This is a genomic window from Mycobacterium sp. (genome assembly GCF_032159775.1).
Taxonomy (GTDB): domain Bacteria; phylum Actinomycetota; class Actinomycetes; order Mycobacteriales; family Mycobacteriaceae; genus Mycobacterium.
In genome coordinates this window covers 1-56009 of sequence record NZ_JAVHWK010000153.1, presented here as the reverse complement: position 1 = coordinate 56009, position 56009 = coordinate 1, and the positions used below count along the sequence as shown (strand labels likewise).

The 56009-nt window shown below is 65.9% G+C and carries 55 protein-coding genes and 2 pseudogenes (1 of these 57 running past the window's edge); 36 read left to right on the top strand and 21 right to left on the bottom strand.

What is annotated here, in order from left to right:
- Positions 1 to 807: the 3' portion of an Rv2578c family radical SAM protein gene (locus QOJ24_RS21005; protein WP_526264752.1), read on the top strand. 219 nt of this gene lie to the left of the window's left edge; 807 of the gene's 1026 nt are visible here — the last part of the coding sequence; its start codon lies beyond the left edge, outside the window; its stop codon occupies positions 805 to 807.
- On the opposite strand, the gene QOJ24_RS21000 is transcribed toward QOJ24_RS21005, so the two are convergent.
- The 4 genes from QOJ24_RS21000 to QOJ24_RS20985 all read right to left on the bottom strand — a co-directional run bounded on the left by QOJ24_RS21000 (position 804) and on the right by QOJ24_RS20985 (position 5156).
- Complete coding sequence (locus QOJ24_RS21000; protein ID WP_526264750.1) at positions 804 to 2057, bottom strand: acyl-CoA dehydrogenase family protein; 1254 nt, start codon at positions 2055 to 2057, stop codon at positions 804 to 806. The genes QOJ24_RS21005 and QOJ24_RS21000 overlap by 4 nt on opposite strands.
- Positions 2057 to 3190: an acyl-CoA dehydrogenase family protein gene (locus QOJ24_RS20995; RefSeq protein WP_526264748.1), complete on the bottom strand. Its 1134-nt coding sequence runs from the start codon at positions 3188 to 3190 to the stop codon at positions 2057 to 2059. The genes QOJ24_RS21000 and QOJ24_RS20995 overlap by 1 nt, the downstream gene beginning before the upstream one ends.
- Positions 3191 to 3197: 7 nt before the next feature.
- Positions 3198 to 4421 carry an amidohydrolase family protein gene (locus QOJ24_RS20990; RefSeq protein WP_526264746.1) on the bottom strand — a complete coding sequence of 408 codons (1224 nt, stop codon included), beginning with the start codon at positions 4419 to 4421 and terminating at the stop codon, positions 3198 to 3200.
- A gap of 99 nt (positions 4422 to 4520) precedes the next feature.
- Entirely contained in the window at positions 4521 to 5156 is a 636-nt protein-coding gene (locus tag QOJ24_RS20985; protein ID WP_526264744.1) for a TetR/AcrR family transcriptional regulator, read from the bottom strand.
- A 48-nt stretch (positions 5157 to 5204) separates the two neighbouring features.
- On the opposite strand from QOJ24_RS20985, the gene QOJ24_RS20980 reads away from it, so the two are divergent.
- Positions 5205 to 6089, top strand: coding sequence for an acyl-CoA thioesterase (locus tag QOJ24_RS20980; protein WP_526264742.1), 885 nt, complete (start codon positions 5205 to 5207; stop codon positions 6087 to 6089).
- 92 nt (positions 6090 to 6181) lie between these two features.
- A complete protein-coding gene (locus tag QOJ24_RS20975; RefSeq protein WP_526264740.1) occupies positions 6182 to 6730 on the top strand; it encodes a hypothetical protein in 549 nt (182 codons plus the stop codon).
- On the opposite strand, the gene QOJ24_RS20970 is transcribed toward QOJ24_RS20975, so the two are convergent.
- The 3 genes and pseudogenes from QOJ24_RS20970 to QOJ24_RS20960 form a co-directional block, all read right to left on the bottom strand.
- The gene (locus QOJ24_RS20970) at positions 6727 to 7560 is read right to left on the bottom strand and encodes a mycofactocin-coupled SDR family oxidoreductase (protein WP_526264738.1); all 834 of its coding nucleotides are present in this window, start codon (positions 7558 to 7560) and stop codon (positions 6727 to 6729) included. The two genes, QOJ24_RS20975 and QOJ24_RS20970, sit on opposite strands and share 4 nt — an antisense overlap.
- Positions 7544 to 8062, bottom strand: coding sequence for a DinB family protein (locus QOJ24_RS20965; protein ID WP_526264736.1), 519 nt, complete (start codon positions 8060 to 8062; stop codon positions 7544 to 7546). The genes QOJ24_RS20970 and QOJ24_RS20965 overlap by 17 nt, the downstream gene beginning before the upstream one ends.
- Positions 8059 to 8595: pseudogene (locus QOJ24_RS20960) on the bottom strand (MBL fold metallo-hydrolase). The gene QOJ24_RS20965 and the pseudogene QOJ24_RS20960 overlap by 4 nt, the downstream one beginning before the upstream one ends.
- On the opposite strand from QOJ24_RS20960, the gene QOJ24_RS20955 reads away from it, so the two are divergent.
- The gene (locus QOJ24_RS20955; RefSeq protein ID WP_526264863.1) at positions 8557 to 8745 is read left to right on the top strand and encodes a hypothetical protein; all 189 of its coding nucleotides are present in this window, start codon (positions 8557 to 8559) and stop codon (positions 8743 to 8745) included. The pseudogene QOJ24_RS20960 and the gene QOJ24_RS20955 overlap by 39 nt on opposite strands.
- Positions 8746 to 8957: 212 nt before the next feature.
- On the top strand, positions 8958 to 9401 hold the full coding sequence (locus tag QOJ24_RS20950; RefSeq protein ID WP_526264734.1) for a hypothetical protein: 444 nt from the start codon (positions 8958 to 8960) through the stop codon (positions 9399 to 9401).
- A 12-nt stretch (positions 9402 to 9413) separates the two neighbouring features.
- Here QOJ24_RS20950 and QOJ24_RS20945 read toward each other — a convergent pair whose 3' ends face one another.
- Together QOJ24_RS20945 and ypfJ are read right to left on the bottom strand one after the other, a co-directional pair.
- Complete coding sequence (locus QOJ24_RS20945; RefSeq protein ID WP_526264732.1) at positions 9414 to 11060, bottom strand: DUF885 family protein; 1647 nt, start codon at positions 11058 to 11060, stop codon at positions 9414 to 9416.
- The gene (ypfJ, locus tag QOJ24_RS20940) at positions 11053 to 11946 is read right to left on the bottom strand and encodes a KPN_02809 family neutral zinc metallopeptidase (RefSeq protein ID WP_526264730.1); all 894 of its coding nucleotides are present in this window, start codon (positions 11944 to 11946) and stop codon (positions 11053 to 11055) included. Before ypfJ ends, QOJ24_RS20945 begins: the two co-directional genes overlap by 8 nt.
- 30 nt (positions 11947 to 11976) lie before the next feature.
- On the opposite strand from ypfJ, the gene QOJ24_RS20935 reads away from it, so the two are divergent.
- Complete coding sequence (locus tag QOJ24_RS20935; protein WP_526264728.1) at positions 11977 to 13482, top strand: carboxylesterase/lipase family protein; 1506 nt, start codon at positions 11977 to 11979, stop codon at positions 13480 to 13482.
- 209 nt (positions 13483 to 13691) lie between these two features.
- On the opposite strand, the gene QOJ24_RS20930 is transcribed toward QOJ24_RS20935, so the two are convergent.
- Both QOJ24_RS20930 and QOJ24_RS20925 read right to left on the bottom strand, forming a co-directional pair.
- Positions 13692 to 16841, bottom strand: coding sequence for an ATP-binding protein (locus QOJ24_RS20930; RefSeq protein WP_526264726.1), 3150 nt, complete (start codon positions 16839 to 16841; stop codon positions 13692 to 13694).
- Between the two features lie 9 nt (positions 16842 to 16850).
- On the bottom strand, positions 16851 to 17738 hold the full coding sequence (locus QOJ24_RS20925) for an oxidoreductase (RefSeq protein ID WP_526264724.1): 888 nt from the start codon (positions 17736 to 17738) through the stop codon (positions 16851 to 16853).
- 78 nt (positions 17739 to 17816) lie between these two features.
- Between QOJ24_RS20925 and aspS the strand changes: the two genes are divergently transcribed.
- Entirely contained in the window at positions 17817 to 19592 is a 1776-nt protein-coding gene (gene aspS, locus QOJ24_RS20920) for an aspartate--tRNA ligase (protein WP_526264722.1), read from the top strand.
- On the top strand, positions 19589 to 20020 hold the full coding sequence (locus QOJ24_RS20915) for a nitroreductase family deazaflavin-dependent oxidoreductase (protein ID WP_526264720.1): 432 nt from the start codon (positions 19589 to 19591) through the stop codon (positions 20018 to 20020). The genes aspS and QOJ24_RS20915 overlap by 4 nt, the downstream gene beginning before the upstream one ends.
- Positions 20021 to 20075: 55 nt before the next feature.
- Here the strand turns inward: QOJ24_RS20915 and QOJ24_RS20910 are convergent, their stop codons facing one another.
- On the bottom strand, positions 20076 to 21257 hold the full coding sequence (locus QOJ24_RS20910; RefSeq protein ID WP_526264718.1) for a thiolase family protein: 1182 nt from the start codon (positions 21255 to 21257) through the stop codon (positions 20076 to 20078).
- Between the two features lie 95 nt (positions 21258 to 21352).
- Between QOJ24_RS20910 and QOJ24_RS20905 the strand changes: the two genes are divergently transcribed.
- Positions 21353 to 21829, top strand: coding sequence for a winged helix-turn-helix transcriptional regulator (locus QOJ24_RS20905; protein WP_526264716.1), 477 nt, complete (start codon positions 21353 to 21355; stop codon positions 21827 to 21829).
- 66 nt (positions 21830 to 21895) lie between these two features.
- Here the strand turns inward: QOJ24_RS20905 and QOJ24_RS20900 are convergent, their stop codons facing one another.
- The gene (locus QOJ24_RS20900; protein WP_526264714.1) at positions 21896 to 22312 is read right to left on the bottom strand and encodes a lipoprotein LpqH; all 417 of its coding nucleotides are present in this window, start codon (positions 22310 to 22312) and stop codon (positions 21896 to 21898) included.
- Positions 22313 to 22395: 83 nt separating this feature from the next.
- Here QOJ24_RS20900 and QOJ24_RS20895 point away from each other — a divergent pair, with 83 nt between their 5' ends.
- The 5 genes and pseudogenes from QOJ24_RS20895 to QOJ24_RS20875 all read left to right on the top strand — a co-directional run bounded on the left by QOJ24_RS20895 (position 22396) and on the right by QOJ24_RS20875 (position 28264).
- Positions 22396 to 23325 carry a DUF389 domain-containing protein gene (locus QOJ24_RS20895; RefSeq protein WP_526264712.1) on the top strand — a complete coding sequence of 310 codons (930 nt, stop codon included), beginning with the start codon at positions 22396 to 22398 and terminating at the stop codon, positions 23323 to 23325.
- Positions 23326 to 23369: 44 nt separating this feature from the next.
- A pseudogene (locus QOJ24_RS20890) lies at positions 23370 to 23654 on the top strand (transglutaminase N-terminal domain-containing protein); the annotation flags it as partial.
- A gap of 38 nt (positions 23655 to 23692) precedes the next feature.
- Positions 23693 to 26335: a circularly permuted type 2 ATP-grasp protein gene (locus QOJ24_RS20885; protein ID WP_526264710.1), complete on the top strand. Its 2643-nt coding sequence runs from the start codon at positions 23693 to 23695 to the stop codon at positions 26333 to 26335.
- The gene (locus QOJ24_RS20880; protein ID WP_526264708.1) at positions 26332 to 27246 is read left to right on the top strand and encodes a transglutaminase-like domain-containing protein; all 915 of its coding nucleotides are present in this window, start codon (positions 26332 to 26334) and stop codon (positions 27244 to 27246) included. Before QOJ24_RS20885 ends, QOJ24_RS20880 begins: the two co-directional genes overlap by 4 nt.
- Positions 27239 to 28264, top strand: a complete 1026-nt coding sequence (locus tag QOJ24_RS20875) for a zinc-binding metallopeptidase family protein (protein ID WP_526264706.1) — start codon at positions 27239 to 27241, stop codon at positions 28262 to 28264. The genes QOJ24_RS20880 and QOJ24_RS20875 overlap by 8 nt, the downstream gene beginning before the upstream one ends.
- 6 nt (positions 28265 to 28270) lie before the next feature.
- Here QOJ24_RS20875 and QOJ24_RS20870 read toward each other — a convergent pair whose 3' ends face one another.
- Positions 28271 to 29776 (bottom strand): PucR family transcriptional regulator, encoded by a 1506-nt coding sequence (locus QOJ24_RS20870; protein ID WP_526264704.1) that lies wholly within the window; start codon positions 29774 to 29776, stop codon positions 28271 to 28273.
- 105 nt (positions 29777 to 29881) lie between these two features.
- Between QOJ24_RS20870 and QOJ24_RS20865 the strand changes: the two genes are divergently transcribed.
- From QOJ24_RS20865 to QOJ24_RS20850, 4 genes are read left to right on the top strand one after another with little or no spacing between them, the layout of a single operon-like run.
- The gene (locus QOJ24_RS20865; protein ID WP_526264702.1) at positions 29882 to 30796 is read left to right on the top strand and encodes an NAD-dependent epimerase/dehydratase family protein; all 915 of its coding nucleotides are present in this window, start codon (positions 29882 to 29884) and stop codon (positions 30794 to 30796) included.
- On the top strand, positions 30789 to 31613 hold the full coding sequence (locus tag QOJ24_RS20860) for an SDR family NAD(P)-dependent oxidoreductase (RefSeq protein WP_526264700.1): 825 nt from the start codon (positions 30789 to 30791) through the stop codon (positions 31611 to 31613). The genes QOJ24_RS20865 and QOJ24_RS20860 overlap by 8 nt, the downstream gene beginning before the upstream one ends.
- Positions 31610 to 33028: an amino acid permease gene (locus QOJ24_RS20855; RefSeq protein ID WP_526264698.1), complete on the top strand. Its 1419-nt coding sequence runs from the start codon at positions 31610 to 31612 to the stop codon at positions 33026 to 33028. The genes QOJ24_RS20860 and QOJ24_RS20855 overlap by 4 nt, the downstream gene beginning before the upstream one ends.
- Positions 33025 to 33819, top strand: a complete 795-nt coding sequence (locus QOJ24_RS20850; RefSeq protein ID WP_526264696.1) for a creatininase — start codon at positions 33025 to 33027, stop codon at positions 33817 to 33819. Before QOJ24_RS20855 ends, QOJ24_RS20850 begins: the two co-directional genes overlap by 4 nt.
- Here QOJ24_RS20850 and QOJ24_RS20845 read toward each other — a convergent pair.
- Positions 33799 to 35292, bottom strand: a complete 1494-nt coding sequence (locus tag QOJ24_RS20845; RefSeq protein ID WP_526264694.1) for a PucR family transcriptional regulator — start codon at positions 35290 to 35292, stop codon at positions 33799 to 33801. The genes QOJ24_RS20850 and QOJ24_RS20845 overlap by 21 nt on opposite strands.
- Positions 35293 to 35528: 236 nt before the next feature.
- Here QOJ24_RS20845 and QOJ24_RS20840 point away from each other — a divergent pair, with 236 nt between their 5' ends.
- From QOJ24_RS20840 to QOJ24_RS20800, 9 genes are all read left to right on the top strand, one after another.
- Positions 35529 to 36986 carry an amino acid permease gene (locus QOJ24_RS20840; RefSeq protein WP_526264693.1) on the top strand — a complete coding sequence of 486 codons (1458 nt, stop codon included), beginning with the start codon at positions 35529 to 35531 and terminating at the stop codon, positions 36984 to 36986.
- Positions 36983 to 37666, top strand: a complete 684-nt coding sequence (locus tag QOJ24_RS20835) for an SDR family NAD(P)-dependent oxidoreductase (RefSeq protein WP_526264691.1) — start codon at positions 36983 to 36985, stop codon at positions 37664 to 37666. Before QOJ24_RS20840 ends, QOJ24_RS20835 begins: the two co-directional genes overlap by 4 nt.
- A 1-nt stretch (position 37667) precedes the next feature.
- Positions 37668 to 38414 (top strand): SDR family NAD(P)-dependent oxidoreductase, encoded by a 747-nt coding sequence (locus QOJ24_RS20830; RefSeq protein ID WP_526264689.1) that lies wholly within the window; start codon positions 37668 to 37670, stop codon positions 38412 to 38414.
- Positions 38411 to 39370, top strand: a complete 960-nt coding sequence (gene speB, locus QOJ24_RS20825; RefSeq protein WP_526264687.1) for an agmatinase — start codon at positions 38411 to 38413, stop codon at positions 39368 to 39370. Before QOJ24_RS20830 ends, speB begins: the two co-directional genes overlap by 4 nt.
- Positions 39367 to 40233 carry a polysaccharide deacetylase family protein gene (locus tag QOJ24_RS20820; RefSeq protein WP_526264685.1) on the top strand — a complete coding sequence of 289 codons (867 nt, stop codon included), beginning with the start codon at positions 39367 to 39369 and terminating at the stop codon, positions 40231 to 40233. The genes speB and QOJ24_RS20820 overlap by 4 nt, the downstream gene beginning before the upstream one ends.
- A 66-nt stretch (positions 40234 to 40299) precedes the next feature.
- Positions 40300 to 41127: a DUF3097 family protein gene (locus tag QOJ24_RS20815; RefSeq protein ID WP_526264683.1), complete on the top strand. Its 828-nt coding sequence runs from the start codon at positions 40300 to 40302 to the stop codon at positions 41125 to 41127.
- A gap of 29 nt (positions 41128 to 41156) precedes the next feature.
- On the top strand, positions 41157 to 42491 hold the full coding sequence (locus QOJ24_RS20810) for a replication-associated recombination protein A (protein ID WP_526264681.1): 1335 nt from the start codon (positions 41157 to 41159) through the stop codon (positions 42489 to 42491).
- 185 nt (positions 42492 to 42676) lie between these two features.
- Entirely contained in the window at positions 42677 to 43009 is a 333-nt protein-coding gene (locus QOJ24_RS20805) for an ArsR/SmtB family transcription factor (protein WP_526264679.1), read from the top strand.
- A complete protein-coding gene (locus tag QOJ24_RS20800) occupies positions 43006 to 43479 on the top strand; it encodes an SRPBCC family protein (protein WP_526264677.1) in 474 nt (157 codons plus the stop codon). The genes QOJ24_RS20805 and QOJ24_RS20800 overlap by 4 nt, the downstream gene beginning before the upstream one ends.
- A 26-nt stretch (positions 43480 to 43505) precedes the next feature.
- On the opposite strand, the gene QOJ24_RS20795 is transcribed toward QOJ24_RS20800, so the two are convergent.
- From QOJ24_RS20795 to QOJ24_RS20785, 3 genes are all read right to left on the bottom strand, one after another.
- On the bottom strand, positions 43506 to 43649 hold the full coding sequence (locus QOJ24_RS20795; protein WP_526264676.1) for a hypothetical protein: 144 nt from the start codon (positions 43647 to 43649) through the stop codon (positions 43506 to 43508).
- Complete coding sequence (locus QOJ24_RS20790; RefSeq protein WP_526264674.1) at positions 43643 to 43777, bottom strand: hypothetical protein; 135 nt, start codon at positions 43775 to 43777, stop codon at positions 43643 to 43645. The genes QOJ24_RS20795 and QOJ24_RS20790 overlap by 7 nt, the downstream gene beginning before the upstream one ends.
- A 175-nt stretch (positions 43778 to 43952) precedes the next feature.
- Positions 43953 to 44267 carry a GlsB/YeaQ/YmgE family stress response membrane protein gene (locus QOJ24_RS20785; RefSeq protein WP_526264672.1) on the bottom strand — a complete coding sequence of 105 codons (315 nt, stop codon included), beginning with the start codon at positions 44265 to 44267 and terminating at the stop codon, positions 43953 to 43955.
- 111 nt (positions 44268 to 44378) lie between these two features.
- On the opposite strand from QOJ24_RS20785, the gene QOJ24_RS20780 reads away from it, so the two are divergent.
- The 6 genes from QOJ24_RS20780 to QOJ24_RS20755 all read left to right on the top strand — a co-directional run bounded on the left by QOJ24_RS20780 (position 44379) and on the right by QOJ24_RS20755 (position 50531).
- Positions 44379 to 44780: a secondary thiamine-phosphate synthase enzyme YjbQ gene (locus tag QOJ24_RS20780; protein ID WP_526264670.1), complete on the top strand. Its 402-nt coding sequence runs from the start codon at positions 44379 to 44381 to the stop codon at positions 44778 to 44780.
- Between the two features lie 78 nt (positions 44781 to 44858).
- Positions 44859 to 47549 (top strand): alanine--tRNA ligase, encoded by a 2691-nt coding sequence (gene alaS / locus QOJ24_RS20775; RefSeq protein ID WP_526264668.1) that lies wholly within the window; start codon positions 44859 to 44861, stop codon positions 47547 to 47549.
- A gap of 4 nt (positions 47550 to 47553) precedes the next feature.
- On the top strand, positions 47554 to 48051 hold the full coding sequence (gene ruvX, locus QOJ24_RS20770; protein WP_526264666.1) for a Holliday junction resolvase RuvX: 498 nt from the start codon (positions 47554 to 47556) through the stop codon (positions 48049 to 48051).
- Positions 48044 to 49294: an endolytic transglycosylase MltG gene (mltG, locus tag QOJ24_RS20765; protein ID WP_526264664.1), complete on the top strand. Its 1251-nt coding sequence runs from the start codon at positions 48044 to 48046 to the stop codon at positions 49292 to 49294. Before ruvX ends, mltG begins: the two co-directional genes overlap by 8 nt.
- Positions 49272 to 50090 (top strand): shikimate dehydrogenase, encoded by an 819-nt coding sequence (locus QOJ24_RS20760; protein WP_526264662.1) that lies wholly within the window; start codon positions 49272 to 49274, stop codon positions 50088 to 50090. The genes mltG and QOJ24_RS20760 overlap by 23 nt, the downstream gene beginning before the upstream one ends.
- Before the next feature lie 9 nt (positions 50091 to 50099).
- The gene (locus QOJ24_RS20755; RefSeq protein WP_526264660.1) at positions 50100 to 50531 is read left to right on the top strand and encodes a prepilin peptidase; all 432 of its coding nucleotides are present in this window, start codon (positions 50100 to 50102) and stop codon (positions 50529 to 50531) included.
- Here QOJ24_RS20755 and QOJ24_RS20750 read toward each other — a convergent pair.
- A complete protein-coding gene (locus tag QOJ24_RS20750) occupies positions 50528 to 50818 on the bottom strand; it encodes a CDGP domain-containing protein (RefSeq protein ID WP_526264658.1) in 291 nt (96 codons plus the stop codon). The genes QOJ24_RS20755 and QOJ24_RS20750 overlap by 4 nt on opposite strands.
- An 86-nt stretch (positions 50819 to 50904) precedes the next feature.
- Here QOJ24_RS20750 and QOJ24_RS20745 point away from each other — a divergent pair, with 86 nt between their 5' ends.
- Positions 50905 to 52221, top strand: a complete 1317-nt coding sequence (locus tag QOJ24_RS20745; protein WP_526264656.1) for an adenylate/guanylate cyclase domain-containing protein — start codon at positions 50905 to 50907, stop codon at positions 52219 to 52221.
- Here the strand turns inward: QOJ24_RS20745 and QOJ24_RS20740 are convergent.
- A complete protein-coding gene (locus QOJ24_RS20740; RefSeq protein ID WP_526264654.1) occupies positions 52218 to 52730 on the bottom strand; it encodes a GFA family protein in 513 nt (170 codons plus the stop codon). The two genes, QOJ24_RS20745 and QOJ24_RS20740, sit on opposite strands and share 4 nt — an antisense overlap.
- Positions 52731 to 52875: 145 nt before the next feature.
- Here QOJ24_RS20740 and QOJ24_RS20735 point away from each other — a divergent pair, with 145 nt between their 5' ends.
- Both QOJ24_RS20735 and QOJ24_RS20730 read left to right on the top strand, forming a co-directional pair.
- Positions 52876 to 54180: an adenylate/guanylate cyclase domain-containing protein gene (locus tag QOJ24_RS20735; RefSeq protein WP_526264652.1), complete on the top strand. Its 1305-nt coding sequence runs from the start codon at positions 52876 to 52878 to the stop codon at positions 54178 to 54180.
- 62 nt (positions 54181 to 54242) lie between these two features.
- On the top strand, positions 54243 to 55127 hold the full coding sequence (locus tag QOJ24_RS20730; RefSeq protein ID WP_526264650.1) for an SDR family NAD(P)-dependent oxidoreductase: 885 nt from the start codon (positions 54243 to 54245) through the stop codon (positions 55125 to 55127).
- A gap of 49 nt (positions 55128 to 55176) precedes the next feature.
- Here the strand turns inward: QOJ24_RS20730 and QOJ24_RS20725 are convergent.
- Positions 55177 to 56009: HNH endonuclease signature motif containing protein (locus tag QOJ24_RS20725; RefSeq protein WP_526264648.1), on the bottom strand; the 833-nt coding region annotated here is incomplete at its 5' end.

Here is a 56009-nt window from a genome sequence, read left to right as displayed (position 1 = left end):
TGCCGGTACTGCTTCGCCCGGCCCACGCACGAGTACCTCGACATGGATTGCGGCGCAGACTTCGACTCTCAGGTCGTGGTGAAGACCAATGTCGCCGAGGTGCTTCGGCGCGAGCTGCACCGCAAGTCGTGGCAGCGCGAAACGGTCGCACTCGGTACCAACACCGATCCGTACCAGCGAGCGGAAGGCCGCTACGCGCTCATGCCGGGAATCATCGGTGCGCTGGCCGATTCCGGCACACCGTTCTCCATCCTCACCAAGGGCACACTGCTTCGACGCGACCTTCCGCTCATCGCCGACGCGGCAAAGCGCGTCGATGTGAGCGTCGCGGTGTCTCTGGCTGTCGGGGATCCCGAGCTGCACAAGGATGTCGAGCCGGGTACGCCGTCACCGCAGGCCCGGCTGAGCCTGATCACCGCGATCCGGGATGCGGGGCTGAACTGCCACGTGATGGTCGCACCCGTGCTGCCGAAACTGACCGACTCGGTCGAACACCTCGATGACCTGCTCGGCCAGATCGCCGGCGCAGGAGCCAACGGCGTGACGGTGTTCGGGCTGCATCTGCGTGGGTCGACGAGGGGCTGGTTCATGTCGTGGCTGGCGCGATCGCACCCCGAGTTGGTCGCCGACTATCGGCAGTTGTACCGGCGCGGAGCCTACCTACCGACCGAATACCGAGACATGTTGCGCGCCAGGGCAACTCCGCTGGTGAGCAAGCACGGCCTCACCCCGGACCGGCGGTCGTTCCGCGCGGCGGAGGCGCCGGCAGCCTTGACGGCCGAGGTGGCCCAGCCCACTCTGTTTTAGCTTTTGTTCCGCTTCACCTGTTTGAACGGCACTCCGCGATCGGCGGCAGGCTCACGTGGGAAGCCCAGAACCCGTTCACCGATGATGTTGCGGGCGATCTCGGTGGTGCCGCCGCCGAGCGCCGCGGTCTGCCGAGACAGGTAGCGCTCGCCGTACCGGATCAAGTCGTCATCGCCATCCACGACGGCCGAGTCGCCGGTGAGGGCAACCGCGGTGTCGAACCCCACCTGATGGGTCTCAGCGTGGGTGATCCTGATGATTGACCCCGCCGCCGGTGGCAAGGAGCCGTCGAGCACACCGTGGTACACGTGGTCGATCAGCCGCTCCTGCACCGCCCTGTGGACGATGGCCCGGCCGGCGCGTTCGCGGGCCCTTTCGCTGTCGGCTTGCCCGGTAACGCTGAGAAGTTCGACCCAGTCGATCGGCACGTCGGTCTTGCCTTCGGCGCCGATCCCGCTGGCGAATTCAGAACCACCGCCGACGGCTCGCCGCTCGTGATACAGCTGCCGGGACGCCACGTGCCAGCCCTCGTTGACTCCGCCGACGACGGCATCGTCGTCGAGTTCGAGGTTGTCGAAGAATTCCTCGCAGAACTCCACCGAACCGTTCACCTGTTTGATCCGTCGCAGTGTGATACCCGGGCTGTTGATCGGCACCAGGAACATCGTCAGCCCTTCGTGCTTGGGCACGTCCCAGTCGGTTCTGGCCAGCATCAACCCATAGTCGGCCGCGAAAGCGCTTGTGCTCCAGGTCTTTGCGCCGTTGATCACCCACTTGTCGCCGGTCCGGTCGGCGCGGGTGATCACGCCTGCCAGATCGGATCCGCCGCTTGGCTCTGACAGCAGTTGCACCAGCACCTCATCGCCGCGAAGGGAGCCGGAGATGTGCTCCTTCTTCTGCTCCTCGCTGCCGGTGTCGAGGATGGTGGCGGCACAGATCGTGAACGTCGGTGTGTTCAGGATGACGGGCATTTCGTAGGTCTTGGACTCTTCGTCGAATGCCCGCTGATACTCGATGGGCAGACCAAGGCCGCCATACTCGCGCGGGAAGCAGATACCGGCGAATCCGCCGTCGTACAACTTCTTCTGGAGTTCGCGAGCGCGTAGCCAGGGCGCTTCCTCGCCGCGGTCTGAATCGGGCGGACTCTCGGGGTCGATGCGCGGCATGTTCTCGGCCAGCCACGCCCGCGCCCGTGCGGCGAACTCTGCGACGGACTCCGTGGTCGCGGGGGCTGTCGTCGTATCGGTCATCACGCGCTCCTGGCGTCCGCGGTGAGCGCGTAGACGCGCAGGTTGTGATCTTCCGGCGTGCCGAACATCGACCGGTCGAGCATGACTCGGCGCAGGAACAGATGAAGATCGTGCTCCCACGTCACGCCGATGCCGCCGTGCAACTGGATGCAGTCCTGCAACATTCGCGGGGCGTATTCGCCCACATAGGATTTCGCGACGCTGACCGCCATCTCCGCCTCCGGGGAGCGGCCTGCGACCTCCGCGACAGCGGCATTGGTGGCCGCCCTGCACGCCTCGAACCAGATCTTCAGATCGGCGTAGCGGTGCTTGAGCACCTGATACGACCCAAGCGGTCGGCCGAACGAATGCCGGTCGAAGCCCCACTGGATGGTGAACTTGAGAACGGCGTCGAGGATGCCGACGACTTCGGCGCACTGAAGAATCTGCGCGATCTGGCTCTGCCGGGAAATCAATTCCGCGGTCTGCTCGGACCCGCCGACGACAGCCGAAGCGTCGATGTCGACACCGTCGAAATGCACACGGGCATAACTCTTCACCAAGTCGACCGACCTCTGCGCCTCGACTCGTACGCCGGCAGCGTCCGTCGGCACCAGGAACTGTCGCACCGCGCCCTCGCACTTCGCCACCACCAGAAGCACTCCGGAATCGGCGCCTGCTTCGACACGATCCTTGACACCGTCGAGCCGGTAACCGGTGTCGGTGGACGTCGCCGTCACACTGGGATTCATCGGCGCCCACGACATGCCGGGTTCATACACCGCCCACGATGCGATGACGTCGCCGCTGACCAGCGATTCGATTGTGTTCTCGTGGTTTTCGTGAGCTTCGACCAGGCCGGCGAGCACGGTGCTGACCGGATGCAGTGGCCCGGGCGCCACAGTGTTACCCGCGAGTTCGGCCACCATCGCCAGGTCCTTGACGCCGTCACCCGACACCGACCCGCCCCCGAACTCCTCCGGCACCAGCAGGCTGGTCCAGCCGAGTTCGGCGGCCCGTCGCCACCAGTCGGTATCGAACGCGATACCGGCTGCGTGGAGTTCACGCAGCCGAGAAAGCGATGCCTCTTTTTCCAGGAACGACTGAGTGGTCGAGGCGAAGAGCAGTACCTCGGGGTTTGCGGCGTCGGTCACGAGCGCCTCAGGTGAGAACCAGGGCTGGCACGTCTGGCTTGTGAACGACCTCGTTCGGAATCTTGAACAGGTCGATCATGTTGCCACCCATGATTTTTCGCTGGCCCTCTTCGTCGAGGCCGGAAAGGTCGTCGACCAGCTTGGTCGGCTCGGCCAGGCCCTCCGGGTGGGGCCAGTCGGAACCGAAGATCACCCGGTCGACCCCGCACAGCTCGGCCATCTGGGCGAAGTCGTCCTCCCAGAACGGCGCGACGTAGACACCACGTCGGAACGACTCGATCGGGTCCTCGAGGAATCCCTGCGGCATCTTCGAGTAGACGTTCTTGAACTGCTTGAAAAGGTAGGGCACCCAGTCGGCGCCGTTCTCGATCGACAGGATGCGCAGATCCGGGTTACGGGTCAGCGCGCCGTGGCAGACCAGGGCGGCCATGGTGTCCTCGATGGGGCGCTTGCCCATCGCGACCATCCGGAAGGCGGTCGGCGCGAACGGCTTGAACTCGTCGCCGGGCTCCCAGTCGTTCAGATACTGCGAATATCCGCTGTCCGAGGCGTGCATCGACACCGGGATACCGGCCTTCACGCAGGCGTCCCAGAACGGGTCGAACTCCTCGAGGCCGAGCGATCGGGTGCCCCGGTAGCCGGGCACCGGCGCGGGGCGGACGAGCACGGTCTTGGCACCGCGCTCAAGGCACCACTGGAGCTCCTCGAGTGCGCGGTCGACGACGGCCAGGTTGATGACCGGCGTGGAGAAGATGCGGTTCTCGTAGTTGAACTGCCATGTCTCGTACATCCATTCGTTCAGCGCGTGAACGATGTCGAGGATCAGGTCCGGATCGTCCTTCAACCGCTCCTCGACGAGGCTGGCCAGCGTCGGGAACATCAGCGTGTAATCCAGGCCGAGGCTGTCGAGCACCTCGAGGCGGGCCGCGGGGTCGCGGAACGCGGGGATGGCCTTCATCGGCTTGCCCATCACCTCGCGGAAGCTCTTGCCGCCGCTGCCGTGCCGGAAGTACTCCTCCTGGGCGCCCGGCCGGGCGACAACCTCGAAGGTCGGGTTCGGGATGTAGTCGCTGACCACATTGCGCACCATGATCTTGGTGCGGCCGCGAACGTCGATGTAGTCGATGACGCCCTTGCGGTGTTCCGGAAGGAACTGAGTGAGGGCCTCTTTCGGCTCGTAGAAGTGGTTGTCGGCGTCGAACACCGGATAGGGGAGCTGGCGGGCTGCCATGTGCGCCTCCTGAAGGTCGTGTCGGGCTGCTGTGGTAATGACATTACCACGGCTGGACCAGGGAAAACACCACCCCCCGAGAAGGCCCTTCTCGGCAGGTCAGGCGCGGTTGTGTGGCGCGCCGAGGGCGCCGACGCAGAACTCGTATATGTGGTTGGCGTCCACCGGCACGCCGCTCAGTTCGGCGCCGAGCACCTGCAGTCGCATGGCACCCAGTGCGCTCTGCATGATCAGGGCGGCGGTGGCGTCCACTTCGATGTCGTCACGGAACGACCCGTCGGCGATCCCGCGGTTGATGATGTCCTTGATCAGTCCGTGCAAAGGGGAGAGCACCCGGGCGTACTCGCGCGGCAGCGCCTCCGCCAGATGGTCGTTGTAGTAGGTGAGGCCACGGTTGACCTTGTCCTGAGTCGTGGTCTCGGCGGGTGTGCACATCCGGTTGATCAGCTCTCGAAGCGCGGCGACGGACGGTAGGTCATCGGTGTCCTTGCGCCACACCCTCGTCGACTCCGACATGATCTTGTCGATCAAGGCGAGCAGCAACTCGTCTTTCGTCGAGAAGTGCTGGTAAAAGGATCGCAGCGACGTCTTCGAACGTTCGACGACCTCGAGCACGGTGAAATCGGTGCGCCCCGTCTCCCCGAGGATCGCCAGCGCCGAGCGCATGAAGCGTCGTTCGCGCGGTTCGGCCTCTGCGCCGACCGTTTCGGTGGATCGCCCGGTGGACTTCGCCATGGTAATGACGTTACCGGTTTTGCCGGTGCTCGGTTAATGTTCCGTCCCATGGCGACAGACTCAGCGCAACCGCAATGGACGGTCCAGGCACTGCTCGACCTGTTCGACGTGAAACCCGACGGCGAGAATCGCTTCATCGCGCAGACCGGACCCGCGGGAGAAGACGAGCGACAGGTCGTCGAGGGCACCCAGGTGCTCGCGCAGATGATCGTCGCAGCGGCCAAACGGTTCCCGGAGAAGTCGGTGCGTTCGGTATACGCGGTTTTCGCGCGGGCGGTGATGGTCAGCGCGGGCCCCGTCGAGTTGGAGATCGACGTTGTCGGAGAGGGCCGTTCGACGGCGACGGCCGTGGTGTCCGCCAAGCAGAACGGCAAGCGGTGCATCACCGCGACGCTGCTCGCCGACGTTCCGACCGCCGACGTGATCCGACATCACCTGCCATGCCCACAGGTCGCAGGCCCCGCGGAGGCAAACGTCTCCGAAATGCCGATGGCCGGCCGCGAGTTGCGGTTGGTCGACGTCGTCGACGTCAACAGCCCCGACGAGGTCGGGCCGCCGGAGCTATACGCCTGGCTGCACTACGATCCCATTCCGGAGCGCGACGACCTTGCCAAGGCGTTGATCGCCTACTTCACAGGGCACCTTGGCATTTCGACGACGATGCGAGCGCATGAAGGCATCGGCACCAGCCAGTCACACCTGACGGTGTCGACCGCGCCGATGACGGTTTCGGTCAGCTTCCACGAGCCGGTTGCTTGGGGCGGATGGATTCTGTACACGCACGAGAGCACGCAGGTCGGCTCGGGCATGTCGTACGTCCGCGGCGCAGTACACACCGAAGAGGGTGAGCTGCTCGCGTCGTTCACCCAGGACGCACTGATCCGTCCGCTGCGTACCACCGACACCGCCATCAAGGAGCAGTCGCGGCTGTGACTGGCAAAGCGAACCTTTACATATTCAGGTAGAACTGTCACGCTGGGTTGTGTCGCCGCCCGGACACCACGCACGTCGAGATTGGACCCGCTATGTCGCCGCAGACCTACCGCACACATTCGGCGGCCCGGGCTCGGGCACGTGCCAGCACCGTGCTGCAGCACGAGATGACCGTCGTCGGATCCGGCGTCGCGGACGTCGTGGCGTCGACCGGCGGCTGGCTATATGACCGCAGGATGGCTGGCTGGAAGGTCAACGTTCTCCTCGCCGACCGCACCGGTGAACGTGCGCTGCGGATTCTTGGCGCAGACGTGCTGGATTTGAGCGGAGACCTCGAGGCAATCACCGACGATCCCGACCGGGCCGCCACCCTGGCCGTCGCTGCCGACGTGTACGCCGCCGATCGTCGTGTCCGGCAGTTCGTGTCGAGCTCAGACCGGCGCCGCGCCGAAGTCGCGCTGTGGGGCGACACCGGGTCGCTCGTTGAGGACGTCAGCGCGGTCTCCTACCGGCTGAGTGGTGCCGCGCGTGCGTTCAAGGCGCAGGCGCTGCTGGCCGTCGGTGTGCCGTCCGCACCGGTGGCGTCGACGGAAGCCCTGTTCCGCTGCGGTGTGAAAGCGCTCGCGCGGGTCGCCCGCTAGATCTTGAGATAGCCCTTGTCCGCGGGGATCTGAGCCGCAGTCAACAGCGACGACGCATCACTGGCCAACCACGCCACGATGTCGGAGACCAGATCCGGCGCGGCCAGCGAGTCGGTTGGCAGCGCTCCCGGCGAGAAACTGTGGATGAAGTTCGGATGGTCGGCGAACATCTGCCACATCGACGCGTCGTTGCCCATCGGGGTGTCGGTGCCGTACGGGTGCACCGAGTTCACCCGAATCCCGAACTCGCCCAACTCAACTGCGAGTGAATTGGTCAGCCCGACGACACCGAACTTGCTGGCGCAGTAGTGACCGCAACCGGGCACGGCCTTGACGCCCGCCGCCGAGCTGATCGCGATGATGGACCCGCCGTTGCCCGCGTCGATCATCGCGGGCACCGCCGCCTTGATGGTGTTCCACAACCCGGTCAGGTTGATGTCGACGACGTCCTGGAACTGCTGCGGTGAAATCTCCCACAGCCTGCCCCAATTGAGCACACCGGCGTTGGCGACGACGATGTCGAGGCGGCCGAACTGTTCGATGGCGTCGGACACCACCCGCTGCTGCCCGACCAGGTCACGGATGTCGACTTGCTCGGCGCGGATCTTGCGGCCTTCGCCCTCAACGAGGCTCACCGTCTCGGCGAGGTCCGCCGGTTCGGCGGGCGGATAGCCGTTGTGCTCGGCGACCGGACCGCAGGCGTCGATCGCGACGACGTCGGCGCCTGCACGGGCGAGTCGGACACAATGAGAACGTCCCTGCCCGCGCGCGGCCCCGGTCACGTAGGCGACCCTGCCCGCAAGCGGCTTGTCTTCAGCCATGGTCGACATCGTGCGCGTGATGAACGATGTCGTGCAAGTGGTAGACGGCAATCGATGCGACCGTGAACTCGCTGCCGTTGCTGCGCAACCCGCGCCTCGACCACGCGTCGCACGGCACGTGCTCATAGGTGGCGGCCACCGTGCGCGCCGCTTCGACAAGTTCGGCCGTGACGACCACCGGGTCTTGGGAGCCGTAACCATCCTCGACGGCCGTCGCGTCCTGATCCCAGTTGGCGAAGCGCGGCTCGTCCTCGCTGAGCATGAGCCGGACGCGGTCGTTGAAGATGCGGTGCACATCGCGGACGTGGCAGCCGTATTCCAGCGCCGACCACACCGTCGGCCCGGGCCGTACGGCGACATCGGCGGCACGGAGCCTGCGTCGCCACTGCTCGGCGTCGGCCTTGATGCGGTCTGCGACCTCCGTGTGGCTCACCGCAGACCCGTCGAAGCCGCATTCCGGGCACGGTTGCGAGATGACCCACGTCCAGTCCTTGGTGTCGGGCTCGATCATGGCGTCAGTCTGACAGCCACCTCGCGGATCCGGTCGCCCGCGCCGGATTCGATGGGGTCGCCGTGTCCGAAGCACGCCGTCTGCACGTCGAGCACGGCCAATCGCTTGAACGACGCGATAGTGCGCGCCGCCCGATCCTGGTTGAAAACCCCGAGCTTCACCGACCCGACGTTGGCGATGGTGTCGTCTGCGAACAGCACGCCGTGTTCGGGTAGGTGCACGGCGATGCTGCCCTCGGTGTGCCCGGGTATGGCGAGGACGTGTGCACCGCCGCCGAAGTTCAGCACGTCGCCGTTAGTCAGCTCCCGGTCCACCGGAACGGGGGGAGCCGCCTCGGGCAGCCCGGCCGAAACACGTTCGTAGATCGGGATTTCCCAGTCCTCGAACACCACAGGCGGCATCGTGGCGCCGCCGCGGATATAGCTGGCGTCCACCCGCCATCACAGAGCGCCGGTCGACTCGCGTAGTTCTGCCGCCGAACCAATGTGGTCGACGTGGCCGTGTGTCAACACGATTCGGTCAACACCTGGCACGGCGGCTGCGATCTCGGCACCCGATCCCGGCGCGCCCGTGTCGATCAACGTGCGGAGTTGCCGTCGCGCCAGACATATACCTGCCAGCCGTTGACGCGCAACATCGTCAGGTTCGACGTGATGGCCGTCGAGTCCATCGCCCAACACTAGATCAAGGGTCGCACCGGGTCCACGGATTCGCTATCGGCGAACTCCATTGCCGCCTAACATATTTCGCTCATTGCAGCGTCTGTGCGCAAAACGCGCAAAAGCCGGGGAATAGCGGTTATGCGGGTAGTGCACACAAGCGAGCCCACCGCGCCGCGGGACCCATAACTTCATCGAGTCACCAGCTACATAGGAGCCAAATAGGAGAACTCGACATGAACACAACCGCATCGCGTGGCCTCGTCGCCATGGTCGCCGTGCCCATAGCCGCCGCAGGCATTTGCGCAAACGTGCTTGCTGTGTCCGCCGTCGCACACGCGTCGACGGTCATCCCCGGCGTCGATGCGCACGCATCCGGCATGACGTTGTCGCCGGAGTACGTCTCTGAGCAGAAGGAGGAGCACGGTGCGTCCGCCAAGCCGATCGACCTGCAGATGCAGCAGCAGGCATCGCAGCCCGATAGTCCCGCCAAGCAGGAGGCCAACGAGCTGAAGGGCGACATCAAGGCCGGAGAGGTCAAAGAGGACGCGTTGAAGACTGTCGAGTCGCTGGCGAACGTCCAGACGCCGGAACCCAAGTCGCATGCCTACACGTTGAAGAACCCCATCCACAAGCACCTCGGGATGATGAAGGCCGGCTTCTCGCAGGTGGCTCGATGACCCGCGATTAATTCAGCTCTGCGACAACGCCGACTTGAGCACGTCCAGCGGCAGGCCGCCCAGATCCAGTGCGCGACGGTGGAATTCCTTTAACGGCGTTCCGCGACCGACCGACTCGTCACGCAGCTGTTGCCAAATGCGCTGTCCGATCGCATACGACGGTGCCTGGCCCGGCCAGCCGAGGTAGCGGTCCAACTCGAAGCGGAGGTTGGCCTCCTTCATCGCGCTGTGCGACTGCAGAAACATCCACGCCTTCTCCGCATCCCATACATCGCCGTCGGGGGCGGTCATACCGCAGTGCACGCCGATGTCGATGACCACGCGGGCGGCCCGGAACCGCTGAGCATCAAGCATTCCCATCCGATTACCTGCATCGTCAAGCCAGCCGAGCTCGGCCATCAGCCGTTCGGCGTACAGCGCCCAGCCCTCGCCGTGACCCGAAACCCAGCAACCCAGTCGGCGCCAACGGTTCAGCTGATCGCCGAGAACGACGGCCCTGCCGATCTGCAGATGATGGCCGGGCACGCCTTCGTGGAAGACGGTGGTGGTCTCCTGCCAGGTATGGAAGGTGTCCACACCAGGCGGCACGGACCACCACATCCGCCCAGGCCGGGTGAGGTCTTCCGACGGGCCGGTGTAGTAGATGCCGCCGGTCTGGGTCGGCGCGATCCGACACTCGAGGTTGCGCAGCGATTCGTCGATCTCGAAATGCGTGTCGGCCAGTGCATCGACGACCCGATCGGACAGCTCCTGCATCCAGGCCTGTAGCGCATCGGTGCCGAGCAGGATATAACGTGGTTCCCCATCTAGCCTGGCGAGCGCCTTGGCCACCGAGGACTCGGGATAGAGCCGGTGGGCGATCGACTCCTGTTCGGCCACAATCGATTGCAGGAGATCCAGACCCCAATCGTAGGTCTCGTCGAGATCGACGGCCGCACCGAGGTAGAGCCTGGAGAAAAGCCGGTAGGCGTCGCGGCCGAAGGCGTCATCGCTGCGGGCATGCGGGCCGATCTCCTCGCGCAGCACCGCCGCCAGCCCGCTGTACGCGTCGGCCGCTGCCGAGGCCCGCGCCTGCAGGTCGGCGTGTATCGCATCGTTGTCGGGTGCGCCGTCGGCCACCATGTCAATCAGCAGCTGCTGAATGGTGCTTGCCTGTTCGACCCCTCGCGCCACCTGGCGAACCGCGGGTGGGTGGTCGCCGGCCGCGGCGGCACGAAGCGATTCGGCGTATCCCCCGACGCGGTCGGGCACCCGAGACAGGCGCTCGCTGATCGTGCGCCAGTGTTCTTCGGTGTCGGTCGGCATCAGGTCGAACACGTCGCGAATCGACTGCAGCGGCGATGCGATCACGTTCAGTTCGCCGACATCGAGTCCGGCGTCGTGCAACTCGAGCTGGACGCCGAGTCGTTCCCGCATTGCGGCGACTGTCACGACATCGACGTCATCCTGGGCGGTGGCGCCGTCCAGTTCGCGCAGCGTGCGGGCGGCGGCCTCTGCGCGCGCGGCAACACCGTCGGGCGAATAATCGGTGATCTCAGTGTCATATTCGCCGTCATGGCCGACGATGCCCATTTCGGTTGCGGCGCAGGGGTCGAGCGCGGCATACGTCGCGAGGTAGCGCTCGGCTACAGCATCGACTGCGGTGGTGGGCCTACCCAAGGTCGCGCGCGGAGAAGGTGTCGCACTTGTTCGGATCGCCGGTCTGGTATCCGACAGTGAACCAATGCTGCCGCTGCTCGGAGGAGCCGTGCGTCCATGACTCCGGGTTCACCCTGCCGGTCGCCTGCTCCTGGATCCGGTCGTCTCCGACAGATGATGCAGCCGACAACGCGTCGGCAATGTCTTTGTCGCTCAACGGCTCGAGGAATGTGACGTCGGTGCCCTCCTGCTTGGTGATCGCCGCATAGTGGGCCCAGACACCCGCATAGCAGTCGGCCTGCAGTTCGGTACGGACCCCGTTACCGGTGGACCCCTGCGCGCCCTGCTGGGCGCGACCGAGGTCACCTTGAAGGTCCTGCACGTGATGGCCGAATTCGTGGGCGACGACATACTCCTGGGCCAACGGCCCATTGCTCGAGCCGAATTGGTCGTGGAGCACGTCGAAGAAGCCCGTATCGAAGTACGCAGTCTGGTCCACGGGGCAGTAGAACGGCCCAACGTCGCTCGTGGCGGGGCCACAGCCGGTGTCGACCTGATCTTTGAACAGCCGGACGCGCGGGCGCGTGTATCCCTGCAGCAACTGTTGCCACACGCCGTCGACAGATGTGACTGTCGCCGCTACCCGGCAGTCGACGTTTGCGTTGGCATCGGCGCCGGTCTTGCACTGGCTCAGGTCAGCGCCGGGGGCTTCGACACCCGAATCGGCGTATCCGCCTTGGTCCTGGGGGATAACCGAGCTCGGATTCACGCCGAGCAACAGCGCAATCACCACGATGATCAGGCCGCCAAAGCCACCGCCGATCGCCATTCCGCGGCCGGGGCCGCGACCTCCACCACTGGTGGAAATCGTGCTGGTGTCGATCTGCATACCCTCGTTGAAGGTCATGCGATCAGCTTTGCACACTACGATTCGGGCGTGGCAGTTGTTGCCGGACATTCCACCGTCGTGCACACCGATGCGGGGGACCTGCGCGGCACATCCGAGGGTGGGGTCGGGGTCTGGCGCGGCGTCCCGTACGCCGAGCAGCCGGTCGGCGACCGACGGTTCCTCGCGCCTGCCCCGCTGCAGCCGTGGGCCGGGGTGCGGGATGCCGTCGAGCACGGACCGCTGCCGCCGCAGAGCAAGTCGTTCGTCGGTGGTGGCCGCGACGACCCGAAGGTGCGAGACGAGGCCTGCTTGACGCTGACGGTGTGGTCACCCGACACCGACGCGTCCCTGCCGGTGATGGTGTGGATTCCCGGTGGCGCCTTCGTGTTCGGCGCGGGCCAGTTCCAGCTCTACAACGGGTCGCGCCTGGCGGTCAACGGAAACGTCGTGGTGGTCAACATCACCTACCGGATAGGCGTTTTCGGCGGATTCGAGCTCAGCGATCTCGGCGACGGGTTCGACGACAACCTCGCGTTGCGCGACCAGCTGGCCGCGCTGCGCTGGATCAGGGAGAACATCGCGGCGTTCGGCGGGGACCCCGAGCGGGTGACCGTGTTCGGCGAGTCCGCGGGTGGGTCGTCGGTGCTGGCGCTGCTGGCCAGCCCGGCCGCAGACGGGCTCTTCCGCCGCGCGATCGCGCAGAGTCCCGCGCTGCCGCTGATCGCCGGCCGCGAGGTGCGGGCCGCTCGCGCCCACGAATTCCTCCAGCGCCTTGGGGTGCGCGTCGACGAGATCAAGGCGCTGCCGCAACGGCAATTGCGGCGCGCTGCTGGCCGGTTGCAGCTGAAGAGTGCCGGCACCACGCCGACACTCGCCTACGGCCTGACCTATGGCGTCGACCTGCTGCCCGAACACCCCGTCGACGCCGCGCGCGGTGGCAGGGTCGCCAAGATTCCCCTGATAATCGGCACAAACAGTCACGAGGCATCGATGTTCGCCTGGACCAAGCCGCCGATGCTGCCGACGACCAAGGCGTCGATCGACGCCTACATCAACCGGGCCGCGCCTGATGCGAGGGAGCGACTGCTGGCGGCCTACCCGCACTACCCGGCGCGTCGTGAGCTGCTCGCGTTCGGCTCCGACGTCATGTTCGGAGCGCCTGCGTGGGCGTTCGCCGACGCATACAGCGCCCACGCGCCGACCCACATGTACCGGTTCGACCACTTCGGTTTCAGCCTGCGGCTGCTCGGGCTCGGCGCCACTCACGGCAGCGAGATCGTGCACGTCCAGCACAGCTACGGTTCGTTCCTCGGGCGCAAGATGCACCCGCTGGGGCGGCGCCTGCAGCCCTCCGTCGGCCGTCGCATGCAGCGGGCGTGGCTGGACTTCTCCGCGAAGGGTTGGGAGTCGGGCGAGATCGAATGGTCGAGCGGTCAGGACTGGCCGATGTATGACACCGAGCGACGGCTGACCCGGATCATCCTGTCCGCTCGCGACAAGGTGGTCTCTGATCCCGACGGCGGACGCCGAAAGGCGTGGGCCGGTTTCTACTAGCTGGGGCCGTCGCTTCGTCGAGTATCCGCGCAGGTTGTCAAGGAACTTCTGGAAGAGCCACGACATCACTGGCCTCTTCTGGGGGTGCCACGCGGTGACTTCTTCGACCGCGGTTTCCTCCGCTGCGCGTCTCGATCGCGCGGGTGCTGCCGAACCGGCGCGGCCGCGGGCTGATCCAGTGCGGCCATGTTCGGCTTCGGACAGACGATCTAGTGCATGGCACGACCCGATGCGATGTGTCCGCGCAGGCCGGTCTCCTCGGCGCGGGTCCGGTAGCGGTCCCTCAGCGTCCTGTAGGTGTCGTCGTCTCCGCGCGCGCGAGCCAGCAGAGCATTGAGCTTCAGAAGCGGGAGTTCGTGGAAGAGGTAGACGCCGTCGGTCGGCGTCGCCGCCAATCGGTCGATGGCTGCCTGCGCTTCCTCGATATCGCCGTCGGCACCCCGACGCAGGAGTGCCTCCACCAGAATCGTGGTGCTCCAGCCCCGGTTCATCATCTCGCCCGTTCGGATTTGCGATTCGAGGACATTGCGCGACAGCTCGATCGCGCCGTCCAAGTCGCCATTGCGGGTTCGTTCCGCAGCGAGGTCGAGGTCGAAGCAGAACACCGCAACAACGGTGTAATGATTCTCATGCCCCATTCGAGCGGCATTGGCGAGCAGTTGGAAACCATGCTCGCGGTCTGTGTCGTCGCGGCGGACCAGCACCGAGCCGTGGGCGAACTCCGCGTTGGCGAGCGTGAAATCGTCGGCGCCTTGCCGAGCGATTTCGAGGGACTCCGCGGTGTCGTGCAGCGCTTCGTCGTCAGCTTCGAGTGCCCAGTTCAGGATAGCGATGTACTTGAACTGCACGACGGTGCAGAAGCTGAACTGGTCGACGCTGCGGGCCATGGCGACCGCGTCGTCAAAATCCCGTTGCCAGCCCGGGATGCCCGAGCAGCAACGCAGAGTCCCGCGTAGCGCCAACATCGTCGCCAGCGGCGATCCGATAATCAGGCTTCCCATCTTCGGGTTGCCGTCTGCTATCCGTATCGCCTTTTCGCACAGCCGCATAGCCTCGGTGATCTGACCCGCGGACCATTTGGGTACGACCGCGGCGATCAACAAGCCCACGCTCAGCTCTGGAACATCGATGGATTCGAGCTGATCGACGAACTCCGACGCAAGGCGTGCTGATTCGATGAACTTGCCCTGCAGGCTCAGCATCTGCACCTGACCGGTCATTGCCATCGCCAGCGACTGCTTGTCGTCCGCCGCGGTCGTCAGCTCGCGCAGCTCGTCGAAGCCCGAATCGGCTATTTCGCCGCCGGCCCGCCAGATGGTTGCGCACAACAGTGTGCGCGGCGCGATCTGCTTCGCTAATCGATCCCGGTCTTCCGCGCGTAGCTGATCGGCCACCACAGCGGCACGTTGCCAACTCATCCTCGCGGCACTGATATCGCGGCGGGTGGACCACGCCCCCGCTCGCATGTGCCAGCCGAAGGCGGAGCGCAGGTCGCCCGCCGCTTCGACATGGGTGCCGATCAGAGCCGCGTTTGTCTCGACCGTGTCGGGATCCCTGGCCTCGATAGCGGCCGCGATCTTGCGGTGCAGTGTGGCGCGGCCAGATTTGAGCTGCGATTCATACGCCACCGCGCGCAGCAGCGGATGACGAAACGCGTACTCCGGGCTCGGCGCGTCCGACACCGGCTCAATGAGTTCGGCATCGACGAGCTCTGCAAGGGCTGGACGGTCGATGACCGCGCCGAGTATGTCGGCGCCGAACCGCGAACCGATGACCGATGCGGCGGTTAGCGTGCTCTTGGCCGTGGCGTCGAGACGGTCGATACGGGCCGCAATGGTGGCCTGCACAGTCACGGGGACAGCGACCTCGCCGTCGCTCCGGCTGACATAGGCGCCGCGCTCGCCCCCGATGATGCCGCGTTCCGCGAGGTCGCGGACGATCTCCTCGGTGAAGAACGGATTGCCCGCGCTGCGTTCAGCGATTTGTTCGGCAAGCATCGCGACCGAAGCGTCCGAACCAAGGAGTCTGGCGGTAAGAGTTGCCGCACCTGCCTTGCCGAGCGGCGACAGCCATATGCCAGTGCCCCCTGACGTGCCGGTAAGCGCTCCTCGATACTCCGGGCGGTACGTGACCAAGACCAGCACCGGTGTCTGCGGAACGGCGGAGAGAAACTCTGCGAGGATTGACTCGCTGACGAGATCCATCCAGTGGGCATCTTCGATGATGAAAAGCGTCGGCTCGCGGCGATTTCTCATTGCCCCATTGAGAATTCTGCTCAGACGCCGCCGTCGTGCATCTGGGACGATCCCGCTGTCCGATGGTTCGGCGTCGCTGATCCCGAGAAGGTCATCGAGTAGTCCTATGTCGTGCGGGTCGGTATCGGGCAACATGGCTCGTGTCTTCGCCCGCGCAGCCTCGGGTTGAAGGTCGCCGACGCCGAAGAAGCCGCGCAGCAGGCTCGCGGCGGCGTGGAAGGGGATGTCTTTGAAGTGGGACTCGCAGGACATCGGGATGACCGGGACTGCCTGATTCGCTGCCATCGCCGACGCCTCGCGTGCGAGGCGGCTCTTGCCGATCCCTGGTGGTCCGGCGATCCCGACAATTCTGCCGTGACCGTGGATAGCCTCGTCCAACATCACAGCCATAGAGGTCATTTCGGAGTCTCGCCCAACGAGCGGCGACTCGCGCCTAAAACAAAGGTGATCAGAGTTGATCGCGAGCAATCGTCGCGCGGTGACCGGAGCGTCTGAACCTTTGATCCGGACAGGCTCCGGCGCGTCGAGGTCGGCCGACTGCTCCACCAGCCGGGAGGTCGACTCGCTGAGCATCACCCCACCGGGCGGCGCCGCGGATTCCATCCGCTGGGCCATGCCGACCTGCCGACCAGTAACCGTGTAGGCCATTGGCCCCGAACCGATATCGCCCGCCACCACTTCGCCCGAGTTCAACCCGATCCGCATCTTGAGCTCCACTTCGTAGCGGCGCTCGAATTCGGTTGCAAGGCGCTGTGTCTCGGCCTGAATATCGAGGGCGGCCAGACATGCTCGCACTGCGTGGTCCTCCATCGCCAACGGAGCGCCGAACAACGCCATGAAACCGTCGCCGGTGAACTGATTGACCATGCCGCCGTAGCGGCGAACCACCACGCCAGAACATTCGACCAGTTCGGTCATGAGTTCGCGCAGGCGTTCCGGACCCAACGCAGCGGCGATGTCCATCGACCGCACCACGTCGGCGAAAAGGATTGTTACCTGCTTGTATTCGGCCGAGTGGTCGACGCGTCCAAGCGACGCGCCGCAGCTGTCGCAGAACCGCGCTGCGTCACGTAGCGCCGTGGTACCGCACGCAGGGCAGCGCACGTCTGCACTCTAACCAGGTCCGTCGCTCGCCGCGGCCAATAACGCGACGAGGCCGTCGCTGATCGGAGTGGCCAGTCCGTGGCCGGCTCCCTTGCGGGAGATCACCCCGTTGCGGATGTCCCACTCCAGCGGCCGGTGCGCCTCGCGGTCGGTGAGCATCGAGGTCGTCATGTCCTCGGGTGCCTTCGCGAACATGCCGACGACCTCGTCGACGATGTCGTCACCGAAGGTGGCGCCCTCTGCACGCGCGACGGCCAGGCACTCGGCCAGATATCGGCGTGACAGCGCGGCGACGTCGTCGCGACGGAACATGCCAGACCGGCGTCCGGTCAGCACCATCAGGTCGGCCAGCGCGTTCACCAGGAGCTTGCGCCACGCCGCGGTGACGAAGTCGGGGTCGAGTTCGACGGTGACATCGGTGTCGCGCAGGAGTTCCGCGATTCTCCGCGCGCCTGCCGTCTCGGGCAGCACCAGTCGGACACCGGTGCGCAGGCGAATCCATCCTTCGGGGTGCGGTTCGGCGGAGAACCAGACGACCGCGGGAACCACTTCCGATGACGGGCACAGCGGACCCACCCGTTCGACCTGTTCGACGCCGTTCTGCAGGGCGCAAACCACGGTTCGTTGGTCGCAGAGCTTCGCCAACCACCCCGATGCACTCTGATTCTGGGTGTCCTTTACCGCCAGCAGAACGGTGTCGACGGGGCCGTCGACGTCGGCGGGGTCGGTGAGCACGGGCCCCGGCACCACGATCGGATTCCTGTCGTCGGGCCTGACCTCGATGTGGTCGCGCGGCGTGTGACCGCAGAGCAGCACCTGATGGCCCGCGGCGTGCAGCAGCGCGGCCATTGTCAAACCGATGGCGCCGGGGCCGACGACCGCGACGGAGGTACCCATCAGGCCAAGCTACCGGCGGATTCGCTGCCTCTACACTGTGGCAGTCGTCTTGTCAGGCCATTCCCAGGGAGATTTTTCGTGCTGCGCAGCCATGCCGCCGGTTCGTTACGCGCCACCGATGCCGGTCAGCAGGTGACGTTGGCCGGCTGGGTTGCGCGCCGCCGCGATCACGGCGGCGTGATCTTCATCGACCTGCGTGATGCTTCCGGGGTGTCGCAGGTGGTGTTCCGCGACGCAGATGTTCTGGCGGCCGCGCACCGGCTGCGCGCCGAATTCTGTATTGCCGTCGAAGGTGTCGTCGAGGTGCGGCCCGAGGGCAACGCCAACGCCGAGATCGCCACCGGCGAGATCGAGGTCAACGCCACGTCGCTGACCGTGCTCGGGGAAAGCGCGCCGCTGCCGTTCCAGCTCGACGAGGTCGCAGGCGAGGAGGCGCGGCTGAAATACCGCTATCTGGATCTGCGGCGCGAGGGCCCCGCCACCGCGATGCGCTTGCGGTCCAAGGTCAATGCCGCTGCGCGCGGTGTCTTGGCGAGCCATGACTTCGTCGAAATCGAGACACCGACGATGACGCGGTCGACGCCCGAGGGCGCGCGCGACTTCCTGGTGCCCGCCCGACTGCAGCCAGGGTCGTTCTACGCGCTGCCGCAGAGCCCGCAACTGTTCAAGCAACTGCTGATGGTCGCAGGCATGGAGCGCTATTACCAGATCGCGCGCTGTTACCGCGATGAAGACTTCCGCGCCGACCGTCAGCCCGAATTCACCCAACTCGACATGGAGATGAGCTTCGTCGACGCCGACGACGTAATGGCCGTTTCCGAGGAGGTGCTCGCCGCGATCTGGGCATTGATCGGTCACGACCTGCCGACGCCCATCCCGCGGATGACCTACACGGAGGCGATGCGACGGTTTGGATCCGACAAGCCTGATCTGCGTTTCGGTGTCGAACTCGTCGACTGCACAGAGTTTTTCGCTCAAACGCCGTTCCGGGTTTTCCAGGCGCCCCACGTCGGCGCGGTGGTGATGGCCGGCGGTGCGTCGCAGCCGCGTCGCACGCTGGACGGCTGGCAGGAGTTCGCCAAGCAGCGCGGGCACAGGGGGCTGGCCTATGTGCTCGTCGGCGAGGACGGCACGCTCGGCGGGCCCGTCGCCAAGAACCTCACCGACGCCGAACGCGACGGTCTGGCCGCCCACGTCGGCGCCGCACCGGGGGACTGCATCTTCTTCGCGGCGGGTACCGCCAAGTCGGCCCGCGCGCTGCTCGGCGCGACGCGCATCGAGATCGCCAAACGTCTGGACCTGATCGACCCCGCCGCATGGGAGTTCGTCTGGATCGTGGACTGGCCGCTGTTCGAGCCTGCCGACGAGGCGACCGCCTCCGGTGACGTGGCCGTGGGTTCGGGGGCGTGGACGGCGGTGCACCATGCGTTCACCTCACCCAAGCCGGAGTCCGAGGCGACGTTCGACACCGACCCTGGCTCCGCGCTGGCGAACGCCTACGACATCGTCCTGAACGGCAACGAGATCGGCGGCGGATCGATCCGTATCCACAACCGCGACGTGCAGGAGCGGGTGTTCGCGATGATGGGCATCGGCCACGACGAGGCACAGGAGAAGTTCGGATTTCTCTTGGACGCCTTCGCTTTCGGTGCGCCGCCGCACGGGGGTATCGCGTTCGGGTGGGACCGGATCACCGCGCTGCTCGGCGGCTACGACTCGATCCGCGAGGTGATCGCGTTCCCGAAGTCCGGCGGCGGCGTCGACCCGCTGACCGGCGCGCCCGCGCCGATCACGGCGCAGCAGCGCAAGGAATCCGGAATAGATGCCAAGCCCGAGAAGCTGGACAAGGCATGACAGACATCCCTGACGCTGACGCGATGAAGGCGTTCAACAAGAACCTGATCGACGAGTTCCGCGCGAACGGCGGCACGGTGGGCGGTCAGTTCGCAGGCGCCGACCTGCTGTTGCTGACCACGACCGGCGCCAAGTCGGGCCAGCCCCGGCTGGCGCCGTTGGCCTACCTCACCATCGACGGCAAGATGATCATCATCGGCTCGAAGGCGGGCGCCGACACCAACCCCGACTGGGTGCACAATCTGCGGGCCAACCCGCGTGCGCACATCGAGGTCGGTACTGACGCCTACGACGTCACCGGCCGCGAGCTCCCGAGGACCGAACGCGACGAGACGTTCGAGAAGGTCGTCGCGACGGCACCGGGTTTCGGCGAATACCAGTCGAAGACGTCGCGCGTCATCCCGCTGTTCGAGCTCCAGAAGGTCTGATACGAGAAGCCGGACCGCGGAAGGCACCACCGCGGCCCGGCCCTCGGTTCATGGGTTACAAGCGTTCGATGATGGTGGCGTTGGCCATGCCGCCGGCTTCGCACATCGTCTGCAGTGCGTAGCGACCGCCGCGCTGCTCCAGGGCGTTGACCATCGTGGTCATGATTCGTGCGCCGCTGGCGCCGAGCGGGTGCCCGATGGCGATCGCACCACCGTTGACGTTCGTCTTCGCCAGGTCTGCACCGGTGTCATGAGCCCACGCCAACACGACGGGCGCGAACGCCTCGTTGACCTCGAACAGGTCGATGTCGGACAGGCTGAGACCGGCTCGGTGCAACACCTTTTCGGTGGCAGGGATGACGCCCGTCAGCATGTACAGCGGGTCCGATCCGACGACCGTGGCGGTGTGGATGCGGGCCAGCGGCCGCAGCCCGAGGCGCTTGGCGACCTCCGAGGTGGTGATGAGCACCGCTGCGCTGCCGTCCGACAGCGGCGACGAGTTGCCTGCGGTGATCTCCCACGTGATCTGTGGGAAGCGTGCCTCGTAGGCTGGGTTGTAGAACGCGGGTTTGAGGCCTGCCAGCGACTCGACGGTCGTCCCCGGACGGATGATCTCGTCGGTCGTCAGCCCGGCGATCGGCGCCAGCTCATTGTCGAAACGGCCCTCTTTGGTTGCAGTGGCGGCTTTTTCGTGGCTTCCCGCCGAAAACTCGTCGAGTTGCTGTCGCGAGAAGCCCCACTTGGCGGCGATCAGCTCGGCGCTGATGCCTTGCGGGACAAGGCCGTCGGGGTAGCGCTGGGCCATCGCGCCGAACGGGTCGCTGCCCGGCAACACGCTCGAGCCCATTGGCACCCGGCCCATCGACTCGACACCTGCGGCGACTACCATGTCGTAGGCGCCGGAGATGACTCCCTGCGCGGCGAAGCTGATCGCCTGCTGGCTGCTACCGCACTGACGATCCACGGTCGTGCCCGGCACCGACTCGGGGAATCCGGCGCCCAGCAACGCATTGCGGGCGATGTTGACGGCTTGGTCGCCGACCTGTGTGACGGCGCCCGCGATCACGTCGTCGATGTCGGCGGGGTTGACGCCTGTGCGCGCCACGAGTTCGGAAAGGCTGTGCGCCAGAAGGTCGACCGACAACACGTCATGCAGCGCGCCGCTGGCCTTGCCCTTTCCGATTGGGGTCCGGACCGCTCCGACGATGACTGCGTCGCGACCTACATATCCGGCCATTTCTGCCTCCTGTGACTCCACGCTGAGTAAAGCTTGCTATACCCAGCTATACCACCTGGGTATACTTAGAACAACTCAGAGGTGGGGTGAATTCCATGACGGTTCTGCACGGCAAGCTCGCCGATCGAGATGCGTGGTCTGCGGTGGGCGAGTGCCCTATTGAGAAGACGATGGCGCTACTGGGCACCAAGTCGGCGGTGCTGATTCTGCGGGAGGCCTACTACGGCACCACCCGCTTCGACGACTTCTGCGCGCGGGTCGGCATCACACGGGCGGCGGCGTCGGCTCGGCTGAACGAGTTGGTGGATGCGGGACTGCTCACCCGGCGGCCCTACCGCGAGCCCGGCCAGCGCGCCCGAGACGAATATGTGCTGACGCCGTCGGGTGTCGAGTTCATGCCCGTCGTCTGGGCGATGTTCGAGTGGGGACGCCGCCATTTGCCGAATCGTTCGCCGCTGCGGCTGTTTCACCAAGATTGCGGGGCAGATGCCGCTGTCGAGATCCGCTGCACGAAGGGCCACAAAGTGTCTGCTAGCGAACTCGGGGTGCGGGTGGCCAGGAAAAGCGGCTAGCCCGCGAGGTAGCGCTTGACCAGCGTCTTCGGTGCCTGCGCCCACGTCCTTCCAGGACGCCACCGGTCAGCAGGTGGTGGTGATGTCGAACGTCGCCGTGGCGCTCTGGTTGGGTTTGTCGGCGAACGCCCCCTGCGCCTCACCGCTGATGCTGAACTTGCCCGGAGATACCTTCGCCTGGGCCTTGCCGAGATTGTCGTCCCAGTAGGTGCCGGTGAAATTGCCCAGGTTGCGGATCTCGACCGTCTGCGCTTTCACTTCGTCGCCCAGTTCGATCGTCGCCGTGAACCCGGGATCCTTGTCGACGGTCTTGATCGTCCAGGCCTGCCCGGTCTGATTGCAGGTGACGGGCTGCATCGCGTTGGTGGCCTTGCCGTTGATCATCACCTTGGCGTCATGGTTGCCGAGTGCGGCGGGAGGGCTCGAGCAGCCCGCGACGGCTGCGGCGAGAACTGCGGCTGCGACGAGGAACCGGCGCTTCATATGTGAATCCCCCTCCAGGACTAACTCGGCAACACAGGTGACAGTAGAGCAGCAGGCGTCGACGGGTCACTACTCTGCCGACAATGCTGCACTTACGCGTCATCGCACCTACCGAATTGCGGGATGAGGTGGTCGATGCCCTGGCCGACAATCCCGGCGTCGCCCATCTGGTGGTGCACCCTGACGCGGCCCGGGACCCGGTGGGCGACGAGATCACCGCCGACATCGCCCGCGAATCCGCCAACGAGGTGGTGAACGCGCTGAAGGCGCTCGGCGTCAAAGAGCGCGGGGCGATCACGCTGGACGTCATCGACACGGTCTTGTCGACGCGCGCCTACCGCGCTGAGGAGAAGGCTGCAGGCGACCCCGCCGACGCGGTGGTCTGGGACGAACTGGCCGGGCGGACGCGCGAGGAGTCCACGCTCAACGTCACTTTCCTCGCGTTCCTGTGTCTGGCGTGCCTGATCGCCGCCGTCGGCGTCGTCACCGACTCGCCCGTGACGGTGGTCGGCGCGATGGTGGTTGGGCCGGAATTCGGACCGCTGGCGGCATTGGCGGTCGCGCTGGTGCGACGCAAGACGTACCTGGCCCGCCGCGCGGCGCTCGCATTGCTGGTCGGGTTCCCGGTCGCCATGCTGGTCACCGCCCTCGGCGTGCTCGCGGGTGAGGCGGTCGGCTGGATCGACCTGACGAGCACCCGCGAACTGAACGAAGTCGACTTCATCTTTCAGGTGGGTCCGCTCTCTTTCGTCGTCGCGCTGTTCGCCGGTGCGGCCGGGATGCTGTCCCTGGTGTCGGCCAAGTCGGCCGCCCTCGTCGGCGTCTTCATCTCGGTGACGACGGTGCCAGCAGCGGGTTTCGCCGTTGTCGCCGCGACGGTGGGCGATTGGGACATCGCCATCAAGTCCGCCGTGCAACTGGCAGTCAATCTTCTCGGAATCGTTCTCGCCGCGGTGCTGGTGCTGTGGGCTCGAGGGATCGCCGACCGACGCCATTGGCACCCGGTGGGCTGATCTCGCGCGGTGCAGGGTTTCTCCCGGTGTGATGGGATCAGCGGATGGGAATCAAGGTGGCGCTGGAGCATCGCACCAGCTACACGTTCGACCGGCTGGTCGAGGTGCACCCCCATGTGGTCCGCCTGCGCCCGGCGCCGCATTCGCGGACCCCGATCGACTTCTTCATCGAGGACTGGGCCGAGCGTGTCGGGTTCGAATATCCCAAGGCGCTGGCCGAAGACCTCAAGCCGTACCTTCGGCCCGTCGACGAGGACGGCGAGGGCTCAGGACCGGGTGCTCTCGTCGCAGAGTGGGTCTGGAACTTCTCCGACGTAGGTGCGCCAGGCATCCTGGATCTGCGCCGCATGCGTACCGTTCTGCACTGATGGCACGTCCCGCTGCGAAACCGCACGACATCGACAACCTGCTGGCCGGCTACCGCACGGCGCGGGCCCAGCAGGCGCTGTTCGATCCGCGCGGCGGCGCCCTCAACCGATACGACGAATTCGTCGATGCGGCAGGCGATGTCCGACCATCCTGGCTCGAGTTGGCCGAGTGTGTCGGTGAGCGCGGCCGCAGCGGGTTGGAGCAGCTGCGCGCCGTGGTGGGCAGCCTGGTGGACAACGACGGCATCACCTACGTCCAGCTCGATACGAACGGTGAAGCGGTCACCAACGGCGACGGGGGCCCCGCGCCGGGTCCGTGGCATCTCGATGCGCTGCCGCTGGTCATCTCGGCCTCCGACTGGAACACCCTGGAGTCCGGCTTGGTGCAGCGCTCGAGGCTGCTCGACGCGGTGCTGGCCGATCTGTACGGCGAACGACGTTCGGTGACCGGGGGCGTGTTGCCCCCGCAGTTGCTGTTCGCCCATCCCGGCTATATCCGCGCGGCACGGGGAATCGAGGTGCCTGGCAGGCACCAGCTGTTCATGCATGCCTGCGACATCAGCCGCGCCGCAGACGGCGTGTTCCGGGTCAACGCCGACTGGACCCAGGCGCCGTCCGGGGCCGGCTACGCACTGGCCGACCGGCGCGTCGTCGCACACGCCGTCCCCGATCTGTACGAGCGGATCGGGCCGCGTCCCGCCTCGCCGTGGGCGCAGGCGCTGCGGCTGGCGCTGATCGACGCGGCGCCGGAATCTGCCGAGGAGCCGGTGGTGGTGGTGCTCAGCCCGGGTATCCATTCCGAGACCTCCTTCGACCAGGCCTATCTGGCGAGCGTGCTGGGTTTTCCACTGGTGGAGAGCGCCGATCTGGTTGTGCGGGACGGAAAGCTGTGGATGCGATCGCTGGGCACGCTCAAGCGGGTCGACGTCGTTCTGCGCCGGGTGGACGCCGAGTACGTCGATCCGCTTGATCTGCGCGCCGATTCGCGCCTTGGCGTGGTGGGGCTGGTCGAGGTGCTGCGTAGGGGAGCGGTGACGGTTGTCAACACACTCGGCAGTGGCATCCTGGAAAGCCCTGGGCTGCTTCGCTTTCTACCCGATCTGGCCGAGACGCTGCTCGGCGAGACGCCGCTGCTCGAGACGGCGCCGGTGTACTGGGGCGGCATCAATACCGAGCGCTCGCACTTGCTCAGCAGGCTGGGTTCGTTGTTGATCAGACCGGTGAACGGCGACGAGGCGATCGTCGGACCCGCACTGACGGCCAAGCAACGCAAAGAACTCGGTGTCCGCATCGAGGCCACCCCGTGGCAGTGGATCGGCCAGGACCTGCCGCAGTTCTCACTGGCTCCCACCGATTTCCAACCGGGCGGTCTGTCTTCGGCCAGCGTCGGCATGCGGCTGTTCACAGTGGCACAGCGGGGCGGCTACGCCCCGATGATCGGTGGCCTGGGTTATCTACTGATGCCGGGAAACGCCGGATATGCAATGAAAACCATTGCAGCCAAGGATATCTGGGTCCGCAGTCCGACGCGGGTCACGGCGGAGCGGATCCTGACGTCGCCGCCTGTCGAGCTGCCCGCGATAACACCTAGCCCGACGCGCGCGGTCAGCTCACCGCGTGTGCTGTCGGATATGTTCTGGATGGGGCGATACGCCGAACGTGCGGAGAACACCGCCAGGTTGTTGATCGTCACCCGCGAGCGATATCACGAGTACCGCTACCGGCAGGACATGCAGGGCAGCGAGTGCGTACCGGTTCTACTGGCCGCGTTGGGGCGGATAAGCGGAACCGACACCGGCGCGGACGGCGACTCGCACGAGATGATCGCGACCGCGCCGACGACGCTGTGGTCGCTGACCGCCGACCGGCACCGTCCCGGCGCGCTGGCACAGTCGGTGGAGCGACTCGGGTTGGCGGCGCGGGCAATTCGCGACCAGATGTCCAACGACACGTGGATGGTGTTGGCGGCCGTCGAACGGGCGGTGCTGCACCGCGGCCGGTCGTTGCCGGAGTCGCACACCGAGGGCGAGGCCTACCTGGTCAAGGCGCACCGCGAAACCCTGTCGGGGATGCTGGCGCTGTGCGGGATGGTCGGCGAGTCGATGGTGCAGGACGTCGGCTGGACGATGTTGGACATCGGCAAGCGCATCGAACGCGGTCTTGCGGTGACCGCGCTTCTCAGCGCGACACTGACGACGGTGCGCAGCCGGGGCGCCGAGCAGACCGTCACCGAATCGGCGTTGGTGGCCTGCGAGTCGTCGGTCATCTACCGCCGACGCAACCTCGGCGCGGTCAACATTGTCGCCGTAGCGGATCTGGTGTTGCTCGACGCCGAGAACCCGCGGTCGCTGGTCTACCAGTTCGAGCGGCTGCGCGCCGACCTCAAGGCGCTGCCCGGGTCGTCGGGCTCGTCGCGGCCGGAGCGACTGGTCGACGAGATCGGCACACGGCTGCGTCGAATCGATCCCGCCGACCTCGAGGACGCCACCGCCGCCGGCCGCCGCGAGGAACTGGCCGATCTACTCAACGGTCTGCACGCCGACTTGCGCGAACTGTCCCGCATCATCACCGCGACGCATCTGTCGCTTCCCGGCGGCATGCAGCCGTTGTGGGGACCCGACGAGCGGCGGGAGATGCCGTGAGTTCTGCAGACAGACCGACCCGGCGATACCAGGTGACTCACAGCACGATTTACGGGTATTCCGACGTCGTGACGAGCTCCTACGGTCGCGGCTTCCTCACGCCGCGCGAGACCGCCGCGCAGCGCTGTCTCTCACACTCGCTGCACATCGATCCCGAACCGGCGGACAGTTCCACGAGCAGGGACGCCTACGGAAACCTGAGTTCGTACTTCCACGTCACCGAGCGGCATCGCAGGCTGTCGGTCACCAGCGATTCGGTCGTCGAGGTGGATCCGCCGGCCCGGGAATTGTACGGTGCCGGATCCGCTGCCGCGCCGTGGGAAATTGCGCGCCCGGTCGGCCCGGACGGTGCGTTGGCCACCGAATTCACCCTCGACCTGCAGCCACCGGAGATCACCGACGAGGTAAGGGCTTACGCTGCGCCGAGCTTCGCGGCGGGCCGGCCGCTGATCGAGGTGTGCAAGGACCTTTCCTCCCGAATCCACCGCGACTTCACCTACCGCCGCGGATCGACGACGGTATCCACCGGCGTCAACGACGTGCTGGCCGCAGGGGAAGGCGTCTGCCAGGACTTCGCCCGGTTGGCGATCGCCTGCCTGCGCGCCAATGGCCTTGCCGCAAGCTATGTTTCCGGCTACCTGGCCACCGATCCGCCGCCGGGCAAGGAGCGGATGGTCGGTATCGACGCCACCCACGCGTGGGCATCGGTGTGGACGCCGCAGAACCAGTGGCTGGGACTGGACCCGACCAACGATCAGATGGTGGACGAGCGCTACATCGTCGTGGGCTGGGGCCGTGATTATGCTGATGTGCCGCCACTGCGCGGCATCATCTACACCGACTCCGAGAGCAGCGTCATCGACGTATCGGTCGACGTGGCGCCGTTCGAGGGGGAAGTGCTTCATGCGTGACTTCATCTGTCCGAAGTGCGGCCAGCACCTGGCGTTCGAGAATTCTTTGTGCCTGTCCTGTCACAGCTCGCTGGGCTTCTCGCTGGACGACATGGCACTGTTGGTCATCACGTCGGGGGAGGAGAGCTCGCAACCCGGCTTCGTCGACTCCGACAAATACGAGCTGTGCGCGAATCTGCATCTCGCCGAATGCAACTGGCTGGTGGAGAAGAACCCGGTCAGAAGGCTCTGCAGGTCGTGTGTGCTGACCCGCACCAGGCCGAGCGACTCCGACGTCAAGGCGCTCGCCGCGTTCGCCGAGTCCGAGAAGGCCAAGCGGCGGTTGATCACCGAGCTGTTCGAGCTCAAGCTGCCGATCATCGGGCGAGACGAGGACCCGGACTTCGGGCTGGCGTTCGACCTGCTCTCCAGCGAGCACGAGAAGGTTTTCACCGGTCATCAAAATGGTGTCATCACGCTGGACCTCGCCGAGGGCGACGACGTGCATCGTGAACGACTGCGAATCGCGATGGATGAGCCGTATCGCACGCTGCTCGGACATTTCCGGCACGAGATCGGCCACTATTACTACTACCGTCTGGTGAGCACGTCGCAGGAACGTCGGGAACGGTTTGGTGAGCTGTACGGCGATGCCGAGGCCGACTATCAGGCCGCCCTGGACAAGCACTACCAGAACGGGCCACCGGTCGACTGGAAAGAAAAATACGTATCGTCCTATGCCACCATGCATCCCGCAGAAGACTGGGCGGAAACCTTTGCGCATTACCTGCACATCCGCGACACCCTGGACACCGCGGCGGCCTTCAGCATCGCGCCGGCGGCGGCGACATTCGAGCGAAAAGTACTCGGCCCCAGCGGCTTCGACCAGATCATCGACATGTGGCTGCCGCTGTCGTGGTCGCTGAACATGATCAACCGGTCGATGGGCAAGCCGGACCTGTACCCGTTCGTGCTCCCGCCTGCGGTGCTCGAGAAGATGCGGTTCATCCACGCCGTCGTCGAGGAGACGACCAGCTGAAGCCCGCTACTTGCCCGCGTCCACCAGCCGGCTTGCCGTGATCGCCACCGTCAGCGTGCTCAGTTGTTTGGGGTCGTCCATGTCGACATCGAGCAGTTTCGCGATCTGGTCGAGGCGGTAGTAGAGGGATTGGCGTCGCACGTGTAGGCGTTTTGCGGATTCGGCCTTGCTGCCGCCGCACCCCACGAACACCTCCAGGGTGTGCGAAAGTTGGCTGTTCCTTGCAGAATCCGCCTTTGCGAGCACGCCTATCTGCTCCTCGACGAACTGCCGAGTCGACTCGGGGTTTCCGTGCGCGGCGAGGTATCGCTCCAGTGCCAGCGCCTGCACACTGACGACCGCATCGTTGATGTGCAGATCCTGGCCGAGCTGCAGCGTCGCTCGCGTCTCCGACATCGCCCGGGGCAGTTCGGCTACGTCACGCACGGTGCGGCTGACCACCGCGCACAACCGTGACTGGGTCCACAGCTTTTCCAGCGCCGTACCGCGTACGACGTGTGCGAGCCTCTGCGCTGCATTGTCGTCGGGACCGGCCAGGACGCCGCACAGGACACCGTCGACAAGGCCGAACACGCCGTGGCCCACCCGTCGCACGATCACGTCGACGAGGTGAGCGGCCGACTCCACCCGGACCGGGTCGACCGCGATGCACGCGTACTGATGATCCGACGTCACGACGCTCGCCGCGCGGAGCCGCGCCTCCAAGAGGGAGCGGTTCGTCGGCTCGTTGGTGACCAGATGGTGAAGGAGCACCTGCTGGGCGCGCAGGCCGCCGGCCACGTCCTTTTGTTCACGAATCAGGCACAGGCCCAGCACTGTCGGCGCCCGGTCCATCACCGCATCGACGAGTTGAGCGGGTACGCCCGCGGTACCTGCGGTCAATCGGCCCCACGCAGTGCCTTCCACCAGCACTGGAGCCTCTGAGCTCGGTTCGTCGTCGTCCGGGCGGGGATTTTTGGAGGCGACGACGGTCCGGCCCGCGTAGTCGCTGAGGCAGGCCCAGCTGCCGAGCGCGGCCGCGACCTGTTCGACCAGTTCGGTCAGTGACGCGCCCCTGGCGAGTGCCTCCGAAAGGGCACGGGATATCTCGTCGGCATGACGAAGGCGCGCCACGGATCGGTCGATGAGTTCACTGTTGACGGCCTCAGCCACCTCGGTGAACCGCAATGCCGGTTGCAGTTCGATGATGGGCAAGCCGACGTCGACAGCCTCGTCGACCATCTCCTCGGGAACTTCAGCGAACGTCCTGCCCACTTCGAAACACAATCCGGCAACGCCACTTTCGGCCAGCCTGCGGACATACAACCGTCGTGCGTTCTCGTCGACACCGAGCAACCCGACCCCGTTGGTGAAGAGCATCTCGTCACCTCGCAGAAGCGGCGCGATGTCATACAGGTCTGCGGTATGCACCCACCGCACGGCGTGGTCGAGGTGATCGTGGCCGCTCAGCACCGACGGTTGGGCACGCCGCACCAACGGGTGTTCGAGGATCTGCCGCAGGATCAGGGTCATAGGACATTCTGCCCCACAGACCGCGCCGAATACCTGACAATGAGTCCGTTGCTCTGCTGTCCGGGCGGCTGCATTCTGGTTCGACCCGATCCTCAGGAGAACGCGATGACCACTCTCGTCACGGGCGGGCGCGGTTTCATCGGAAGCCGTCTCGTCGAGCAGCTGCTCGCCGACGGCGGCAAGGTCATCAGCTACAACCGCGACTTCACGGTGGACGAGCGCGCCGGCCTGACCGCTGTGCAGGGCGAGCTGTTCGACATCCCGCGACTGAGCGAGACATTGAGCCGGTACGGCGTCGAGCGCATCATCCACACCGCTGGACAGAGCCATCCCGGGGTGTCGATCGAACTGCCGTGGACCACGTTCAAGGCCAATGCGGAGGGCACACTCGCGGTTTACGAAGCGGCACGCGCAACGGGTGTGCGCCGGATCGTGAACTTCTCCTCTGAGTGCGCGGTCGGCACGGTGGCGATCGACGCGCTGGTGGCCGAGGACATCAAGCCAAGGCCCACAACACCATACGGCGTCACCAAGGTTGCGGGGGAGCTGTTCGGCACCGTCTACAACTCGCTCTACGACATGGAGATCGTCTCGCTGCGTGTCACGGAGGTCTACGGCCCGGGCCTGTGGATGCCGAGCCTGCTTGGCGACATGATCCGTGCGGGGCTGCGCGGAGAGGTCTTCGAACTGGAAGCGGGCGCCGATCACCCGTTCCAGTTCGTCTACGTCGACGACGTCGCCACCGCAGCACGGCTGGCGTCGACCTCCACAACCTTGTCCCAGTCGGTCTACAACGTCTCCGGTGGAAGCCAGGTCACCGTCGCCGATACCGCGCTGTTGCTCGAGCAGTGGATCCCGGGCAGCCGATACGAGATCGGGCCGGGCCTGCTGCCCCAATGGGACAGTCAGGGCACCTACGATCTCACCGCGTCGAGGCGGGACCTCGGCTACGCGCCTGCGTGGACACTCGAGCGGGGCATCGTCGAGCAGATCAACTGGCTGCGCGCTTCCCATGGCTGAGATGAGTGGCCGGGTAGCCCTGGTGACCGGTGCCGCATCGGGCATCGGCCTGGCCAGTGCAGAAGCGCTGGCGCGCTACGGAGCGGACGTCGCCCTGCTCTCACTGCCGCGCGACGATCTCGACGCCGCGGCGCATCGCGTCGGCGCCCACGGCGGCAAGGTCATCACCATCGGCGCGGACGTCGCGGACTCGACTGCCATCCGCGCCGCGTTCGAACGCGTGGAAGCCGAACTGGGGCCCGTCGACGCCGTCCACAACAACGCAGGCATCTCGGAGGCCGTCCCGCTCACCGACACCACCGATGACGTCTTCCGACGGCTGGTCGACACCAACCTCGCGGGGTCGTTCTTCGTTCTGCGGGAGGCGGCCCGCGTCATGCAGTCCCGCCGCGCGGGCGCGATCGTCAACACGGCGTCGGAGTTGGCGCTCATCGGACAGGCCGGCTACGTCGCCTACACCGCCACCAAGGGCGCCATCCTGTCCATGACGCGCAGCGCGGCCGCCGAGTTGGCGTCCTGGGGTATCCGCGTCAACTCCGTGTGTCCCGGGACGACAAAGACTCCGATGTTCCTCGCCGAGTTCGACGGCGTTGCGGATCCCGAGGCCGAGCTCGCCGACAACGCCGCCAGCGTCGCCATGGCGCGCATCGCCGACCCGGCCGAAATCGCCGAAGCCGTCGTGTTTCTGCTGTCGAGCCGAGCCGGCTACATCACCGGCACTCACCTTGTTGCCGACGGCGGTCGCACCACATGTGTGGCCGCCGGATCGATCGGTGTCGCACCATCATCGCCCACCCCCACCGGAGGATCGTCATGACCGAAGAAACCGTCTCGACGCCACCGCCGGAGGAATCCCGGCTCGAACAACTCGGCTACTCCCAGCAGCTGGTCCGCCGGCTGAACATCCCGGAGGTGGTGGGGCTCGCGATGGCCGATGTCTCACCGACCATGGCGGTGCTGTTCCTGTCCGCAGGCGTATTCGTCATCGGCGGCACGTTCTCGATCGGGGCCGGGCTGCTGCTCTCGGTCGTCGTGGTCCTCATCTCCCTGTGCCTGGCAGAACTGGCGGGCATGTTCCCGATAGCAGGCGGCATGTACTCGCTTGTGCGCCAGGTTTTGCCGGGACCGTTCTCATGGATCACGATGTTCAACTACCTGATCCAGGGCATCGTCATTCCGGCCAGCATCGCGCTGGGCATGGTCGGATTTCTTCGAGACCTGTTCCCTGGCCTCGGTTTTCCCGACACGGCGATCGCGATCGTGTTGCTCGCGCTGGCGACGGGCATCGGGTTGACCAAGGTCGAGTTCGGCGCATGGGCGACCGGTGCGATGGTGATCGTCGAATGCATCGTGCTCGGGATCGTCACGGTCGCGGCGTTCGCGCATCCGCATCAGAACCTGGCCGAGGTCACCTTTCACCCGACGGTGCTGAACAACGGTGAACTCGTCGCGGTCGGTTTCGCGGTGATGCTCGCGACGCTGGCGCCCGCCTTCAATGTCATCAACGGCTACGACGCGGCGCTGGGCTTCTCCGAAGAACTCAAGGGTGGCGAGCGCAACATCGCTAAGGCGGTCATCATCTCCGCGGTGCTGGCGTGCGTGCTGATCATGGTTCCGCTGATCGCTGCGGTGGTGGCAGCCCCCGACCTGAAGGAGTTCTTCAGCGACCCGGCGCCCGTCGTCTACTCCGTGCAGGCATCGCTTGGCGACAAGGCCCGCGTCATCGTCGACGTCGGCGTGAGCATCGCACTGTTCAACGCGATGCTGTCACTGCTGATGTACTTCGGTCGCGGCGTGTACACCACGGGACGCGACGGAATGTGGCCCGCGTCGGTGAACCGGGTCGTCGGATCCATCAACAGGTTTCGCGTTCCTGGCGCGGGCATCCTGTGCCTGGCCGTGCCTGCCGGTGTGCTGGTGTTCACGTCCGCGCTGAATTTCCTGATCATCTTCGCGGGCACGGTGATCGCGGCGGTGTACTTCGTTATCGGGTTGGCGGCGTTCTGGAGTCGCCGGTCCATGCCGGACGAACCGCGGCCGTTCAAGCTGCCGCTGTGGCCGCTGCCGCCGCTGGTGGTGATCGGCTTCACCGGAATCGCCCTGGCCACCCAGGAGACCCAATACCTCGTCGCCGAAGTGATTCTGATCGTGCTCGCGTTGGCGGCGTGGGCCGGCTCCAAAAAGTGGTCCCCCCGTCCGACGGCATCGACTGCGGTCGACGCGACGCCATGAGGTCCGAACAAGGCTCACGCCTCTACCAGGACTTGACGTGGGAGGAGATCTCGGCGGCCGCGGAAGCGGATACGCCCATCGTCATCCCGATCGGCGCCACCGAACAACACGGCCGCCATCTACCGGTGTGCACCGATTGGGTGTTGCCGCAACGAGTGCTTTGCGAGGCGAGCCGCGTACGCGACATGATCGTCGGTCCGTTCCTGCCGTTCGGGTACCGCAGCAGACCGGGTAGCGGTGGTGGGCAGCACTTTCCCGGAACGGTGTCGCTGAGGGCGACCACGTTCATGAGCGTGCTGGAGGATGTGCTCAGTGAGCTCAGACGTGGCGGATTCCGCAACATCGTGCTGTACAACTGGCATTTCGAGAACAGCGGCTTCATCTACGAACCTGCGTTCCTCGTCTCGGGGCAGCACCCCGAACTCAAGATCGTGGTGATCGAGGACGTCTTCCCGGACTTCACACCCGAACAATTGGATACTATTTGGCCGGAGGGCTTTCCGGGACTGGCACTGGAACACGCCGCCGTGATCGAGACGTCGCTGTGGATGCATCACGACGCGGCGGCGGTGCGGACCGAGCGAATGGCTTCCGATGCCCCGCAACGTGTGGTCAATCACGACGTGGTGCCCATCGATACCCGGATGTCAACGGCCAGTGGCTCGCTCTCGTCACCGATGGGCGCGAGCGCCGACATCGGAAAGCTACTCACACAGTGGCTGGTGGAACGGGTCATCACCGTCATCGACGACGAGTTCCCGCGCGCGACTTCAGCTCGGAAGGGCCAGTAGATCTCTCGCGCGCAGCGCCAGCCAGAACTCGGCGAGCGTTCCCGTATCGGCGATCCTGCGGCCGGTGATCTCCTCGACGCGTTGCATCCGATAAACGACGGTTTGCCGGTGCAGGCCGAGCTCCTTCGCCGTCTGCACCCAGGACCGCTCGCAGCGCAGATACGTGTCGAGGGTGGCGACCATATCGCTGGAATGCGTTGCGTCGTAGTCGATGAGCCTGCCCAGCACCCGGTCGACAACGACACGTGCCTCCTCGGGCTCGCGCAACACCGAGAACATGGTGGCGTCCGCGAACCGGGCCGTTTGGCTGGATGTGGTGACGGCGGCGCGTACCGCCCATGTCGCCTCACGCACGGCGGTCGGGGCACGCGAGGACCGTGACAGGGGTTCGCTGATTCCCAGCGTTGCCTGGCCGCCGAGTCGTTGAGCCAAAACGTCGAGGGCCCGTTCGGTGACGGGCATCAGCGCATAGAGCAGCGTCGCGCGGCGCAGCAGCAGGTGTGGCACCGAACGCCTGCCGAGGCCCAGGTGAAGTTGGCGTTCGCTGGCCGCCGACACGCCATCGGCCGCCACGACGCAGCACGTCGCCGGATCCAGCCCGCGTTCGCCGAGCTCCCGGTCGCCCTCGCGGTCGCTCATTCGGCCGTCGCACAACTGGCCCATCACCTCGGCGCCGATGCGCCGCTCGTGTTCGCGGCGCGCATTCTGCTGGGCGAGTAATACAGCGACCGCGGACGCCAGGTGCTGCAGGTGAACCAGATCGGTGGTCGGTCCACGGAACGCGTACGTCGCCAGCACCGTCGGCTCCTCGTCTGGAACCTCGACGACCAGCGCTCGTTCGGTGCCCGCACTCACGTGCAGCACGCCGGGAATCGCCCCCCGCCGTCCGGAGATCTCGGTCGTGATGACCCGGCGCAAATCCTCCGGTGCCGGTTCGGACGCCTCCAGTGCGACGGTGCCGGTGAATGCGTCGAGCACAGCGATGCGACACGACAGATCGCGTTCCAGCTGGGCCAGCACGTTGGCGGGTCCGGGATTGTTCACCGACTGCCGGATCACGTTGTAGACCCGTTCGGTCACGGCGACGCGGCCGCTGCCCGCAGCATCGGCGACAGCGCGTCCGATCGAGGCGAACCCGACCGAGTAGGGCACCACCATGATCGGAAAGCCGAGGGAGTCGGCCAGGTCCAGAGCAGCCGGAGTGAGCGCAGGGGTGGCCGCGTCCAACCCGATCACCATGCCGCACATGCCGTTCTCCGCAACCGCGCGGATCAGCGCGGTCTGCCCGCGCGGGGATTCTGGCAGTGTCTGGCCGTTCTTCATCAGCAGTTCGCCGCCCGCCAGATACGACCACGGCTCTTCGAGGTCCGAAGTCTGCGCCCAGGTGACCGGCGTGTCCAGGCCTCGGCCACCGCCCTTGAGGGTGAGCCGAAGGTGCGGCGTATCCAGCAAGTCGCGAACCCGATACGCCATCAGTCACCTGTTCGAAACACGTGGTTACGTCGTTGCCTCGCAAAGCCGCCGGGCGCAAAGCGCCAGTTCGCGGCCCTCACGGCAAGCCGTTCGATGTCCGTCGAGATCGGAACACAGCTTGACCTTAGACGAACATATGAAGCAGCGTCTCTACTTCAGACGTTGGGCGTATTCCGTTTTCCCGGCTGCCCGGCCCACAGTTGCGGCGGGTGAGACCTTCAGCGACGGGAGCCGACATGGCCGAATCGACCGACACCACCATTGGCGAGCCGGCTCCTGAGCGCCTCCAGCGTGGGTTCAGCTTCCGTTCGGCGCTGTCACTGGCCTTCGCCGACGTATCGCCGATCGCCGCGGTGTACGCGATCTTCACATTAGGGCTGTTCGCGGCGGGCCCGAAGTTCTTCTGGGCGTTCCCGATCGTGCTCATCGGCCAGCTGATGGTCGCGGCCGTATTCGGCGAGCTGGCGTCCCGGTGGCCGTATGCGGGAAGCGTCTACCAGTGGTCCCGGCACGTCCGCGGCACCACATGGGGCTGGGTGGCGGCGTGGGCGTACATGTGGGGCCTCACCCTCGCGCTCGGCACCCTGTCCTATGCGGCGGCAGGCTTCCTGCTCAACATCTTCGGGGTCGGCGAGCCCAGCCGCTGGCAGATCGCAACCGTCGCAATCGTCATCGTCCTCATCGGATCCGGCGTCAACATGGTTGGCCGCAAGGTGCTCAAGATCATGGTCGCCGTCAGCATCACGTGCGAGGTTCTCGGCTCGCTGGGACTGGGCACCGTGCTGCTCCTGTTCTACCGCGAAAACCCGTTCTCGGTGCTGTTCACCAGCGCGGGCTTACCTGACGCCGCATCGTGGACGTCGGGTCCGATGCTGCTGGCCATTGCCTACGTCGGCTGGTCGTTCCTCGGGTTCGAGGCTGCTGGGTCGGTGGCCGAGGAGGTCGACGAGCCGGAACGCAATGTGCCCAAGGCGATCATCCTTGCGTTGCTGCTTGTCGGCCTCGTGGTGATGTTCTCCGCTGCCGCGCTTATCCTTTCGATTCCCGACCTGCCCGGCGTGGTCGCCGCGCAATCCGGCGACACCGTTGCCGACACCCTGGCCACACACTTCGGAGCAGGTATCACCAAGCCTCTGCTCGCCATGTTCGTGATCGGCTTCGTGTCCAGCTTCCTCGCCGTGCAGGCGGCGGTATCGCGGTGCATCTGGGGTGCGGCGCGTGACCGCAGCCTGCCCGGATCGAAGGTGCTCGGCGGGCTGGCAGGACCGGAACGCCTGCCGGTCAACGCAATTGCGCTCACCGGCGTCGCAGCGGTCGTCTTCGTGCTGCTGGCAGGCACACAGTTCTACAACATTCTGGTCAACTTCAACATCATCGGCTTCTACATCGCGTTCGGCGTCCCGGTGATCGGCGCAGCCCTCGCCCGACTGAGCGGCAAGTGGAAACCGGGTCCGTTCAATCTCGGCCGGTGGGGTGCCCCGATCACCTACATCGCCTCGCTCTGGATCATCTTCGAGACGGTCAACGTCGCGTGGCCGCGCACCTCTCCCGACGTGCCCTGGTACATCAGCTGGGCCAGCGTGCTGACCACCGTGGTGCTGGGGTTGATCGGGGCGGTGATCTACCTGTCGGTGCGCAAGGGAATTCAGGCGCCGATCGGTGAACGCTTCGCCGACCAACCACCCGCGCAGTGACCGGTATCGCGGTCGTCACCGGCGCGTCATCCGGTATCGGTGCCGCCATCGCCGCGGCGCTGGAGCAGGACGGCTACCGCGTTGCAGGACTTGACCTCAACGACACCGCTCCATATTCCGTGGACGTCGCCGACCCGGCCGCCGTCGAGGCGACGATGCGCCGGGTGGCCACCGAGTTGGGTCCTGTCGACGCGCTGGTCAGTGCGGCGGGACATTACGAGGAGGCGCCGATCGCGGACATCACCCGCGGGCAACTACACCGCATGCTGCGCGTACACCTCGGTGGCCTTCGCAACGTCACCCGCGCCGCGCTGCCGTCGATGATGCAGCGGCGCCGTGGCTCCATCGTCGCCATCACGTCCGAGCTCGCAGTCGGTGGCGGCGACGGCGAGGCGCACTACGCGGCCGCCAAAGGCGCCATCATCGGGCTGGTGCGCAGCCTCGCCGCCGAGGTGGCCGGTCACGGAGTCCGGGTGAACGCCGTTGCTCCCGGCCCGACCGACACGCCGCTGCTGGCCGCCGATTCACCCTGGCGCGCACCGGAGTATATGGCGACCCTGCCCGCACGCAGGCTGGCCCGACCCGAGGAGGTCGCCGAAGTGGTCCGCTACCTCGTCGGCGAGGACGCCGCATTCTGCACCGGCGAGGTGCTCTCGCCGAACAGCGGCGCGGTGATCTGACATGCGCATCGGCTTGGTCACCGGCGCGACGCAGGGAATCGGTGCGGCCATCGCCGACCGGCTGGCCGCCGACGGGGTGACGGTCGGCGTCAACGGACGTGTGCGCGACGACCGGATGGACGCCGTCGTCGCCCAAACCGGCGGATTCCCTGCGGCGGCTGATGTTTCGGATCCCGAAGCCGTCGCGGCCCTGGTCGATGAGATCGAATCCACCCACGGGCCGGTGGACATCCTGGTGTGCAACGCGGCATATATGACGATGGCGCCGTTCTGCGACCACCCCGACGACGACTGGTGGAAGGTCGTCGACACCAACGTGTCGGGCACCGTCTATCTGGTGCAGGCTGTGCTGCCGGGCATGCGGCGGCGAGGCGGCGGCAACATCGTCATCATCGCGTCCGAGTGGGGCGTGATCGGCTGGCCGAATGCGGGCGCCTATGCGGCGTCGAAAGCCGGCCTGATCGCATTGACGAAGTCGCTCGGCCGCGAACTCGCGCCCGAGCACATCACCGTCAACGGCGTCGCGCCGGGAATCATCGACACGCCACAGCTGCAGGTCGACGCCGACGACGCGGGCATCACACTCGCCGAGATGCACGAGCAGTACGCGCGCGGAATACCGGTCGGCCACATCGGAAAGCCGGCCGACATCGCCGCTGCGGTCTCGTTGTTGGCCCGGGAAGACATGGGCGCGTTCGTCGGCCAGACCATCCAGATCAACGGAGGGACGACACGATGCCGGACATGACGCAACAATCCGAGCCGGTACAGCCGGTCGACGGAACGGTCGTGCCGCGCTACGCGGGCTTCTCCACATTCGCCCGGCTGCCGCGGATCGGCGATGTGCCGACCTACGACGTTGCGGTTGTCGGCATTCCGTTCGACACCGGTGTGAGCTATCGGCCCGGCGCGCGATTCGGGCCGGCCCATGTTCGGCAGTGCTCACGGGTGCTGCGGCCCTACCACCCGCAGATGGAGGTGATGCCGTTCGCCACCCAGCAGGTCGTCGACGCGGGCGATATCGCCTGTACGCCTTTCGACATCACCAAAGCGATGGAGCAGGTCGAGGAGCAGGCCGATGCGCTGATCGCCGATGGCGCACGGATCATCACGATCGGGGGTGACCACACGATCGCCTACCCGTTGCTACGCGCGCACAATCGGATTCACGGTCCGGTGGCGCTGGTGCACTTCGACGCGCACCTCGATACCTGGGACACCTATTTCGACGCTCCGCTGACCCACGGCACACCGTTCCGCCGCGCCGCCGAGGAGGGTCTCTTCGTGTCCGGGCACAGCGCACACGTCGGGATCCGGGGGGCCCTGTATTCACCCGACGACCTCTCGTCGGATGCGGAACTCGGTTTCACCGTCGTTCACTGCCGCGAGTTCCAGACGCGTACCGTCGCAGACGTGGTCGCACAGTTACAGCAGACGATCGGCGACCATCCGCTGTATGTGTCGATCGACATCGACGTGCTCGACCCTGCGCATGCCCCGGGTACCGGCACACCGGAGATCGGCGGGATGACCAGTCGCGAACTGCTCGAGGTGGTGCGCGGGTTCGACGGTCTGAACCTCGTCGGCGCCGACATCGTGGAGGTCGCGCCCGCGTACGACCACGCCGAGTTGACGGGTATCGCAGCGGCGTTCCTTGCTTACGAATTCCTCGCCCTGCTCGGCAGAGCGCGGAGCCGCACATGAGCGTGCCGCCGGTGTCGTGGCCCAACGGCGCCAGGTGTGCGGCGTCGTTCTCCTTCGACGTCGACGCGGAATCGGCGATGCTGGGTGTGGATCCGTCCCATGCCGACAGGATGTCGGCGATCAGCCATCAGGCCTACGGCCCGCTCACCGGCGTGCCGCGACTGCTGAAAATCCTTGCCAGGCACGGCATCACGTCGACGTTCTTCGTCCCCGGCTACACCGCGGTGCGCTACCCGGACGTCATTTCATCGATCGTCGAACACGGCCACGAGATCGCCCACCACGGCTACCTGCACGAGGCGATGCGCGGCAAGACCGAACAGCAGGAAGCCGACATCCTCGACCGCGGGCTCGACGTGCTCGAGTCGGTGACCGGCTCACGTCCGATCGGCTATCGCGCGCCCATGTGGGAGCTCAACTGGCACTCGCCGAAGCTGCTGCGCGACAGGGGATTCCTCTACGACAGCAGCCTGATGGACACCGATCATCCCTACGAACTGGCGGTAGCCGACGGCGGACCGTTGGTGGAGATCCCGATCCAATGGGCGCTCGACGACTGGGAACAGTACTGCTATGTGCCGGATTTCAGTGGCTCTGGGCTGATTGAAAGTCCCCTCAAGGCAATCGAGATGTGGCGACTGGAGTTCGACGCGATGCGCGCCGAGGGGGCCGCCTACGTGCTGACCAACCATCCCTTCCTGTCCGGCCGGCCATCGAGGGCGCAGGCGCTCGACTCGCTGATCGAATACGTGCGCTCATACGACGACGTCTGGGTGACCAGCCTGGCGAACATCGCGAAGCATGTGCGCGGCCTCGGTCTGACCCCCCGCTCCGTTGAGCGGCCGAACCCCGCGGACTTCTAGAGCCGTTCGCGATTCCCTTCGCCGTGTCGCGGTGGCGCAGCACGCGTGTGACCCTACGATCACCCGGTGGCTGACCGCTATGGCTTCGATGTGCTTGCCGACAATCCGCACAGAAAACCTCGATCCACCGAGCGCCCGGTCGAGATCGGCATGGTCGTGGAGGACGCGCAGACCGGCTACGTCGGCGCTGTGGTCCGGATCGAGTACGGCCGAATGGAACTCGAGGACAGCCGGGGGCGGCGCAAACCGTTTCCCGTCGGCCCCGGTTACCTGATCGACGGCAGGCCGGTGATCCTGACCCCGGCGCGCCGAGCGGCCCCGGCCGCTGGCACCCGCACCTCGTCCGGCTCGGTCGCCGTGCCGGGCGCCAAGGCGAAGGTCGCGTTGTCCAGCCGGATCTATGTCGAGGGCCGACACGACGCCGAATTGGTCGAGCAGGTGTGGGGGGACGATCTGCGGATCGAGGGTGTGGTCGTCGAATACCTCGGCGGGGTCGACGATCTGGCCGTCATCGTCAAGGAGTTCGACCCCGGGCCGGGCCGCCGCTTGGGGGTGCTGGTGGATCATCTGGTCGCCGGCTCCAAGGAGGCCCGCATCGCCGATACGGTACTGCGGGGGCCGGGCGGCGCGCACGCGCTGGTGGTCGGGCATCCGTTCATCGACATCTGGCAGGCGGTCAAGCCCGAGCGGCTCGGCATCTCGGCGTGGCCGGCCGTCCAGCGCGGCGTCGACTGGAAGCACGGCGTGTGTGAAGCGCTGGGCTGGCCGCACGGCGGGCAGGCGGACATCGCCAGGGCGTGGCAGCGGATCCGCAGCCGGGTGCGCGACTGGAACGACCTCGAACCGGCACTGATCGGCAGGGTCGAGGAATTGATCGACTTCGTGACGCAATGACAGTCGTAGCGGCGTGGTAAGCAGAGAGCGTGTCCGACGGGCTATTCGACGTCCCCGGTGAGCCGACCTCGACTGGAGGCGCAGCCGGGCCCGTCGGCGCTTCGAGCCCGCTCGCGGTGCGGATGCGGCCGACGTCCCTCGACGAGGTTGTCGGCCAGGACCATCTTCTTGCGCCGAACTCGCCGATGCGCCGCCTTGTCGAGGGGTCCGGCGCGGCGTCGGTCATCCTGTACGGCCCGCCGGGCACCGGCAAGACGACGCTGGCGTCGCTGATCTCGCAGGCCACCGGCCGCCGGTTCGAGGCGCTGTCGGCGCTGTCGGCGGGGGTGAAGGAGGTTCGCGCCGTCATCGACGTGGCTCGCCGGGCCGCCGCGTACGGCGAGCAGACGGTGCTGTTCATCGACGAGGTGCACCGGTTCTCCAAGACCCAGCAGGATGCGCTGCTGTCTGCCGTCGAGAACCGGGTGGTGCTCCTGGTGGCCGCCACGACGGAGAATCCGTCGTTCTCGGTCGTCGCTCCGCTTCTATCCCGGTCATTGATCCTGCAGCTGCAGCCGCTCTCTGCCGACGGCGTGCGTGCCGTCATCACCCGCGCCATCGAGGACCCTCGTGGGCTGGCGGGCAAGGTCACGGTCACCGATGACGCGATCGAGCTGATGGTGGCGCTGTCGGCGGGCGATGCCAGGCGGGCGTTGACGGCGCTGGAGGTGGCGTCCGAGGCGGGCGAGACGGTCACGGTCGAGACGATCGAGCAGTCACTGGACAAGGCCGCGGTCCGCTACGACCGAGACGGAGATCAGCACTATGACGTCATCAGCGCGTTTATCAAGTCCGTTCGCGGATCGGATGTTGACGCCGCCCTGCACTACCTGGCCCGCATGCTGGTCGCTGGGGAGGACCCGCGGTTTGTCGCGCGTCGGTTGATGATCCTCGCCAGCGAGGACATCGGAATGGCGGATCCGACCGCGCTGCAGACCGCCGTGGCCGCCGCGCAGACGGTGCAGCTGATAGGGATGCCGGAGGCGCAACTCACACTTGCCCACGCGACCGTCCACCTCGCGACCGCACCGAAGTCCAACGCGGTGACCACCGCGCTGGGTGCTGCGATGAGCGATGTCCGGGCGGGCAAGGCGGGCCTGGTTCCGCCTGCCCTGCGCGACGGGCACTACTCGGGTGCCGAGGGGCTCGGCAACGCGGTGGGCTACAAGTACGCCCATGACGACCCCGACGGTGTTGTGCCGCAACAATATCCGCCTAACGAGCTGGTGGGTGTGGACTACTACCAGCCGACAAGTCACGGCGCCGAACGGGAGATCTCGGGCAGGTTGGACAAGCTGCGGGCGATCATCCGCCGCAAGCGCTGAAAGCGCACTGAAGCTGTCGCCGAGCCTGCGGGCAGATCGCATCCGGCGTCGAGAATGCGATCTCTCAGCAGTTTCGCGAGTCGGGTCTTGACACGTGGTGAACCGCCTCCTACGTTGGTAGTCAACTAATTCATTGATAAAGCAGGAGGTTGATTATTGCGAGCTATGGCGATGCGGACGCGCGAATGGATCGCGCCTTCACGGCGCTCGCCGACCCGATCCGACGGGCCATCGTCGCGCGACTGTCCCGCGGACCCGCGACGGTCAACGAACTCGCCGCGCCGTTCGACATCACCAAACAGGCGGTGTCCAAGCACATTCAGGTGCTCGAGCAGGCGGGGCTGGTCACCAGGACCCGCGATGCGCAACGCAGGCCCGTCCACCTCGACGGGGCGGCGCTCGAGGGGCTGACCGCATGGATCGACCGGTATCGGCTCGAGGCCGAACGTAATTACCGCCGGCTGGACGCACTACTGGCCGGCATGACCGACACAACCGAGAAGGGAAACCAACGATGACGAACGCCCTCAACCTGCAGGCCCCCGTCGACACCCTCGCGATGGAGTTCACCCGTGACTTCGACGCACCGGTGCAGGCATTGTTCCGCGCGCATGCCGAGCCGGAACTGGTCAGCCAGTGGCTTGGCCCGCACGGCCTGGAAATGAAGATCGAGGAGTGGGACTTCAAAACCCATGGCGGATACCGCTACGTCCACTCCACCGAGCACGGCGACTTCCGCTTCAACGGGACGTTTCACACCGTGCGGGAGAACGAACTCGTCATCCAGACCTTCGAGTTCGAGGGGGCGCCGGACATGGTGAACATCGAGTTCATGTGGTTCGAGGATCTCGGTGAGGGCCGCAGCCGGCTGCGCGGCCGGTCCATCTGCCCGAACACCGAGGCGCGCGACGCGCTGCTGTCCTCGGGCATGGAAGGCGGCATGACCGAGGGCTACGAGAAGCTCGATGCACTGTTGAAGTCTCCGTGATGCGACGACGGCCAGAACTCGCAGCGTCAGTGCGTCGGCGGCGTCAAACCGTACCGCGTCACGATGTCGTTGATCCACTTCGGCGACCCGTAGGTCAGGCCATACTTCGCTGCCAGCGCCGCGAATTCCGGTGTTTCGTGCAGGTCTGGGCCGGTGCCTGACGTCAGCACTTCACCGAACCACCGGGCGCGAGTACAACTTCGTTGTCATCGGATCGGAATCCGATTTCACCTGCGATCACCAGCGAGTGCTCGTCCTCGTACTGATGGCGATGAGCGGCGGTGATCAGGCTCTTCACCTTCGGTGGGCTGCACCACCGTAAACACCGCGTCGTTCGTGAATGTCACTCTTTGATGGAACATCGGGCTCGGCGGATTGCCAAGCCTTTGAGTGATTCTCGCCGAATCTTCGCCCGAGCGTGAGCGTGCCCGACGGCCAGGGGATGCCGCCGGGCACGCTTCACCTTGGGTTTGTCAGCGGAACAAGCTCGAGCGCCTGCGCCCGCCGCCCATGGCGCCTGTACGCCTGCGTCCCATCATCGACGAGACGAGGGCCACGCCGATTGCCGCGACGATGACCTGCACCAGCAGCTCTAGCCAGTCGATGCCGTTGGTCACGGTCGGGATTCCCAGTGCGCGGGCAATTGCCGTGCCGAGGAAGGCTCCGACGATGCCGATCAGAATGGTGACGAGCATGCCGATCGGCTGCTTGCCGGGCACCAGCAGGCGGCCGAGCACACCGACCACGATGCCGATCAATATTGCGGTGATGATGCCGGTAATGGTCATTTGTCCTCCAAGGAGCCGTAGTGGGGTGCAAGACAGATACCCTCGCCGTCCACCAAATAAACGCCCGCGTCAATCGAGGCTGGCGGGGCCGCGAATCGTAGGCTCGACTACATGGACACACAGGTATTGGAGGTCGACTCGTCGCGACGACGGATCGTCGATCTCACCGACAAGGTTCGCGAGTTCTGCGCTGCGCATAAGGACGGCCTCTGCAGTGTCTTCGTGCCGCATGCGACCGCGGGAGTTGCGATCATAGAGACGGGCGCCGGATCCGACGACGACCTCGTCGACACGCTCGAAAGCCTGCTTCCGCGCGACGATCGTTATCGGCACGAGCACGGCTCGCCGGGCCACGGCGCCGACCACGTCCTGCCCGCCCTCGTCGCCCCGTCGGTGACGGTTCCGGTGCAGGATGGAGAACCCCTCTTGGGAACCTGGCAGAGTGTCGTCCTCGTTGACCTGAACAGGGACAATCCGCGCCGCTCAGTGCGCTTGAGCTTCATAAACGGCTAGTGAGAGTGCGACAAACCAGCCCGGTACTGTAGTGCGGTCGGGTTGAGCAGACGAGGCCGAGAACAAAGAGGACGACAGGTGCAGACACACGAGATCAGGAAGCGATTCCTCGATCACTTCGTGAACGCAGGCCACACAGAGGTGCCCAGCGCTTCTGTGATCCTCGACGACCCCAACCTGCTGTTCGTCAATGCGGGGATGGTTCAGTTCGTCCCCTACTTCCTCGGACAGCGGGCCGCCCCGTGGAACCGCGCGACCAGCATCCAGAAATGCATCCGCACGCCCGACATCGAGGAAGTCGGCATCACCACCCGGCACAACACGTTCTTCCAGATGGCGGGCAACTTCTCCTTCGGCGACTACTTCAAGAAAGGCGCCATCGAGCTGGCCTGGTCACTGCTGACCAACCCCGTCGACCAGGGTGGCTACGGCTTCGATCCCGAAAGGCTTTGGGCGACGGTCTATCTCGATGACGACGAGGCCGCCGACCTCTGGCTGGAGGTCACCGGCATACCCGTAGAGCGGATCCAGCGCCGCGGTATGGCCGACAACTACTGGTCGATGGGCATCCCCGGTCCGTGTGGTCCGTCTTCGGAGATCTACTACGACCGCGGCCCGGAGTACGGCGCCGAGGGTGGCCCAGAAGCCAACGAGGACCGCTACATCGAGATCTGGAATCTCGTCTTCATGCAGAACGAGCGCGGCGAGGGAACGTCGAAGGACAACTTCGAGATCCTCGGCGCGCTGCCGCGCAAGAACATCGACACCGGTATGGGCATCGAGCGCGTCGCCTGCCTGCTGCAGGATGTCGACAACGTCTACGAGACCGACCTGCTGCGCCCGGTGATCGACCTCGTCGCAGGCATCGCCCCTCGTCGCTACGGCATGGGCAGCCACGAAGACGATGTCCGCTACCGGATCATCGCCGACCACAGCCGCACCGCGGCGATCATCATCGCCGACGGCGTCAGCCCCGGCAACGATGGTCGTGGTTATGTGCTGCGCCGCCTGCTTCGGCGCGTGATCAGGTCGGCGAAGCTGCTGGGAATCAACGACCCTGTCGTCGGAGACATCATGGCCACCGTGCGTGATGCGATGGGACCGTCATATCCGGAGTTGGTCAACGATTTCGACCGGATCCAGCGCATCGCGGTAGCAGAAGAGACGGCGTTCAACCGAACGCTGGCGTCGGGGTCGCGGCTCTTCGACGAGGCGGCCAGTGCGACGAAGAAGTCCGGTACCTCCGTGCTGTCGGGAACCGACGCGTTCACACTGCACGACACCTACGGCTTCCCGCTCGAGCTGACCCTGGAAATGGCTGCCGAAGCCGGTCTCAGCGTCGACGAGGAAGGCTTCCGCGGCCTGATGGCCGAGCAGCGGCAGCGCGCCAAGGCCGACGCGGCCGCCCGCAAGCAGGCCCACACCGACCTGTCCGCGTACCGCGAGTTGGTCGACACTGGTCCGACCGAGTTCACCGGTTTCGACGAGTTATCAACCGAGGCACGAATTCTCGGTATTTTCGTCGACGGCAAGCGGGTCCCGGTCGTGGCGCATGACGGTCAGCAGGCCGGTCGCGTCGAGCTGATACTGGATCGCACGCCGTTCTACGCAGAGTCCGGTGGCCAGATCGCCGACGAAGGCAGCATCACCGGAACCGCGGCGTCCGCGACCGCGAAAGCAGCCGTCAGCGATGTGCAGAAGATCGCCAAGACGCTGTGGGCGCACCGCATCAACGTCGAGTCCGGAGAGTTCGTCGAGGGCGACACGGTCGTCGCCGCCGTCGACCCGCGCTGGCGTCACGGCGCAACCCAGGGGCACTCCGGCACACACATGGTGCACGCCGCCTTGCGACAGATATTGGGGCCCAACGCCGTTCAGGCAGGTTCGCTGAACCGACCGGGATATCTGCGATTCGACTTCAACTGGCAGGGCCCGCTGAACGAGGAACAACGAACCCAGATCGAAGAGGTCACCAACGAGGCCGTCGAAGCCGATTACGAGGTGCACAGCTTCAGCACCGACCTGGAGAAGGCCAAGTCGATGGGCGCGATGGCGCTGTTCGGCGAGGCCTACCCCGATGAGGTGCGGGTGGTCGAGATCGGCGGCCCGTTCTCGCTTGAACTGTGCGGCGGCACGCACGTTCGCAATTCGGCGCAGATCGGGCCGGTCACCATTCTCGGCGAGTCGTCCGTCGGATCCGGTGTGCGGCGGGTCGAGGCCTATGTCGGACTTGACTCGTTCCGCCACCTCGCCAAAGAACGCGCGCTGATGGCGGGGCTTGCGTCGTCGCTGAAGGTCCCTTCGGACGAGGTTCCGGTGCGGGTCGCCCAGCTGGTGGACCGGCTGAAGACCGCGGAGAAGGAACTCGACCGGATGCGGCTGGCCAATGCGCGGGCGGCTGCTGTGAACGCCGCGGCGGGCGCCGAGCAGATCGGTAAAGTCCGCGTCGTGGCGCAGCGGATGGCCGGCGGAACGTCGGCCTCGGATCTGCGCAGCCTCGTCGGCGATATCCGCGGCAAGGTCGGCTCCGAGCCCGCGGTCGTCGCGTTGATCGCCGAGGGGGAGGACGACAGCGTCCCGTTCGTAGTAGCCGTCAACCCGGCCGCCCAGGATCTCGGGTTTAAGGCCAACGACCTGGTCAAGGGGCTGGGTGCGGCAGTGAACGGCCGCGGCGGCGGCAAGGCCGACATGGCGCAGGGCTCCGGCAAGGGGGCCGCAGGCATCGACGCGGCACTGGCCGCCCTCCGCGCGGAGATAGGCCGGAGCTAGCCAAGTGGCCAACCCAGAACACCGGCTGCCGGATCGGCCCGGAGGCGACGATCCCGGTCGGGGTCGTCGGGTAGGCGTGGATGTGGGAAGCGTTCGCATCGGTGTCGCGGTGAGCGATCCCGATGGCATCCTTGCCACACCGGTGGAAACCGTCCGCCGCGACAAGACCGATCGTCACCTGCGACGGCTCACCCAGCTCATCGGCGAATTGGAGGCCGTTGAGGTGGTGGTCGGACTGCCGCGTACGCTCGCCGACCGAACCGGTCCGTCCGCGCAGGACGCCATCGACCTCGCCGAGGATCTGGGACGACGCGTCGCGCCGACCCCGGTGCGGATGGCTGACGAGCGGTTGACCACTGTGACGGCGCAGCGCTCGCTGCGCGAAGCCGGCGTTCGGGCGAGGGGACAGAAGGCGATGATCGACCAGGCCGCGGCCGTCGGAATACTGCAGAGCTGGCTGGATCAGCGGCGGGCCATGCTCAACGAGGTCGGCAATGCCTGACGCGTGGGATCGCGAACGCCCACAGCCGGTGGCGGTCGGGCCGCCGCGGCGTCGACTCAGCCGCGCGGACCGGATGCGTGAAGCTCGCCGCCGCCGCAGGCGCCGGATGGTGCGCGCGGTCACGCTCTGTGTCTTCGTCGTGATCGTGATCGGAGCGGTCTTCCTCGGTTCGCGGCTGTGGCACAGCGTGTTCGGCGGAGGTTCTGACTACTCGGGCGAGGGCAAGACGGACATCGTCATCCAGGTCCACGATGGCGACTCCACGACGACCATCGGCAAGACGCTCGAAGACCGCGAGGTGGTCGCGACGTCGAAAGCATTCGTCAATGCCGCCCAGGACAACGCCGCCATTCAGGCCATCCAGCCCGGCTTCTACAAGGTGCGCACAGAGATACCGGCGGCGGATGCCGTTGCGCGGCTTGCGGATGCGCAGAACCGGGTGGGCAAGCTCGTCATCCCCGAAGGTCGCCAGCTCGACGACATCCAGGATGTCAAGACCAACGATGTCACCGATGGCATCTTCCAGTTGATCTCGAACGCCACCTGTGTGGACCTTGACGGCGCCCGTCACTGTGTGTCCGTGGACGATCTTCGGGACGCGGCGGGCAGCGCTTCGCTTGCGGAGTTGTCCGTGCCGGACTGGGCGACCAAATCGGTGCAGGCGATGGGCGATGACCATCGCAGGCTCGAAGGCCTGATCTCCCCGGGCTCATGGAATGTCGACCCCTCGGCTTCGCCGAAGGACATCTTGTCCACCCTCATCGGTACCAGCGCCTATCAATACGCGCAGGGCGGTTTGTTGGACACCGCCAAGTCACTGAGCATGACGCCCTACCAGATCCTGACGGTGGCGTCGTTGGTGCAGCGGGAATCCAAACCCCAGGACTTCAACAAGGTGGCTCGGGTCATCTACAACCGCTTGGTCGCACCGGATCACCGCAGGCTCGAGTTCGACTCCACGGTGAACTACTCATTGGATCGCCAGGAGGTTGCCACCACCGACGCCGACCGTGGGAAGGCGACGCCGTGGAATACCTATGTGCGCGAAGGACTTCCTGCGACCCCGATCTGCTCACCGGGGGCAGAGGCGCTTGCCGCCGCTGAACGTCCGGCGGACGGCGACTGGTTGTACTTTGTCACCGTCGACCTGCAGGGCACGACGCTTTTCACCCGGGACTACCCACAGCACCTGGCGAACATCGAGCTCGCGAAGCGCAACGGTGTCCTCGACAGCGCCCGCTGACGCACGCAAGGCGGCTGTGCTCGGTTCGCCGATTGCGCACTCGCGCTCGCCCCAGTTGCACCTGGCGGCCTACCGCGCCCTGGGGCTGAACGGTTGGACCTACGACCGCATCGAGTGCACGGCGGGCGAATTACCGGTCGTCGTAGAAGGTTTCGGCCCTGAGTGGGTCGGCGCATCGGTGACGATGCCCAATAAGTTCGCCGCATTGACATTCGCCGACGAGCGCACCATGCGAGCGGAGCTGGTCGGTGCGGCCAACACCCTGGTGCGGACGTCGACCGGTTGGCGCGCCGACAATACGGACGTCGACGGGGTGATGGGTGCGCTGGGTGAGGCGTCGGGCCACGCGATCGTCGTCGGTTCCGGCGGAACGGCGCCGGCCGTCGTGGTCGGGCTGGTCGAACTCGGCGTGCAACGCATCACGGTGGTGGCACGCGACCGTGAGAAGGTCGCCGCGGTGGTCGATCTCGCAGGCAGGGTGGGTGTCGACGCCAGCTGGTGTGACATCAACGGAGCCGACGTGGCGCAGGTAGTCGCATCAGCTGATGCGGTGGTGAACACCGTTCCCGCTGAAGCGGCCGCACGGTACGCAGCGGTGCTGTCGTCCACACCGGTACTGCTCGACGCCATATACGACCCGTGGCCGACGCCGCTTGCTGCGGCGGTCGAGGCGGAAGGCGGCCGAGTGATCAGCGGCCTGCAGATGTTGCTACACCAGGCCTACGCGCAGGTTGAGCGGTTCACCGGTCTGCCTGCGCCGAAAGAGGCGATGAGAGCGGCGCTTACGGGCGATTAACCTCGTTACATGGGGCTGGGGGTTGCCGCCGCGTGCGTGTCGGCATGGCTTGTCACGCTGACCGTGTACGACATCCGCGAACGGCGATTACCCAATTGGTTGACGGTGCCGGGCGCGCTGGCGATTCTCGCGGTGGCCGCGGCGATGGGCCGCGGTGTGCCGGCATTGATGGGTGCGATCGGGCTGGCCGGCGTTTACCTCGTCGTCCACCTGGTGTCGCCTGCTTCGATGGGTGCCGGTGATGTGAAGCTGGCGGTGGGTGTCGGTGGCCTGACGGGCGCCTACGGATTGGACGTGTGGGCGCTGGCCGCGATCGTCGCTCCGCTGCTGACTTCGGTGTGGGCAGCCGCCGCCGTCTATCGTCGCTCCGGTTCGGCGGTTCCGCATGGTCCGTCGATGTGCGTGGCGAGCCTGGCAGCTGTGGCGCCGGTGATCCTCTAGTCGTCGAGGTGAGTTGGCGGGTCGGCGAAGGCGGGATCCGCAAATTGCTGTCCCGAGCCCATCAGATCGCAGTGCTTTTCGGGCACCAGGTAGGAACTGAGGCCGTTCGGGATATAGCGGGGAACTGCCACACAACGTTGCCACGTGCCGTCGGGTTGGACGGCTCCATCGCACTTGCTGATATAGGGCCCGCCGTACAGGCAGCCGGCGCTCGCCGGCGGTGCTGAGGTGATCAGCCCTGCGGTCATCAGCAGGGTCCCTATTCCTCCGATGATGCTGCGCTTCATCTTGTCTCCCCTCGCCAGGTGACGCTACCGGTTGGGTACTGCGATGACACCGGAATTCGGCCCGCTCATCGGCCTACACTTCGGCAATGTTCTCGGAGACGCGCTATGCGCTGAACGGGGATTTAGGCGTGGCCTACCGCACGTCGCCGGAGGGTCCCCGTGACATCGTGTTCGTTTCGAACTGGATCACGAACTGCGAGGTTTTTCCGGAGTTGCCGTCGATACACGGCTGGGTCGAGGCGATGACGACGCTCGGCCGACTGATCTTCTTCGACCAGCCGGGCACTGGAGCGTCCGATCCCGTTACGGCGGACGAGATGCCGAACATGGAGCAGTGGGCCGACAGCATCACCGCCGTGCTCGACCACGTCGGGAGTCGCGAGGCCGTCATACTTGCGATCGACGGCGCCTTCGCGCCCGCGGCGCTCTTCGCAGCGACACACCCTTCACGTACGACAGCTCTGGTCGCACTCGAGTGCTACGCGGATCCGCTTGCCGAGACAATCGGAGGAGCGAACCTCGAGGAAGGCACCGCTGCCGCCCTCGCCACGTGGGGCACGGGCGAGACCCTGCATGCGACGAATCCGGACATGCCGTGGAACGAGGAAATCCGGGCATCATGGGCCCGTCTCGAACGCTTGACTTCGAGCCCGCGAACGGTCGCGCTTATGGGGCCACTATTCGCCAAGCAGGATGTCCGGGCGGTGCTGCCGACGATCCGCGTGCCCACCCTCGTCCTGCACCACAGCGACGACGAATACATCCCGCCCGCACAGGGCCGCTACATCGCCGATCGCATACCGGGCGCGAAATACTCTGAGCTGCCCGGGCGGAACATGTACCACATCGTTGAGCCGTGGCGCGCGTCGTTCCGTGAGGTCGCTGAGTTTCTCACCGGCCATCACGCCGACGTGGCCGAAGACCGGGTGTTGGCCACGGTGTTGTTCACCGACATCGTCGGTTCGACGCGCCGGGCGGCGGAGATCGGTGACCGGGACTGGCATGCGTTGCTTGATGCGCACGACGCTGTCGTCCGAGCGCAGCTAGTTCGATTTCGGGGTCGCGAGGTGAACACGTCGGGTGACGGCTTCCTGGCGACGTTCGACGGGCCGCAGCGAGCGATCCGCTGCGCCATGGCGATTCGCGACGCGGTGGCCGCGCTCGGCATCGAGGTGCGCGCGGGACTGCACACCGGCGAATGCGAAATTCGCGGCGACGATATCGGCGGGATCGCCGTGCACATCGGCGCACGGGTCAGCTCGTTGGCCGGACCGAACGAGGTGTGGGTGTCGAGCACGCTGCACGACCTGGTGATCGGGTCGGGGTTGCAATTCGACGACCGCGGCTTACACAAGTTGAAGGGTGTGCCCGGCGACTGGCACCTGTTCGCCGTCGCGACTTAGGACGGTGTCTCGTCGCTCGATGACGGCCCGATCGACCCACCCTGCAAACCGGACTCGACGGTGAGCGAACCATCCAGCGGATCGTAGAGCTGCACGGCGTCGGGAATCGGCGGGATCCACGGGTGCCGGAATTTGGTGAAGAATTCGGTTGTCGGCGGCGGGAATACCGTCTCGACGAAGCTGCCGAGCGCAATGGTGAAGACGCGACCGCCGGTGTGCGGGAAGATCGCGTCCATGTAAATGCTGGAGCCGCACACCGCGCAGAAGCGGTAGTTGATTCCTCCCGGCATGCCGACGGCACCGACGCCGTCGATTTCGAGGCCGTTGTAGCATCGCGTCTCGCCCGTGATCGACCCGATTTGTTCCTCAGGGAACTGCGCCGAAGCAATGAACACGTTTCCCGATCTCCGTTGGCAGAAATCGCAGTGGCACACGTAGACGAGCAGCGGCTCGCCTTTCACCGTGGCTTCGACCCGGCCGCAAGCGCACCGTGCGGTTCGCGTCGGCATACGCAACCTCCATCGTGAAACTGCGCGGCGGGCTGACACAGACCGCCCCGACCGGTCATCTCTCCCGGCACACAGTGCCGGATAGGACGTCCGGCCGTGATGGCTTTTGGCGGTGGTGGAAGTGCCCACGACTTAGACTTCGGCGATGTTCTCGGAGATGCGCTATGCGATGAACGGGGACTTGCGCGTCGCCTATCGCGCTTCCCGCGAAGGTCCGCGTGACATCGTGTTTGTGCCGAACTGGTTCACAAACTGTGAGCTCGCCCCCGAACTACCGTCACTTCAGGGGTGGGTCGACGCGATGACCACACTTGGGCGACTGATCTTCTTCGACCAACCGGGCACGGGAGCCTCCGACCCTGTCTCACCTGGCGCGTTGCCGACCTTGGAGCAATGGGCCGACAGCATCACCGCGGTGCTCGACGATCTACAGAGCCGCGAAGCGGTGCTCATCGCTATTACCGGCGCGCTCCCCGCAGCGGCGCTGTTCGCAGCGACGCATCCCTCCCGCACAACCGCGTTGGTCGTGCTCGAGGGCAACGCGGATCCATCGAGCATTCCCGACCTTGAGGGACTGCACGCCGCATTGATCGCCATGTGGGGCACTGGGGAATTACAACGCGTAATGAATCCGGATATGCCGTGGAACGACGAAGTTCGAATGACGTGGGCTCGTATGGAGCGCCTTGCGGCGAGCCCAGGGACCGTCGCCCTCATGCTGCGTCTGACGGCGGCGATGGACGTGCGGGCGGTGCTCCCGACAATTGGCGTGCCAACCCTTGTCCTCCAACACGCCGATGATCCGCTCATCACGCCCGCGCAAGGGAAACTGGTGGCAGACGAAGTGCCGGGCGCGAAGTACGTCGAGCTGCCGGGCCGTAACGGGTACCACTGCGTCGAGCCGTGGCGCGAGTCGTTCCAGGAGATCGCCGAGTTTCTCACCGGCCACCAGGCGGAAGTGGCTGACGATCGCGTTCTTGCGACGGTGATGTTCACCGACATCGTCGGTTCGACGCGCCGGGCGGCGGAGATCGGTGACCGTGACTGGCATGCGCTGCTGGATGCGCACGACGCTGTCGTCCGAGCGCAGCTGGCGCGTTTTCGGGGTCGCGAGGTGAACACGTCGGGTGACGGCTTCCTGGCGACGTTCGACGGGCCGCAGCGAGCGATCCGCTGCGCCATGGCGATTCGCGATGCGGTGGCCGCGCTCGGCATCGAGGTGCGCGCGGGACTGCACACCGGCGAGTGCGAAATTCGCGGCGACGATATCGGCGGGATCGCCGTGCACATCGGCGCACGGGTCAGCTCGTTGGCCGGACCGAACGAGGTGTTGGTGTCGAGCACGCTGCACGACCTGGTGATCGGGTCGGGGTTGCAATTCGACGATCGCGGCGCACACGAGTTGAAGGGTGTGCCCGGCGACTGGCACCTGTTCGCCGTCGCGTCTTAGAACGGTGGTGGCTTAACTTCGTTGTGGGAACAGGCGCCTGCCGCGCGGGTAGGTTTCCGGCCATGGGTTCCGTCAAGGGCAAGGTCGTCTTTATCACGGGGGGAGCGCGGGGGATCGGTGCCGAGGTAGCTCGCCAGCTGTACGCCAAGGGCGCGAAAATAGTGCTGACCGATCTCGACGAGACGGCGTTGCAGGACGTCCCGAGTGACCTCGACGGTGACCGTGTGCTGAGGCTCGTCGCCGATGTTCGTGACCTCGCGTCGATGCAGGCTGCGGTCAGTCGGGCGGTCGGCCAATTCGGCGGCGTCGACGTCGTCATCGCCAACGCGGGTATCTCCACGTACGGGACTGTCCTCAATGTGCAACCGGCCGCCTTCAAGACATTGATCGACGTGAACGTGCTTGGCGTGTTTCACACGGTCCGCGCTGCTTTGGCATCGGTAATCGAGAGGCGCGGCTACGTGTTGGTCGTGTCGTCGATGTTCGCTTATGCCGCGCAGCCCGGTGCAGCTTCGTACTGTGTGTCGAAAGCGGGCGTCGAGCACTTTGCCAACGCGCTGGCGCTTGAGGTGGACCACCTCGGCGTCGACGTCGGCTCGGCGCACATGGGTTTCATCGACACGCCGATGATCCAGGACATCGATTCCGACCTTGCAAGCTTTCGAACCGCGCTGAGCAAGCTGCCCGGTCCAATGGGCAAGACCACCTCCGTAGAGGCGTGTGCGGGCGCATTCGTCGATGGCATCGAACGCCGCAAGCGACGCATCTACTGCCCTCGATGGGTGGGTGTGCTGCGGTGGCTACGGCCGCTGCTGACTACATCCGCCGCCGAAACCCAGATGCGAAAGGGACTGCCCGAACTGCTCTCGCAGATGGACGCTGAGGCCGATGCGATCGGCCGATCGATGGGCAAGCGGACTGAGGCATTGGAGAAGAAGCAGACCTAGCGCGCAGCCGCCAACATCGTTTGGCCTAACATCTTTTCGCCGTCGCGCCTCAAAAGGGCGGCGGCTTATTGCGTTCGGCGAGCCGGACTGCGGCGTACGCGTCGTTGAGTTTGCGTTCGGCGGTGATGGCTTTGACTTTGTTGTGGGCGCGGGTGTTGCGACGCTTGGGCATCATCACACCGCGATCGGGAGCCAATTCGAGAACCGGTGACTCGCCGTCCCAGATGGTGGCGGTGGGTTGGCACAGTGTTGGGAACTGGTGCTTACTGCCCGGGTGGGTCACATAGGTGTGCCCGGTGGGCGAGAGCCAGATGACAGTGCCGTCGGGAAGTTGCCGGTCCCGCCAGCCCGTCGCGCCGTTCCAGAAGGTTTTCAGCAAGTGGTGAAAACGGCACATACACTTGAGGTTTGACGGGTGGGTCGGCCCGACCGGGTAGGCGACGGTGTGGTCCAAATCGCAGACCTGGGCGGGTTTATCGCAGCCGGGGAACCGACACGTCAAATCCCGGCACCGCACAAAGTCGGCCAGCGAAAGAGACGGGATGTAGCGGCGCTCGGCTGCGGTGTCGCCGCCGGGGTGGCGGACTGCGCGGATCCGGGCGCGTTCCAGGATGCCGCCCAGCAGTGCGGTCGGCAGCACCCCGGCGCCCAACACGAACGCCGGCGGCGGAGCTGAGCACTGGGCGGGCGCCTGCGCCGGCTCACTTGGCTCGGACTTCCTCGGCGGCGCCGTCTCACTGGGCGCTGACTCGGCGGTGGCGGCGTTGACGGATTTCTCGTCGGCGACGACGTAGACCACGGTGGTCTTGGCGGGCGGCTCGCCGGTGGCGCCGTCACAGTCGGGTTGGCCGCATTGGCAGGCGAAGTCGGTGTGGGTGATCG

What these genes read in the sequence shown, in the direction of transcription:
- QOJ24_RS20985 (WP_526264744.1), bottom strand. Translation starts at nt 5,156, where the DNA reads ATGGCGAAGTCCACCGGGCGATCCACCGAAACGGTCGGCGCAGAGGCC.
- QOJ24_RS20950 (WP_526264734.1), top strand. Translation starts at nt 8,958, where the DNA reads ATGAACACAACCGCATCGCGTGGCCTCGTCGCCATGGTCGCCGTGCCC.
- QOJ24_RS20925 (WP_526264724.1), bottom strand. Translation starts at nt 17,738, where the DNA reads ATGGGTACCTCCGTCGCGGTCGTCGGCCCCGGCGCCATCGGTTTGACA.
- QOJ24_RS20885 (WP_526264710.1), top strand. Translation starts at nt 23,693, where the DNA reads ATGGCACGTCCCGCTGCGAAACCGCACGACATCGACAACCTGCTGGCC.
- QOJ24_RS20840 (WP_526264693.1), top strand. Translation starts at nt 35,529, where the DNA reads ATGGCCGAATCGACCGACACCACCATTGGCGAGCCGGCTCCTGAGCGC.
- QOJ24_RS20870 (WP_526264704.1), bottom strand. Translation starts at nt 29,776, where the DNA reads ATGACCCTGATCCTGCGGCAGATCCTCGAACACCCGTTGGTGCGGCGT.
- mltG (WP_526264664.1), top strand. Translation starts at nt 48,044, where the DNA reads ATGCCTGACGCGTGGGATCGCGAACGCCCACAGCCGGTGGCGGTCGGG.
- QOJ24_RS20730 (WP_526264650.1), top strand. Translation starts at nt 54,243, where the DNA reads ATGGGTTCCGTCAAGGGCAAGGTCGTCTTTATCACGGGGGGAGCGCGG.
- QOJ24_RS20830 (WP_526264689.1), top strand. Translation starts at nt 37,668, where the DNA reads ATGCGCATCGGCTTGGTCACCGGCGCGACGCAGGGAATCGGTGCGGCC.
- QOJ24_RS20750 (WP_526264658.1), bottom strand. Translation starts at nt 50,818, where the DNA reads ATGAAGCGCAGCATCATCGGAGGAATAGGGACCCTGCTGATGACCGCA.
- QOJ24_RS20905 (WP_526264716.1), top strand. Translation starts at nt 21,353, where the DNA reads ATGACGGTTCTGCACGGCAAGCTCGCCGATCGAGATGCGTGGTCTGCG.
- QOJ24_RS20805 (WP_526264679.1), top strand. Translation starts at nt 42,677, where the DNA reads ATGGATCGCGCCTTCACGGCGCTCGCCGACCCGATCCGACGGGCCATC.
- QOJ24_RS20980 (WP_526264742.1), top strand. Translation starts at nt 5,205, where the DNA reads ATGGCGACAGACTCAGCGCAACCGCAATGGACGGTCCAGGCACTGCTC.
- QOJ24_RS20915 (WP_526264720.1), top strand. Translation starts at nt 19,589, where the DNA reads ATGACAGACATCCCTGACGCTGACGCGATGAAGGCGTTCAACAAGAAC.
- QOJ24_RS20855 (WP_526264698.1), top strand. Translation starts at nt 31,610, where the DNA reads ATGACCGAAGAAACCGTCTCGACGCCACCGCCGGAGGAATCCCGGCTC.
- QOJ24_RS20745 (WP_526264656.1), top strand. Translation starts at nt 50,905, where the DNA reads ATGTTCTCGGAGACGCGCTATGCGCTGAACGGGGATTTAGGCGTGGCC.
- QOJ24_RS20785 (WP_526264672.1), bottom strand. Translation starts at nt 44,267, where the DNA reads ATGACCATTACCGGCATCATCACCGCAATATTGATCGGCATCGTGGTC.
- speB (WP_526264687.1), top strand. Translation starts at nt 38,411, where the DNA reads ATGACGCAACAATCCGAGCCGGTACAGCCGGTCGACGGAACGGTCGTG.
- QOJ24_RS20820 (WP_526264685.1), top strand. Translation starts at nt 39,367, where the DNA reads ATGAGCGTGCCGCCGGTGTCGTGGCCCAACGGCGCCAGGTGTGCGGCG.
- QOJ24_RS20865 (WP_526264702.1), top strand. Translation starts at nt 29,882, where the DNA reads ATGACCACTCTCGTCACGGGCGGGCGCGGTTTCATCGGAAGCCGTCTC.
- QOJ24_RS20965 (WP_526264736.1), bottom strand. Translation starts at nt 8,062, where the DNA reads ATGATCGAGCCCGACACCAAGGACTGGACGTGGGTCATCTCGCAACCG.
- QOJ24_RS20735 (WP_526264652.1), top strand. Translation starts at nt 52,876, where the DNA reads ATGTTCTCGGAGATGCGCTATGCGATGAACGGGGACTTGCGCGTCGCC.
- QOJ24_RS20900 (WP_526264714.1), bottom strand. Translation starts at nt 22,312, where the DNA reads ATGAAGCGCCGGTTCCTCGTCGCAGCCGCAGTTCTCGCCGCAGCCGTC.
- QOJ24_RS20990 (WP_526264746.1), bottom strand. Translation starts at nt 4,421, where the DNA reads ATGGCAGCCCGCCAGCTCCCCTATCCGGTGTTCGACGCCGACAACCAC.
- ypfJ (WP_526264730.1), bottom strand. Translation starts at nt 11,946, where the DNA reads ATGACCTTCAACGAGGGTATGCAGATCGACACCAGCACGATTTCCACC.
- QOJ24_RS20895 (WP_526264712.1), top strand. Translation starts at nt 22,396, where the DNA reads ATGCTGCACTTACGCGTCATCGCACCTACCGAATTGCGGGATGAGGTG.
- QOJ24_RS20850 (WP_526264696.1), top strand. Translation starts at nt 33,025, where the DNA reads ATGAGGTCCGAACAAGGCTCACGCCTCTACCAGGACTTGACGTGGGAG.
- QOJ24_RS20755 (WP_526264660.1), top strand. Translation starts at nt 50,100, where the DNA reads ATGGGGCTGGGGGTTGCCGCCGCGTGCGTGTCGGCATGGCTTGTCACG.
- QOJ24_RS20975 (WP_526264740.1), top strand. Translation starts at nt 6,182, where the DNA reads ATGTCGCCGCAGACCTACCGCACACATTCGGCGGCCCGGGCTCGGGCA.
- QOJ24_RS20860 (WP_526264700.1), top strand. Translation starts at nt 30,789, where the DNA reads ATGGCTGAGATGAGTGGCCGGGTAGCCCTGGTGACCGGTGCCGCATCG.
- QOJ24_RS20875 (WP_526264706.1), top strand. Translation starts at nt 27,239, where the DNA reads ATGCGTGACTTCATCTGTCCGAAGTGCGGCCAGCACCTGGCGTTCGAG.
- QOJ24_RS20780 (WP_526264670.1), top strand. Translation starts at nt 44,379, where the DNA reads ATGGACACACAGGTATTGGAGGTCGACTCGTCGCGACGACGGATCGTC.
- QOJ24_RS20845 (WP_526264694.1), bottom strand. Translation starts at nt 35,292, where the DNA reads ATGGCGTATCGGGTTCGCGACTTGCTGGATACGCCGCACCTTCGGCTC.
- QOJ24_RS21000 (WP_526264750.1), bottom strand. Translation starts at nt 2,057, where the DNA reads ATGACCGATACGACGACAGCCCCCGCGACCACGGAGTCCGTCGCAGAG.
- QOJ24_RS20910 (WP_526264718.1), bottom strand. Translation starts at nt 21,257, where the DNA reads ATGGCCGGATATGTAGGTCGCGACGCAGTCATCGTCGGAGCGGTCCGG.
- QOJ24_RS20740 (WP_526264654.1), bottom strand. Translation starts at nt 52,730, where the DNA reads ATGCCGACGCGAACCGCACGGTGCGCTTGCGGCCGGGTCGAAGCCACG.
- QOJ24_RS20800 (WP_526264677.1), top strand. Translation starts at nt 43,006, where the DNA reads ATGACGAACGCCCTCAACCTGCAGGCCCCCGTCGACACCCTCGCGATG.
- QOJ24_RS20970 (WP_526264738.1), bottom strand. Translation starts at nt 7,560, where the DNA reads ATGTCGACCATGGCTGAAGACAAGCCGCTTGCGGGCAGGGTCGCCTAC.